Below are 50,867 nucleotides of genomic sequence, written 5' to 3' on the forward strand. Positions count from 1 at the left end.
GCAATGATCAGGTCGGGCTTGCTCGACAGCGCGCTCAAGGCCTGCGAGCCGTCGGCGCAGAGCTGCAGGCGGGCATCACAGCGCACGCTCAGCAGCATTTCGCTGAGCATGTCACGTACCCAGGGGTCGCCCTCGACAATAAGTACGCTTGGTGGGGTGGGGTCTGTAGCGTTCATCGCCAACTCCTGAATAGCCCTGCCACACAGTCCGTCGCAGCTTCCTGAGCAAATCCTCCGACAACGATAGCGCCCCAAGGCTTTCCTGGGCACAAAAAAAACCCGCCGAAGCGGGTTTTTTCTGAAGCACGTCACATCAGGCGATTTCAGCGAAGCACTCTTCGATGATAGCCAGGCCTTTGTCCAGCAGAGCATCTTCTGCGGTCAGCGGAACCAGGATACGCAGAACGTTGCCGTAGGTACCGCAGGACAGCAGGATCAAGCCCTTCTCGCGAGCCTTGGCGACAACCTGGCCAACGGCAGCTGCGTTCGGGGTGTGAGTGCCTTTCTCGAAGACTTCGACAGCGATCATCGAGCCCAGACCACGGACGTCGCCGATGATCGGGTACTTCTTCTGGATTTCGCGCAGGCCGGTGGTCAGGCGCTCACCCACAGCTTTGCTGCGGTCCAGCAGTTTCTCTTCTTCGAACACTTCGATCACGGCCAGGGCCGCGGCGCAAGCGATCGGCGAACCGGCGTAGGTGCCACCCAGGCCGCCAGGAGCGATGGCGTCCATGTATTCGGCCTTGCCGCACACACCGGCCAGCGGGAAGCCGCCAGCGATGGATTTGGCGAAGGTGGTCAGGTCAGGCGCAACGCCCATCTGTTCCATGGCGAAGAAGGTGCCAGTACGGCCAGCGCCGGTCTGTACTTCGTCGGCGATCAGCAGGATGCCGTGCTGGTCGCACAGGGCGCGCAGGCGCTTCATCAGCTCTTTCGGCGCTGGCAGGAAGCCGCCTTCGCCTTGTACCGGCTCGAGGATGATCGCGGCGATGTCGCGCGGCTCGGCGTCGTTCTTGAAGATGCGCTCGACCGAGGCGATGGCGTCGTCAACGCTGATACCGTGCAGTTCGCTAGGGAACAGAGCGCGGAAGATGCCACCTGGCATCAGGCCCATGCCAGCGGAGTACGGCACGACCTTGCCGGTCAGGCCCAGGGTCATCATGGTACGGCCGTGGTAGCCGCCGGTGAAGGCGATTACGCCAGCGCGGCCAGTGGCGGCACGGGCGATCTTGACGGCGTTCTCAACGGCTTCGGAGCCGGTGGTGACCAGCAGGGTCTTCTTGTCGAAGTCGCCTGGGACCAGCTTGTTGATCTTTTCGCACAGCTCTACATAGGGTTCGTAGGCCAGCACCTGGAAGCAGGTGTGGCTGACCTTGGTCAGCTGCTCTTGCACGGCCGCAACCACTTTCGGGTGCAGGTGGCCGGTGTTCAGTACTGCGATGCCGCCGGCGAAGTCGATCAGTTCGCGGCCTTCAACGTCGATCACGGTCGAGTTCTTCGCGGTATCGACGAAGATCGGGTGGATCTGGCCAACGCCACGTGGGACGGCGGCGACACGACGTTGCATCAAGGATTCGTTGGTCTTGCTCATAATGCCCTCATTGCGCCGGTTTGGAGTGGCGCTTTTATTCGGGGGTGGCTGGGAGTGCTCGCGAACAGTATTCGTTGATCGACTGCCGTGAACGCCCTGGCCACCAGGTACTGCGATGTAAAAAAGGCCAGCGAGACGTCGCTCTCGCGCCCCGCTGGCAGAGGTAAAGCCTTTACCGTGCTATCAGACGCTGATGCACAGGTATTTGATTTCGAGGTAGTCCTCGATACCGTACTTGGAACCTTCGCGGCCCAGGCCCGAAGCCTTGATGCCACCGAACGGTGCCACTTCGTTGGAGATCAGGCCGGTGTTGATACCTACCATGCCGTATTCCAGGGCTTCGGCAACACGGAACACACGGCTCATGTCGCGGGCGTAGAAGTACGAGGCCAGGCCGAACTCGGTGTCGTTGGACATGGCGATGACTTCGGCCTCGTCCTTGAAGCGGAACAGCGGCGCCAGCGGGCCGAAGGTCTCTTCCTTGGCGACGGCAGCGGTCTTCGGTACGTCGACCAGAATGGTCGGCTCGAAGAAGTTGCCTTCGATGATCTTGCCACCGGACAGTACCTTGGCGCCTTTGCCAACGGCGTCTTCGATGTGTTCCTGGACCTTGGCGACAGCCTTGCCGTCGATCAGCGGGCCAGTGGTGGTGCCTTCTTCCAGGCCGTTACCGATCTTCAGCTTGGCAACAGCGGCAGCCAGCTTCTGGGCGAACGCGTCGTAGACGCCGTCCTGCACGTAGATACGGTTGGCGCAGACGCAGGTCTGGCCGTTGTTGCGGTACTTGGAGATGATCGCGCCCTCGACCGCCTTGTCCAGGTCGGCGTCGTCGAACACGATGAACGGGGCGTTGCCACCCAGCTCCAGGGAAACCTTCTTGATGTCCTTGGCGCATTCTTCCATCAGCTGGCGACCGATTTCGGTCGAGCCGGTGAAGGACAGCTTGCGGACCAGGGAGTTGCCGGTCAGTTCGCCGCCAACTTCGCCAGCGCTGCCGGTAACCACGCTCAGCACGCCAGCCGGGATGCCGGCACGGTGGGCCAGCTCGACCAGGGCCAGGGCGGAGTATGGGGTCTGCGAGGCAGGCTTGAGCACCATGGTGCAGCCAGCGGCCAGGGCCGGGCCGGCTTTACGGGTAATCATGGCGGCCGGGAAGTTCCACGGGGTGATGGCCGCGGTAACACCGATTGGCTGCTTGATGACGATCAGGCGCTTGTCTGGCTGGTGGCCCGGGATGGTGTCACCGTAGACGCGCTTGGCTTCTTCGGCGAACCACTCGATGAACGAGGCAGCGTAGGCGATTTCGCCCTTGGCTTCGGCCAGTGGCTTGCCTTGTTCGGTGGTCATCAGGCGAGCCAGGTCGTCCTGGTTCTCGATCATCAGTTCGAACCAGCGACGCAGCTTGGCCGAACGCTCCTTGGCGGTCAGGGCACGCCAGGCCGGCAGGGCCTTGTCGGCGGCTTCGATGGCGCGGCGGGTTTCCGCGGTGCCCATCTTCGGCACGGTACCGATGACTTCACCAGTGGCCGGGTTGGTGACCTTGATGGTCTGGCCGTTGTCCGCATCCAGCCACTCACCATTGATGTAGGCTTGCTGGCGGAACAACTGAGCGTCTTTGAGCTGCATGTCGGCTTCCCGAATTGTTGATTGTTGAAAAGCGCCCAAGGCAGGGCATCGAGCGTTTGAAATCTCAAACGAATCCTAAGCGGCTGCTGGGGTGTTGGACAATAGGCTGTTCGAAAAAAAGAACGAATGGTTGAACACCCTGGCGGAAATTTCATCATTTGCATAATGGCAACCGGCCTCTTCGCGGGCCTGCCCACGAAGAAGAGGCCAATACAGGTTAGACGACCGAGCTATAGGAAATGAGATGGGAGGACCGACGGCCTTGCAGGAAGGGATGAATCAGAACGCCTTGGCCAGGTCGATTAGCAGGGCCCGGTAACCCATGCTACCTGGTTGTCGACTGTGCACCCTCAGCGCCGCCAGCACCTCCCCTCCAGGCTCCCGCGCCGCACTTCGCCCTCTTCGTGGCAGAAAGTAAAAACAGCTACAGATCAAGGCGATGGACGCCATCGGATCAGATGGGTATCATGCGTGCGCGTTGCACTCGTAGCTCAGCTGGATAGAGTACTGCCCTCCGAAGGCAGGGGTCGTGGGTTCGAATCCCGCCGAGTGCGCCATATCCCTCACAAAGCCCGCCTTGCGCGGGCTTTGTCGTTTCTGCAAAACAGTGTCGGCCTGCTCGCGTTATTTCGTTTGGCGCTTACTGAAGCCGGCTTTAGTCCTGATGGCTTTACCTGGTTGGATCCATCTGCCTAGAATAGTGGCATTATGCCTCATCCTTCAGATGGATCGTCGCAAGGTTAACCATACCCTCCAGGGAATCAGGAATGAAAATGCTGAAACACTGTCTGGCCTTGACCATCGCCGCCACCCTCGTGGGTTGCCAGGCGACCGGTGAGCAATACCAATCCGATGTGTTCGATGCCAGCCAGGTAAACACCCAGCAGGAAGCCAAGACCGTGAAAATCATCACGGTCTCGCCGACCAAGATCAAGGTCAGCAACGAGAAGAACCAAAAAGCCGCAATGATGGTGGGTGGTGTACTGGGTGCGCTGGGTGGCGCGGCGCTGGGTGCAGGCCACAACAAGGACACCGCGATCATCGGCGGCGTGGCAGGCGGTGGCGCCGGCGCACTGGCAGGTTCTCTGGTAAGCGATACCTCGCTGGTGCCTGGCGTACTGATCGGCTACTCGGAAAACGGCAAGATCTACACCTCCGCCCAGGTTGGCCGCCCGTGCGATTTCGAAGTGGGGGGCATCTCCCTGATGGTCATGACCATCTCCAACGAAACCCGCATCCAGCCAAATGCGACCTGCCCAGATCCGAAAAAGAGCTGAGGCCTGAGCACATGAAGCACATTGTTCTGGGCACCGCCCTCGCACTGTCTGCCGCCACTGCCATGGCGGGCCAGTTCGATCAGCTCTACCAGATCGAACAGCAGACCAAGCAATCCGAAGCCGCTCTGGAAACCGAACGCCTGCGCCAGGCCGCCGCCGCCGAGCAGCGCGCCGAAGCGCGCGAAGCTGCTGCCCGCCAGCAGCGCGCAGCGGCCCAACGTGCCTCCGCGCAGCGTGCCGCCGAGAAACAGCAGGCGCAAGCAGCCGAGCGCAAGCGCGTGCAGACCCGCGAAGAAGCCTACGAGGACGACCTGCGCGCGCTGGAGCTGGAAGAGCGTCGCCTGGCCCTGCAAGCGAAAAAGGCAAAGGTCGCCCGCGCCAACGACTACATCGATGCCGAACTGCGCGACAGCGCTGCACGCACCGACGTGATCCAGTCCAATGCAGACTCCGCACGCAACGTCACCTCGGGCGCCAAGTCGCTGCTCGAGGACGCCGGCAAGGCGGAAGTGAAACGCGCCGGCAGCCTGTTCGGCGAGTAACCATCCAGGTGCGGTCCCGGCCCGCAGGCCGTGACCGCCCGTTGCAGAGACAACATCATGCTACGTCTGATCATGCTGGCCACGGCCGGCCTGCTGCTGAGCGGCTGCCTGCAGGAAGAAGCCAAGTTCCCCACCGTCGACCTGCACGGTCGCCTGGTCGTCGACCAGGAAATGACCGCATCGCGTCAGGCGCAGGGCATCCAGGGCGAGTACTTCAAGCGCGTCCTCAGCGTGAATGGCCAGGACATGGCCTTCAACGACTTCGTCCAGCAATACTGCCCGGACAGCAATACCCGCAACGAAACCTGCATCAAGGCCTTCCGCATCAAGAAGATCGACGATGTCAGCGGTGCCACGAGGTTCCTGCCCAACGGGCTGTAATCACCGTTGGAAGCACTGGAAAGGCCCCGGCAACGCGCCCGGGGCTTTTTCGTTTGTGCGACATGTCGCGTTTCTGGCACTCCCGTGCCACGGGTCATTGGTGTTAGCGTGGGCGTCTTCCCGTTTCCCGACGGGTAACCCACAACAATGATTGGCGAAGGAATGCGCACAACCATGCACCTGAAAAAACTTACCGCCACCACCCTGCTGCTGGCCAGCATCGGCCTGTTCACCCAACCGGCACAGGCCAACCTTACCCAGCAGCAGTCCGCGGCCATCGTCAAAGCCTTCGACGGCAGCGACCCAAGCGACTTCAAGCAGTTCCTCGGCAAGCTCAAAGGCAGCGACCTGGCCAAGGCCGACAACCTCGCGGCAACCCTGGATGCCTACCTGGCCGGCAAGCCATTGGCCGCCGAGCAGCAGAACGAGATCAACCGCCTGCTCGGCCTGTATACCCGCATCAAGTACGGCAAGGCTGCCAGCGAAACCCTGCGTGAACTGGTGGCCATCCCCACATTCAACGTCGAAGGCACGCCGCAGCACGAGAACCCCGAGTTCCTCAGGATCGCCGACAAGATCAAGGCCCTGGCCGACAGCTTCGGCCTGGCTTTCCGCAATATCGACAACCGGGTGTACGAGATTTCGCTGGGCAGCGGCAAGGAAGTGGTCGGCATCCATGCCCACGCCGACGTGGTGCCGGTCAACCCGGACAACTGGAAGCTGGCCGATGGCACGCGCCTGGACCCGTTCAAGGTCACCCTGGTCGGTGACCGCATGTACGGCCGCGGCACCGAAGACGACAAGAACGGCATTGTCGTGGCGATGTACGCGCTGAAAGTGGCCAAGGACGAAAACCTGCCGCTGGCCCGCCAGTTCAAGCTGCTGATCGACACCACTGAAGAAACCAGCGGTGATGCCATTCCTTACTACTTCGAGCGTAACCCCACGCCCGACTACAACCTGGCCCTCGATGGCGGCTACCCTGTGGTCATCGCCGAGAAAGGCTACGGCACGATCATGGCCAGCTTCAGCAAGCGCCAGGCCAGTGGCAAGGGTGCCGAGATCGTCAACCTGACCGGCGGACTGGCCACCAACCAGATCCCGACAACCTCGGTCGCGACCCTGGTCACCGACAACCCGGCGAAGCTGGCCAGCCAGCTGGAAAAAGCCGGCGCCGATTACGTGAAGCGCAATGGCGGCGACTTCAGCATCGCCGCCAAGGCCGATGGCAAGCAGGTGTTGCTCACCGTGACCGGCGTTTCCGCCCACTCTTCGGAACCGGAGTCCGGGGTCAACCCGGTGGCGCGCATGCTCGGTTTCATCAACGGCCTGGGCAAGGATGTGCCGCTCAAGCACAACCACTTCACCGATGCCGCCCGCTACGCCGCCGACAACTGGGGCCTGGACTACCTGGGCAACAAGCTCGGCGTGGCCTTCAAGGATTCGTTCATGGGCCCTCTGACCGCCTCGCTGACCTTTGTCGGGGTGGATGAAAAAGGCCTGAAACTGGCGGTGAACCTGCGCATTCCGAAAGGCAAGCCAATCGCCACGATCAAGGACGAACTGGCTGACAAGCTGGGCAAATGGACCCGGCAGAGCCATACCTCGGTGGCCTTCGAATACAGCCTGGACGAGCCGATGTACCGCAACCCCGAGGGCGAATGGGTCAAGGCCTTGCTGGACGTTGCCACCGAGAACCTAGGCATGAAGCACGAGTTCGGCACCTCGGCGGGTGCTACCTCGGTACACGACCTGCCTAACGGCGTGCAGTTCGGCCTGGCCATGCCGGATGTGAAGTACACCGGGCACAACGACAACGAGTTCAAGACCGTTGAGCAGTTCATGCTGGACTTGCAGGTGGTGAGCGAGATGGTGGCGCGGATCGGGCAGATGCCGAAGCTCTGAGCCAACTCTACCGGCCTCTTCGCGGCTAAAGCCGCTCCCACAGGTACAGCGTATTCCTGTAGGAGCGGCTTTAGCCGCGAAGAGGCCGGCACAGGCGACAACTCATGACGTTTTTCAATCGACTCGATGCCGTTTCCTGCATTGCCGTGCAGAGCGCCGTGCCGGATGCTTTATTTACTCCGAGACATCGCTTTTTCCCAGCAGAGGCCCGTATGAAGACCGTCGAACAAATCCTCAAGACCAAGTCCCAGCATCAGACCGTGTACACCATCGGCCCGGATGACTCGGTACTCGACGCACTGAAAATGCTGGCGGAAAAAAACGTCGGTGCACTCCCGGTGGTCGAAGCCAACCAGGTGGTGGGTATTGTCAGTGAACGGGACTATGCGCGCAAGCTGGTACTCAAGGGCCGCTCGTCCGCCGCCACCCCTGTGCGCGAGATCATGAGTGCGCCGGTGGTCACCGTGGAACCGAAGCAGAACCTCGAGTACTGCATGAACCTGATGACCAACCGCCACCTGCGCCACCTGCCGGTGGTCAGCAATGGCGAGCTGCTCGGCCTGCTGTCGATCGGTGACCTGGTCAAGGAAACCATCGCCGAACAGGCAAACCTGATCCTGAAACTGGAGCAATACATCCGCGGTGAATGAAGCGCCTCAATGGTAGGCGCGCTCCAGTTCGTCCAGCTGATGGTCGAAGCTGCGCAGGCGCGCCGACCAGGTGTACACCAGCACTTCCAGATCCCGATTGAGCACGGCAGTGTTGCCGTTGCCGCTGCGGGTTGGTTCGCCCAGATCCAGCTGGTAGCGTTCACGGGCCATGGCCTGGGCCACGCTGGACAGGTCGCGGGCATTGGCCAGCCAGTGGTGATGGTGGTCATGGACTTCGCGGTCAAGCAACCGGCACTGGCGTTTCAGGGCATCCAGGCTCTGCTCCAGCGGCGTGCCCTTGAGCTCGCCCATGACCTCTTCGAAGGTGCGCCCCGAATGCCAGTAGCTGCCCCAGAAGTAGCGGTCGAACACCGTCTCGACGCGGCGCAGCGCAACTTTGGTATTCCAGATGGTCAGCAACGTTCGCCCCTGCACCACCTCGCGCTTGTTCAGGTGCAATTGCTGCCAGGCGATCCAGGTCAGCGCCACCAGTGCAACCGCCACGGTGACGGCGGCAGCGGCATACAGGAAGTGCACTGCCTGGTTCATCTGTTGCGTTTGCCGTATGCCGTAGAAATAACTGGCCGTCAATGTGCCCAGGATCGTCACGGAGCACCAGAAGCCCGGTGCGTAGGGATCTTTCATCGCGCTATCCCCTTGTTGTTTTCCTGAGCATAGCAACGGCCAATCACTCGTCAGGCACCACTCGGCGCTTTATTTTTTGCGCAGGTGCAGCGCCTCGTTCAGTTGGTCGATCATCGGAATCCAGTCGTCATCAGCGATGTACTTCTCTTTCAGGAAATCGCGCTGGGAATCGCTCCAGAAAGGCGCATCAACCAGCTTTATATCGTCATCGAGCGGCGAATGGGTGGTGATGAAACGGTCGATATCGACCGGATCGTCAGACAGCCCCAGCTGTTTGAAAATCTCAGACAAAGGATGAATCGTATTATCCATGGTTCCTCCTCGTCGCCAGACCGGTCGTCGACGATGCCGGCCCGGCATGGGTTGAGAGCATCAGCTGAGCTCACGCACTTCGGCGCGCGGCACCAGCTTCAGATATTGCTCCATGCTCATGTGAATCAGGTGATCGTGATCACCCGCCTCCAGATAGACATCGCCTTGGCGGGTAAGACTCGAATCAAGCAGCATCTTTATCTGGTAGGCATCGCCCAGCGCCGGTACGGCACCGCGCTCGCAGTCGCCGAACAGGCTCGGCAGGCCGCTTTCACGGGTCAGTTGCCAGGCCCCGGACATGCGCACCTTGGTCATGTCCAGATGCCGGTTGGCCGGTAGCACGGCCATGATGTAGTTGCCATGACGGTCATCGAGCATCACCGACTTGGCGACCCGCTCGGCGGGCACGCCGGCCGTACGGGCCGACTCCAGGCTGGTGGCCGAATGTGGATGGGGAATGATGTCGTAATCGCAGTTGGCCTTGTCCAGGCGATCCTGCAGGGTCTTTGCCATACGCATGATGCACCTCCGGTTTCGCCCCCCAATTTCCAATTTTAGGCCGGGTACCAGCAGGCAGGGCTAAACTTGTGCAATAGAGGCAAACGAGGTGACGACAGGTGATCGCCCGCTGCTGGCGCTGGCTATTGCTGCTGTTGCTGCTGTTGCTGCTTGGTATCACGCCAGGCGGTCAGGCAGCGCCTGGTGCAGTCTGGGTACTGGGTGTCGATGACGCCATCGGCCCTGCCAGCGCCGACTACCTGGTGCGCAGCCTCGACCAGGCCAAGGCACAGGGTGCACAACTGGTGGTTATCCGCATGGACACCCCGGGCGGGCTGGACAGCGCCATGCGCCAGATGATCAAGGCGATTCTCGCCAGCCCAGTGCCGGTCGCAACCTTCGTCGCCCCCAGCGGAGCCCGCGCCGCCAGCGCCGGCACTTATATCCTCTATGCCAGCCATGTCGCGGCCATGGCGCCCGGTACCAACCTGGGGGCCGCAACCCCCGTGCAGGTCGGTGCTCCGCCAGGCACGCCCAAGGATGACAAGGCCAAAGGCAGCGATGACGATACCCTCGCGCGCAAGCAGGTCAACGATGCGGCAGCCTACATCCGTGGCCTGGCGCAGCTGCGCGGGCGCAATGCCGACTGGGCGGAGAAGGCCGTGCGCGAGGCGGTCAGCCTGTCCGCCAGCGAGGCCTTGAGGCTTGACGTTATCGACCTGATGGCCGATGACCTGCGTGACCTGCTGCACAAGCTCGATGGCAAAACGCTCACTGTCGCTGGCCAGCCCCTGCAACTGCAGACCGCCGGCGCCAACCTGGTCGAGCACCTGCCGGACTGGCGCACACGGGTGTTGGCGGTCATCACCAACCCCAGCGTGGCGCTGATTCTGATCATGATCGGTGTGTACGGCCTGCTGTTCGAATTCATGAACCCCGGCTCGACGGTCGGTGGCGTGGTCGGCGGTATATGCCTGCTGCTGGCGCTATATGCCCTGCAGCTGTTGCCGGTGAGCTTCGCCGGGGTGGCGCTGATATTGCTCGGTATCGCCTTCATGATCGCCGAAGCCTTCCTGCCCAGTTTCGGCGTGGTCGGCTTTGGCGGCATCGTCGCCTTCGTGGTCGGCGCGCTGATCCTGATCGACACCGATGCCCCTGGTTTCGGCATCCCGCTGGCCCTGATCGGCACCCTGGCGGTGCTCTCGGCGCTGCTGATCGGCGGCGTGCTGGGCATGGCCCTCAAGGCCCGCCGACGGGCGCTGGTCAGCGGTGACGCCGGCCTGGTCGGCAGCCTGGTCACCGTCACACAGGTGATGGCGGGCAACCCGTTCTGTGGCTTTGTGCTGGCCCAGGGCGAGCAATGGCAGGCGCAGTGTGCAACGCCACTGCAAGCGGGCCAGAACGTGCGGGTGACCGCGCGCCATGGCGTCATGCTGGAAGTGAGCGCCGCCGCGCCCGCGGCGCAAGGAGAATGACCATGTTCATGCAATTGGGCTTCGGCGCGGTGCTGATCGTGCTGGCGATGCTGTTGCTGTCGGCGTTCCGCATCCTGCGTGAATACGAGCGCGGCGTGGTGTTCCAACTGGGGCGCTTCTGGCAGGTGAAGGGGCCGGGGCTGATCCTGCTGATCCCGGTAATCCAGCAAATGGTGCGGGTTGACCTGCGCACCGTGGTGCTGGATGTACCACCTCAGGATGTGATCACCCGCGACAACGTCTCGGTCAAGGTCAACGCCGTGCTCTACTTCCGAGTGCTCGACCCGCAGAAGGCGATCATCCAGGTCGAAGATTTCCTCGTCGCGACCAGCCAGCTGGCCCAGACCACGCTGCGCGCGGTGCTCGGCAAGCACGAACTGGATGAACTGTTGGCCGAACGCGAGCAACTGAACTCGGACATTCGTCAGGTGCTTGATGCACAGACCGATGCCTGGGGTATCAAGGTGGCCAACGTCGAGATCAAGCACGTAGACCTCAACGAATCGATGGTGCGCGCCATTGCCCGCCAGGCCGAGGCCGAGCGTGAACGGCGGGCCAAGGTGATCCATGCCGAGGGTGAGTTGCAGGCGTCGGAGAAGTTGATGCAGGCGGCGCAGATGCTGAGCAAGGAGCCAGGGGCGATGCAGTTGCGCTACATGCAGACGCTGGGGACGATTGCCGGGGACAAGAGCTCGACCATCGTCTTTCCACTGCCGGTGGATTTGCTCAAGGGGCTGGTGGACAAGCAGAAATAGAGGTGGCCCATTCGCGGGCACGCCCGCGAATGGCCTACATACGGTCTGTCAGACTGGCGCGCGACGCAGAGTCGCCAGGAAGGTGGCCGCGCCAATGAACAACCCGGCGAAAGTCCGGTTCAAACGCTTCTGCTGTTTGGGCGTACGCAGCAGGCGCAACACCCGCGCAGCCAACCCGGTATACCCCGCCATCACCAGCATATCCACGGCGACCATGGTCACGGTGATCGCCACATACTGGGGCAACAGCGGTTCATGCGGATTGATGAACTGCGGCAGCACCGCCAGCATGAACACCAGCGCCTTGGGGTTGCTGACGTTGACCAGGAAACCACGGAACACCAGGCTAAGCGGTTTGCCGATCGGACGCACGGCGGATTCATCGCTCATGTCCAAGGGCAGCGCACGCCACTGTTTGTAGGCCAGGTAGACAAGGTAGGCGACACCGAACCATTTGATGATCTGGAACGCCGTGGCCGAGGCAGCCAGAACAGCGCCGACGCCGGCGGCGATGATGGCGATCTGCAGGATCAGGCCCAGTTGCAGGCCCAGGGCGTTCCAGTAACCACGCCAAAAACCGTATTGCAGGCCACTGGACATCGAGGCAATCGCCCCGGCGCCGGGTGAAAGGCTGATCACCCAACAGGCGGCAAAGAAGCCCAACCACACTTCCATCGACATCACACACCTCGCTCGGACATTTGTTGCAAAACGTTAAGCTAAGGTGTTGGTGAAAAAATAACCAGCGATTTCTGAAGGATTTCTATTGCCTGTGCTGGCCTCTTCGCGGGTGAACCCGCTCCCACAGGTATCGCGCAATCCCCAAGGGCTGCGGAATTCCTGTGGGAGCGGGTTTACCCGCGAAGAGGCCGGTGCAGGTTCAGTCAGCCTCTACAGGCAACTCTTTGTGCATGGACTGCACCTCAGCCCCGCGCCAGCGCCGTACCGACTTCTGGAAGAACTGGCTATTGGGCACCTGCACCAGCGCCCCGCCCGCCTCGGGCATTTCCATCAGCGTGGTGAACAGCAGGTTGATGGCAATCACCCGGCCCTTGACGCCCGGCTTGTCGAGGGTGTCGACCAGTTCGACCACATCACCAATACGAAACGGCCCGACGGTGAAGATCAGCACCGCGCACAGCAGGTTGGACAGCACGCTCCACATGGCGAAGAAAGCCACTGCCGCCACCGCGACGAAGCCGGACAGTGCTGTCCACAGCACGGTCGCCGACACACCCAGGCGCTCCAGCACAAACAGCAACGCGCTGCCCATGATCAGCCAGCGCAGGCCGCCACGCACCGGCACCAGCAGCTCCGGCGGCAACGGGTAACGCTGGCTCAGGCGGCTCAGCCCGCGTGCAACGATGCGCTGCAGGACGAAGGCCACTACCAGGATCAACAGTATCTGCAAGCCCAGCCAGAAGGTGTCCATCCATTGCCCTGGCAGCAGCGAACGCAGTTCCTCCATCAGGACAGCGCCTCGAGCTCGGCCTGCATGCTTTCGAGGGTTTCCAGCGCTTCCATCCAGGCCTCTTCCAGTTCGCCTTCGCGCTGCTTCAGCTTGGTCTGGCGCGCCAGCAGGTCACGCAACTCGTCCTTGCGCGAAGCGTCGTAGAGGCCACCATCACCCAGCGCGGTCTCGATCTCGGCCAGTTGCGCGTGCACCTGGTTGAGCTCGGCTTCCAGCTTGTCGGCAGCCTTCTTGTGCGGGGCCAGTTGCTGACGCAAGGCTGCGGCAGCCTGGCGTTGGGCCTTCTTGTCGGTCTTGTCCGGGTTGACCGGGGTGGTACTGGCTGGCGCGCTGCGCTGGCGGTACTCGACCAGCCAGCGGCTGTAGTCGTCCAGGTCACCATCGAAGATGTCGACCTTGCCGTCGGCCACCAGCAGGAAGTCGTCGGTGGTGCTCTTGAGCAGGTGACGGTCGTGCGACACCACCACCACGGCACCGGCAAACTCCTGCAGGGCCATGGTCAGCGCGAGGCGCATTTCCAGGTCGAGGTGGTTGGTCGGTTCGTCGAGCAGCAACAGGTTCGGTCTTTCCCATGCGATCAGGGCCAGTGCCAGGCGAGCCTTTTCACCACCGGAAAAGTTCACCACCGGCTCGTCGACGCGGTCGCCATGGAAGTCGAAGCCGCCCAGGAAGTCGCGCAAGGTCTGCTCACGTTCGGTGAGGGCAATGCGCTGCAGGTGCAGCAGCGGGCTGGCCTTGTCGTCCAGAGAGTCCAACTGGTGCTGGGCGAAGTAGCCCACGGCCAGGTTCTCACCCCGCACCAGGCGGCCCGACAATGGCTCGAGCTCGCCAGCGAGGTTCTTGATCAGGGTCGACTTGCCAGCGCCGTTGGGGCCGAGCAGGCCAATGCGCGCACCGGGGGTGAGCTGCAGCTTGACCTTGTCGAGGATCGCCTTGTCACCGTAACCCAGGCGGCCTTCGGACAGGCTCAGCAGCGGGCTGGAGATTTTCTGCGACTCGCGGAAAACGAAGTCGAACGGCGAATCGACATGCGCCGCCGATAGCTCCTCCATGCGCTCCAGTGCCTTGATCCGGCTCTGTGCCTGGCGGGCCTTGGTGGCCTGGGCCTTGAAGCGGGCAATGTACTTTTCCATGTGCGCACGCTGGGCCTGCTGTTTCTCGTAGGCCTGCTGCTGTTGCGCCAGGCGCTCGGCCCGGGTGCGCTCGAAGGCCGTGTAGCCGCCCTTGTACAGGTTCAGCTTGCGCTGCTCGACGTGCAGCACATGGTCGACCACGGCATCGAGGAAGTCGCGGTCGTGGGAGATCAGCAACAATGTGCCGGGGTAGCCCTTGAGCCAGTCCTCCAGCCACAGGATAGCGTCCAGGTCCAGGTGGTTGGTGGGCTCATCGAGCAGCAGCAGGTCGGAGGGGCACATCAGGGCCTGGGCCAGGTTCAGGCGCATCCGCCAGCCACCGGAGAAGTCGCCGACGCGGCGGTCCATCTGTTCGTTGGTGAAACCAAGGCCGGCCAGCAGCTTGCGTGCGCGGGCGTCGGCGGTATAGCCGTCGGCGCTATCCAGCTCAATGTGCAGGCGCGCCAGGGCGGTACCGTCGTGGGCCTGCTCGGCCGCAGCGAGTTCGGCCTGGACCTTGCGCAGGCGCACGTCACCGTCGAGCACATAGTCCACGGCCAGGCGGTCGAGGGTATCGACCTCCTGGCGCATGTGGGCGATGCGCCAGTCACCGGGCAGCTGGCAATCGCCGGCATCGGGCGACAGCTCACCGCGCAGCAAGGCGAACAGGCTGGATTTTCCGGCGCCGTTGGCGCCGATCAGGCCGGCCTTGTGACCGGTGTGCAGGGTCATTTCGGCGCCTTCTAGCAAGCGCTGCGGACCACGCTGTAAAGTGAGGTTGGATAGTCTGATCATGATGGTCGCGGAGTCTACCAGCTTCCTCGGCCCATAGCGTGAGTGGAACCATGCACACCGACCTGTGGAATCACGCCCTGGCCCTGTACGCCAGGCCCGGCGTGGAAGCCGCCTGCCTTGAACTGCAGGCGCTGGGTGGCGATGTCTGTCTGCTGCTGTGCGCAACCTGGCTGCAGGCGCGTGGCGTGGCCGTGCGGGACGAACGCGTACAGGCATTGCGCGAGGTTACCGAGCCCTGGCAGCGCGAAGTGGTCAACCCATTACGTAGTTTGCGCCAACAGTGGCGAGCAGCAGCGCAAAGTGATGCGCAGCTGGCGGCGTTGCGTGAGCAGGTGAAGGGGTTGGAGTTACAGGCCGAGAGAACCTTGCTGGAACGCTTGCAGGAGCGTTCGCAACAGTGGCCGGTGGGCGCCCATGAGCCCATGGAAGACTGGCTGGACCGGCTGGCGCCGGACCAGGCCCGCCACCACGACGCGCTGGTTCGGTTGCGCGTCGCGGCGGCAGCGCTTCAGGACGCCGAAGACGGTGCCTGAGCCGGGGTGCTGGCAGGTGCCGATGGCGCTACCGAAGCTGCCGGGGTGGCCGAGTTGGTCGCGGCGGCCGGAGTGCTGGCGGCTGGCGTAGCCGGTTTGGCTTCGGCTGGCTTGCTGGCAACAGGCTTGGCAGCTGCTGGCTTGGCGGCGGGTTTGGCGGCCGTACGTGCTGGAGCCTTGGCGGCAGCTGGTTTCGCGGCCAGCTTGGCAGCAGCGGCTTTGGCTGGCGTTTTGGCCGCCGCTGGCTTGGCTGCAGGTTTAGCGGCTGCGGTGGCTTTGGCTGCTGGCTTGGCCGCAGGTTTGGCAGCAGCAGTGGCCTTGGCGGCTGGCTTGGCCGCAGGTTTGGCAGCAGCAGTTGCCTTGGCAGTTGGCTTGGCTGCAGGTTTGGCAGCAACAGTGGCCTTGGCGGCTGGCTTCGCTGCAGGCTTGGCAGCAGCAGTGGCCTTGGCGGCTGGCTTCGCTGCAGGCTTGGCAGCAGCACTGGCCTTGGCGGCTGGCTTCGCTGCAGGCTTGGCAGCAGCAGTGGCTTTGGCAGCTGGTTTGGCTGCAGCAGCGGCCTTGGCGGCTGGCTTGGCCGCAGGTTTGGCAGCAGCAGTGGCCTTGGCGGCTGGCTTGGCTGCAGGTTTGGCAGCAGCAGTGGCCTTGGCGGCCGGCTTGGCTGCAGGTTTGGCCGCAGCAGCCTTGGTGACGGGTTTGGCGGCTGCCGGTTTGGAGGTCTTGGCAGCACGCTGGTCAAGCGCCTTGGCTGCAGCTTCGCGAACCTTGCCTACGCCTTGGGCCAGCTTGAGGCTGTCCTGGGCATCGCGCTTGAGTTGCTGAATATAAGAACGAGTCTGGGTTTGACGTTCCTTGAGGGAGTCGAGCAGTTCTTCAAGTTCTCCAATGACTTTTTGCGCCTTGGTCTGCGCCTTGGCTTTACCTGCCTTGGCCGCATCTTGCAGTTTCAGGCGACCGTTGTGCAGTTTTTCCTGGGCCTTGCCACGCTGCTTTTCCAACTTGGCCAGCAGTTTTTCCGCATCAGCCAGCGCTTGCGAGCAGGCATCTTCCAAGTGTTCGAGCAAGCTGCCCGAAAGTTGCTGGAGCAGGTGTAACGGCGTGCTTACTGGCTTCTTTTTAGCCGACATGGTTTACCTCCTGGCTGACGAGATTGCGGCTCATACTATGCTTCTGCTGCTACCGCCGCTAGGGCATGTTGACAGTATTGTTTACGCCGCGTTGCATGCCTGGGCAAAGTTGTTATCTTGCAGCTCCGAGCAAGTGTAGTTGCTGAATAAATCATTGCTGATATTTGGCAGTTATCTGTATTGCACAGCACTCCTGCAGGAGCGGCCTTGTGTCGCGATGGGCTGCGGAGCAGCCCCTGGATTTCAGCACCACCGCAGATATTGCCGGGGCTGCTTTGCAGCCCTGTCGCGACACAAGGCCGCTCCTACAAGGACCGCGAGCACACAATACAAAACGGAACACTGGCATACTTCCCCGCTCATTGGCGCAGGAACTGACCATGCCTCGATATCTTCTTTTAGGTTTATGCCTGCTGGCACCCATCGCCCTGGCCGACAGCGAAGAACATGACCTCGCCTACAGCATCGGCGCCAGCCTGGGTGAGCGGCTGCGCCAGGATATGCCGGGCCTGCAGTTGGATGCGCTGGTAGAAGGCCTGCGCCAGTCCTACCAGGGGCAACCGCTGAAACTCGACAAGGCACGCATGCGGGCTTTGCTCCAGCAGCAGGAAGCACGGGAAGGCGATGCCGCCATGCAGAAGCTGCAAGCTGCCGAAACACGCTTCATGGCCAACGAGCGTGGTCGTTATGGCGTGCATGAACTACCGGAGGGTGTGCTCTACAGCGAACTGCAAGCAGGCACGGGCGCGCAGCCCAAAGCCGGTGGCAAGGTGCAGGTGCGCTATGTGGGCAGGCTGCCAGACGGCTCGGTGTTCGACCAGAACCAGACGCCCCAGTGGTTCAGCCTGGACTCAGTCATCGAAGGGTGGCAGGTGGCCTTGCCAAAGATGCACGCTGGCGCCAAATGGCGCCTGGTGATCCCGTCGGCGCTAGCGTATGGCGCCGAGGGTGCGGGCGACCTGATTGCACCCTACACCCCCCTGGTGTTCGAGATAGAACTGCTGGCGGTTGGCGACTGACGCCAACGCTCACGCCGGTAATGCGCCTTCTTCCTTGTGCGCGTTGTGCAACACTTCGATCAGGCAGTCTTCAAGTTCGAAGCGCTCGTGCAGCAGGCCACCCAGCTTGCCCAGCTTTTCGGCAAAGCGTTCGGTGTCCTTGCACTCACCCTTGGCGCAATGGTCATTGAAGGCTAATGCGACCTGAGTACTGTCGTTGATCCGTGGGTTGATCTCTTCGGCCAGCTTCAGCGCCTTCTCGTCGCCGAAGGCTTTGGCCTCACTGACCAACTGCTCGCAGACTTCGAAATGCCACGCCGAAACGTAGTCAACGAGGAGCGCGCAAAAGTCCCCGTTCGTGTCCTTGTCGGCGAAGGCCGGCTTGGCATCGCGCAGCGCGCGGAAAGCCTGCACCAGTTCCTGGCGCTCCTCCAGCCAGCGGTCGATCAGTTTGTGAACCCCACCCCAGCGTTCCTGAGCGTTCTGACAACTATCGAGCATGGCAATCTCTTCCCTTCTGGGTAGATGCCGCTGCACCTCGCACCACGACCGTGCAGCACAAAGGTGACATCAGCAGGCGGCATCGAGCAGTTGTGTTTTCGGTATGCGTGCTGGGAGATTATTCCCGCGCGTGCTGCCCTTCAAGGTACGCAGCGGACAAAGTTCATACAAGTGTTTAATACCCTGTTACACGGCCATTGGTCGTGCCAATGGCGCAACCTTGCGCCAGATCATGTTCTCGCCAGGGTGCGGAAACGATACGCCAGCAGGCAACTCAAGGGCAGCATTGCCAGCAGCAGGAACGCCAACAGGCTCCATTCGGGCAGAGTCAGGTCGAGAAAGCTCCAGGTCAGCGAGTTGCAATCCGGGCCGCCGAACAACAATTGCCGGGCTGCCTCGCCCCAGGATTGCTCGAACAGCCGCCCGAGCGGCACCGGGCAGACTGGAATGGCCCCGTCATCCCCTTGCAACCAGACATGTCGCGCTGCCAGCAGCGCCCCGGCCAGCGAACAGCCCAGCGTCGCCCGCGCGTAACAGCGAATGCCCGCCGTACCCGGTGCCTGCAGCACCGCCGCCAGGCACAGCAGCGCGTACAGGCCAAGCAGCAGGCGCTGGCTGAAACACAACGGGCAGGGCACCAGCCCGAGGACGCTTTCCAGGTGGAAGGACGCGGCCAGTACCGCCAGTGCAGCAAGGCAGGCAGGTAGGAAAAAGGTGCGCAAACGGGCCGGCAGCATGGGTGGTGAAGGTCCCGGGATAATGAAGTGGCTTGAAACGGTAGAGGAAAGACGCGCTTTGTTTCAAGGCGCGACAGCAATGACAAGTCGCTGAATCGCGAAGGAAATTTCCAACCATGCGGTAGGAAACGTCTGAAGAAATGGACTGCAGATCTAACTTACAAAGAGAGAAAAGTTACCCGCCCCCGAAGCCCGCACCTTTGCGCGGGCCCTGGGGTAGGTCAGGCGCGTACGCCTTCGGGCAAAGGCAGGGCCAGCAGGCGCTCGTCCAGCAGGCCGAGGCCCTCCTGGAACAGCTGGTTGCTGCGCTCGGTCTCGCCAAGGCCGGCGAGCAGGCGCGCCAGCTCGGCACAGGCCTCGGGGTTGCGTTCCATGCGCAGGCTGCTTTCCAGGTAGTCCCGCGCCTTGCCCCACAAGCGGTTCTGCAGGCTCAGACGGCCGAGGGTTAGCAGCAGGCTGGCATCTTGCGGGTGGGCCTTGAGCCAACCTTCGGCTGTTTGCAGCTGGCGCGCCGGGTCATCGCCGCGCACCAGGCCGTACAGGCGTGCCAGATGGCTTTCGTATTCACGCTTGAGGGCGGTGCGAAGCACTTGTTCCGCTTCGCTCTGGGCGCCCACCTGACGCAATTGCTCGGCATAGGCCAGCACCAGTTGTGGCTCCTGGCGCTGGGCAGCAGTCAGTTGCTGCCAGGCGCGCTCCAGAGCCTGACGGGCGCTTTGCGCATCCTCGCCACGGGTGGTGGCCAGGCTCAGGTTCTGGCCCCAGGCACGTTGCTCCAGGGCAGCCAGCTCGGCGGCCGGCAGCACCTTGCCCTTGCGCAGGTCAGGCAGCAGGCGGATCAGGGCAGACCAGTCGCCGCGTTCCAGGTGCAGGCGCTGCAGTAGGCGCAGCACCTGGCCGTTGTGCGGGTGGCGCTCCTGCATGGCCAGCAGGGTTTCCAGCGCGCCGTCGCTTTCGCCACGGTCCATCTGCAATTGCGCATGGGTCAGGGCAATAGCCAGCTCCGCTTGCGGCTGGCGCTCCAGGGCACGTTCCAGCAGGTTGTCGCTGTCTTCGGTTCGGCCTTGCTCGTTGGCGGCACGCGCGGCACCGAGGTAATACAGCAACGGCTGGCGCTCGGCCTCGGCGGCACGGTGCAGATGGCGCTGGGCACTGGCCCAACGGCCCTCGGCGAGATCCAGCTGGCCCTGCTCGATGGCCAGACGAACACGCCGGCTGCGATTACGCCGCGACCACGGGTTGACCACGCCACTGGAAGTCAGCACCAGGCCGACCAGGTAGCGCACCAGCCACAGCAACAGCACCACAACCAGCAAGCCGGCCAGGGCCGCCCACAGCCCCGACTGGTAGCGGAAGCTGCCATAGGAGATCAGCACGTAGCCGCTGTGCTTGGCGACCGCGATTCCTAGCGCCGCGGCGACCACGATCGCCAGCACGGCCAGCAGGTAGACACGCTTCATGGCTTGCCCCCTTCAGCATCGGCCGGCAGGTGGCGGCGCTGGATATAGGCCTGCACTGCGGCCAGACTTTCGCTGAGGTCAGGGGTAACCACCGACACCGGCTGTTCGGCCAAGGCATTGAGGCTGTCAAGCATGGCCTTGCTTTGCGGGTTGTCGGCGTTGAAGTTGGCCAGCAGCACGCTGCGGGCGTCGTCCAGCGCCTGGGTGTAGACCTTGCTATCGCCATTGAGCGCTGCCCACTGGGCCTGTTCGATGGTCAGGCTCAGGGCCAGGCGCAGCTGGTTCAGTTGCTGCCCGGCCAGCAGCGGACGCACGTTGTCATCGGCGTTGAAGTCGATCTGGAAGTACTTGGAGATTTCGGCCCACCACTGGGACAGGCGACTGGCGCCGTCACCATCGGCGGTGAGCGCGCCCAGGGCATCGGCATTGGTGTCGAACTCTGGCGACTGGGCGCTGAGTTGCTGCACCAGCTCGCGCTGAGCGGCGAGTTTCAGGAACAGGCCGGTACGGTCCGGTTGCTGAGTGCTGTTGAGCGTGGCCAGGCTGCGCGCCAATTGCTCACGGGCGGCGAAGGCACCCGGATCGCTCTGCTCGCGCAGGATCTCGTCCGCCCCCTCGACCAAGGCCTTGGCACTGGTGATGTCCTGCAGCGCCGACAGGCGCAGGGTGGCCAGGCGCAGCAGGTGCTCGGCCTCGGCCAGGCGCCATTCCTTGCGGCTTTCGCCCAGTATGGTTTCCAGGCGCTGGCTGAGACGTTGCTGGTCGCCCTGCAACTGTGCCACCAGGCGGCGGCGGTCTTCCAGCTCGCTGGCTGCCGGCAGGCTGGCCAGTTGCGCGCTGATCTGCTGCTCACGCTGCTGCAGGGCCTCGGCGCGCTGGTTCAGCGCCTCGATGTGCTGGCCCTGGTTGAATTCGCTGCCTTGCAGTTGACGCACCTGCCAGACACCCCAGCCACCTACCGCCACCCCGGCCGCACCCAACAGCAGGGCCAGCGTTGCCAGGCCACTGCCGGAGCGCTTGGCAGGTGGGGTGGTGACGGGTTCCGCCGGCGCCTGTGCCGACGGCTGATCGTTATTGGACAAGACAGTCTCGCTCACGTATCCATCCTTTGCATGGGGGCGCATCGCGTTCAGCTTAGCGCCTTAAGAGGCAGGTGCAGCGCTGCGCTGCACGGCTGCCAGCAAGGCCGTGGCACTGGCGCCACGGCAATCCACAACCTGTTGGGCCCCGGCGGCCCTGGCCTGATCGGCAACCCGAGGGCTGGGCACGAACAGCGGCAGACGCGCCAGCTGCGGCCAATCGGCGCCGGCCATCTGCTGCAAGTGTTCAAAACCCTGCCCACTGCTGACCACCAGGCCATTGAGGCGTTCCGCTTCGATGCGGCGCATCAGGGTGCCCGCCGGGTAAGCCGGCAGGCAGCGACGATACAGTTCCAGATAATCGACACTAGCACCTTGCTCTGCAAGACGCTCTGCCAGCAGTTCGCGACCTCCGACACCACGAACGATCAAGATCCGCGGTGCCGGCACGGCAACTGCCTGGCGCAGGGCTGGCAGCGCCAGCAACGCTTCGCTGTCATCGCCACGTGGGGGGAAGCTCACCGCCAGGCCCGCGCCCTGCAGCACAGCGGCGGTTGCCTCACCCACAGTGAACCAGCCTTGCACGGGTGGCTGCAGGCCGGCATCGGCCAGTTGCTCAAGCAACAACCGGGCTGCCGGCTTGCTGACCACGATGATCGCCTGGAAGCCCTGCAGGCCTTCCAGCAACAGGCGTTGCTGGTTGTCCACAGCGACGGGCTCGATTGCCAGCAGCGGCAGGCAGCTGCTGGCTACCCCCGCCGCTGCCAGGCTTTGCGCCAGTGCCGCACAGTCCTCGGCAGGCCGGGTCAGCAACAGGCGCCACGAACTCACGGGTGGCCGGCCTCGCCGTAGACTTCCTTGAGGATGGCCTCGGCGCCCTGCCCCAGCAGGTCCTCGGCCACCTGCACGCCCAGGGTTTCGGCGGCAGTACGTGGTGCGCGGGCATCGGCCACCAGCAGGGTACCGCCGCTGGGCTGGCCGACCAGGCCACGCAGCCACAGCTGGTCACCTTCCAGTACCGCATAGCAGGCAATCGGTACCTGGCAGCCGCCATTCAGGCGTTTGTTCAGGGCGCGCTCGGCCACCACCCGGTCGGCGGTATCGGCATGATGCAGCGGCGCCAGCAGCGCGTGGATTTGCTGGTCGGCGCTGCGGCATTCGATGCCCACCGCGCCCTGGCCGCCAGCCGGCAGGCTGTCATCGACGCTGATGGTGGAGGTGATGCGGTCTTCGAAGCCCAGGCGGATCAAACCGGCGGCGGCGAGGATGATGGCGTCGTACTCACCGGCATCCAGCTTGGCCAGGCGGGTGTTGACGTTGCCGCGCAGGAAGCGGATCTGCAGGTCCGGGCGACGCGCCAGCAACTGGGCCTGGCGACGCAGGCTGGAGGTACCGACGATGCTGCCGGCAGGCAGCGCATCGAGGCTGTCAAAGGTATTGGAAACGAAGGCATCGCGCGGGTCTTCGCGCTCGCAGATGCAGTACAGGCCCAGGCCTTCGGGGAAGTCCATGGGCACGTCCTTCATCGAATGCACGGCGATGTCGGCTTCGTTGTCCAGCAGGGCGGTTTCCAGTTCCTTGACGAACAGGCCCTTGCCACCGATCTTTGCCAGCGGCGCGTCGAGCAGCTTGTCGCCACGGCTGACCATGGGCACCAGGGTCACCAGCAGACCGGGGTGGGCCTGCTCGAGGCGGGCTTTGACGTATTCGGCCTGCCACAGGGCCAAGGCACTTTTACGGGTGGCAATGCGGATTTCGCGAGTGGACATGGAACGCCCCGATCCAGAGAAATGCTGTCGATGATAACAGCATCGCCGGTATCGCTAGCAGATGTGGATCAGGATCCTGTGCTTACCTGTACCGCCCAATCGCCGGCAAGCCAGCTCCCACAGAAGCCGTGCAAGGCTCAAGGCTGACGCTATACCTGTGGGAGCTGGCTTGCCGGCGATTGGGCCGGTACAGGCTCAGAGGGTTTGCATCATCTTGCGCACACCGGCCACATGGCGCCGGCTGACGGTCAGGGCGTCACCGTCCAGGCCTTTCAGGTATAGCTGGAAATGCCCCAGCGGCGTGCGCTGCAGGCGTTCGATACGCTCACGGGCGACCAGGGCATTGCGGTGGATACGCACGAAGCGTTCGCCAAACTCGTCTTCCAGGGCCTTGAGCGGCTCGTCGAGCAACACTTCCCCGGCCTCGTGGCGCAAGGTCACGTACTTGTGGTCGGCAATGAAATAGATCACCTGGGGCAAAGGGATCAGCTCGATGCCTTTGCGCGTGCGGGCACTGATGTGGCTACGCGGGCCGCCGCCTTCGTTGGCCGGTCTGGTGAGCGCCGCCAACTGGGCGCGGTTGGGCTTTTCGGCCTTGCGCAGGGCATCGCGCAAGGCCTGGGCCTGGAAAGGTTTGGTCACATGGCTGAGGGTACTGTCCTTGAAAGCCTCGGCACCGTATTCATCGTCCCCGGTGCAAAACACCACCGCCGGAGGCGCCTCGCGCTCGCACAGGCGAGCAGCAACCTGCAGGCCATCCAGGCCTGGCATGCCGATGTCCAGCAGGACCACATCGGGCTTGAGGCTTTCGATCAGCGCCAAGGCCTCCTCGCCGTTGGTGGCGCTAGGCTCCAGCACGGTGTAACCCTCCAGTTCGCCGAGCAGCCGGCTAAGGCGCTCACGGCCTTGGGGTTCGTCATCAACGATCAGGACATTCATAATTGCGCTGGATTCCTGAATGAGTCTCGCACAGGTATAGCGTAGACAGGTATGGTTCGAGCGACACTAAGGTCACGCTCTAGACCGGTGCGAAGGCCAAAGATTCACTCGGCCGGCAGATTCACTGCCAGTCCTCTGTCCAACTGTAGACGGTCCGTGGAACACTGCCGTTCATTCCTGCAAATCCTTCTCTATCGTTTTCCGCGCATTTCTGTCGACCAGCGCCCTGCGGCGGCCGGCCCAAACCCTGCTATCATCGGCGCCACTTTTTCGTTCACGCCTGCAATGAGTGAATCCATGAGCACCGACAAGACCAATCAGTCCTGGGGCGGCCGCTTCAGTGAACCCGTCGACGCCTTCGTCGCCCGTTTCACCGCCTCGGTCGATTTCGACAAGCGCCTGTACCGCCACGACATCATGGGTTCGATCGCCCATGCCACCATGCTGGCGCAGGTCGGCGTGCTCAGCGATGCCGAGCGCGACACCATCATCGATGGCCTGAAGACCATCCAGGGCGAGATCGAGGCTGGCACCTTCGACTGGCGTGTCGACCTCGAAGACGTGCACATGAACATCGAGGCACGCCTGACCGACCGTATCGGCATCACTGGCAAGAAGCTGCACACCGGCCGTAGCCGCAACGACCAGGTGGCCACCGACATTCGCCTTTGGCTGCGCGACGAAATCGACCTGATCCTGGCCGAAATCACCCGCCTGCAGCAGGGCCTGCTGGAGCAGGCCGAGCGTGAAGCCGAAACCATCATGCCCGGCTTCACCCACCTGCAAACTGCCCAGCCGGTCACCTTCGGCCACCACCTGCTGGCCTGGTTCGAAATGCTCAGCCGCGACTACGAGCGCCTGGTCGACTGCCGCAAGCGTGCCAACCGCATGCCCCTGGGCAGCGCCGCGCTGGCAGGCACCACCTACCCGATCGACCGCGAGCTCACCTGCAAGCTGCTGGGCTTCGAAGCCGTGGCCGGCAACTCGCTGGACGGTGTGTCGGACCGCGACTTCGCCATCGAATTCTGCGCCGCCGCCAGCGTGGCGATGATGCACCTGTCGCGCTTCTCCGAAGAGCTGGTGCTGTGGACCAGCGCGCAGTTCCAGTTCATCGACCTGCCAGACCGCTTCTGCACCGGCAGCTCGATCATGCCGCAGAAAAAGAACCCGGACGTGCCGGAACTGGTACGTGGCAAGAGCGGCCGTGTGTTCGGCGCCCTGACCGGCCTGCTGACCCTGATGAAAGGCCAGCCACTGGCCTACAACAAGGACAACCAGGAAGACAAGGAACCGCTGTTCGACGCCGCCGACACCCTGCGCGACTCGCTGCGTGCCTTTGCCGACATGATCCCGGCCATCAAGCCCAAGCACGCCATCATGCGTGAAGCGGCCCTGCGCGGCTTCTCCACCGCTACCGACCTGGCCGACTACCTGGTACGCCGTGGCCTGCCGTTCCGTGACTGCCACGAGATCGTGGGTCACGCGGTGAAGTATGGCGTGGACACCGGCAAGGACCTGGCCGAAATGAGCCTGGACGAACTGCGCCAGTTCAGCGACCAGATCGAGCAGGACGTGTTTGCCGTGCTGACCCTGGAAGGCTCGGTGAATGCCCGCAACCACATTGGTGGTACCGCACCGGCGCAGGTGCGTGCGGCCGTCGCCCGCGGCAAGGCGCTGCTGGCTTCGCGTTAAGGCCCATTGCGAGGGCTTCGCCCTCGTTCGCGGGCACGCCCGCTCCCACAGGTACAGCGTTTCCCTGTGGGAGCGGGCGTGCCCGCGAATGCCCCAACACTATTCTCAGCGTTTACCGCTGCGAATCATCTCCATGAAGGCCGGCATCGCCGCCTCCTTGTCCGCCACGATCCGCGCCATGTGCGGGTTGTCACCCATCAGCTGCAGCAACGCCTTGGCCTGCGGGAAGTCCGCCAGGAAGTCGATGTTCAGCACCTTCTTGCCCACCGCGCAGGCCAGGTCGACCGAGAAGCAGAACATCAGGTCTGCCAGGGTCAGTTGCTCACCCGCCACATAGGGTGCGAAGCGGCCGTTACGCTTGAGCGTGGCAAAACCGGCCAGCAGGTCGGCACGGGCTTTTTCCTTTATCAGCGGCTCGACCTGCATGCCAAAGAAAGACTCGGCATAGCAGGTACGCGCCGGCAGCTCGATGTAGAGCTCGATTTCCTTGAGCAGCTCACGCACCTTGGCCTGCCCGAACGGGTCGGCCGGCAGCAGCGCCTTGCCGCCTTGGGTCTGCTCGATATAGTCGAGGATCACGCTGGTTTCGCTGAGGAAGCCGTGTTCGGTCTCCAGCACCGGCACCTTGCCTCGCGGGCTCACTTGCAGCGCCTGTGGCGCCTGGCCGCCATAGAAGGTGACTTCCTCGAAGGGCAGGCCTTTTTCCAGCAGGGCCAGCTTGACCATGTTGTAGTAGTTGCTGACCGAGAATCCATGAAGCTTGAGCATGAGGTAACAGCCTCCAGGCCGTAAGGGGTTGGCCCGGCTTTTATAGACCGTACGCCCGCCGCTGACCAGCGTCATGCGCCCCGTCAATGCCCGGGCATTGCCGCCACAGGCGTGGCACACTGTGCATCCCATCACAGGAGTACCGCCATGAGCGAGCCCACCGACATCGACTATGACGACGACGAAGCCTTCGCCGAGGCAACGCTGACCCAGGCCATCGAGAACCAGATCGAAAGCGGCGACCCGGCGGCGGCGAAAGCCACGTTCAACAAACTGACCCTGGTCGGTTACGAGCGCGAAGACATTCTCAACCTGATGGCCCATGTACTGGCCTTCGAAATTGACAACATGCTGGTGGAAGAACGCGAGTTCGACCGCGAGTGGTACGAGAACGCCCTGCGTGCGCTGCCCGAACTGCCGCCTGAGATGGATCAAGGCGAGGACGAATAACCCGGCTACACTCGAAGATCAGGCACCGTAGAACGGTGCCGTCATCCTTGTCTGGAAGTCAGGAGTCGCCATGCCTTTTACCCCCGATCTGATCGCTGAACTGGAAGTACTTTCGCTGTTCAAGCACGACAGCAGCCAGGAAGGCATCAAGATTCACAAGAACGCTTCCCCTGCCCTGGTAGCCGCCGCGCAACGCCTGCATGAAAAGGGGCTGACCGATCAACCTGATGGCGGCTATCTGACCAGCCTGGGTCATGACGCTGTCGAAAGTGTCCAGTTGCTGCAGAACATTCTCAAGGCGCCACAGCCGGCTTGAATGGCGGTCTTGCTCAAACTTTGAAACTCGCGCGGTCCCTGTGGGAGCGGCTTTAGCCGCGAACACCGGCGAAGCCGGTGCCATACACCGCGCCGCTTGCTTCGCGGGTAAACCCGCTCCCACAGGGGGCCGCGCCAGCCTGTCAGGCGATCAGTTGGCCGCTGCCCTGCGCCTTTCCGCCAGGCGCGAGCGCCCGTACAAGAACACGATGGCCAGCAAGGCCAGCGCCTGCGCTGACAGCGAGTAGGCGTCGGCGTGGATCCCCAGCCAGTCGAATTCGAAGAACGCCACTGGGCGCGTGCCCAGCACCCCTGCCTCTTGCAGCGCCTTCACGCCATGCCCGGCGAACACCACCGACAAGGCACATAGCAGCGCGGCGTTGATGCTGAAGAACAGCGACAGCGGCAGCTTGGCCGAGCCACGCAGGATCACCCAGGCCAACCCCACCAGCAGCACCAGCGCCGTGGCACCACCCGCCAGCACCGCCTGGTGCCCGGCTGGGCCGGCCTGCAGCCACAGGGTTTCGTAGAACAGGATCACTTCGAACAGTTCGCGGTAAACCGAGAAGAACGCCAGCACGGCAAAACCGAAACGTCCGCCACCACTGACCAGGCTGCTCTTGATGTAATCCTGCCAGGCGGCAGCATGGCGGCGGTCGTGCATCCACACGCCAAGCCACAGCACCATCACCGCGGCGAAAAGCGCCGTGCAGCCTTCCAGCAGCTCGCGCTGGGCGCCACCAACGTCGATCACGTAGGCTGCCAGCGCCCAGGTTGCGAAACCAGCCACCAGCGCCAGGCCCCAGCCGATGTTGACGCTGCGCACCGCCGGCTGCTGGCCGGTATTGCGCAGGAAGGCCAGGATCGCCGCCAGCACCAGAATCGCCTCCAGGCCTTCGCGCAGCAGGATCAGCAAGCCGGATACAAAGCTCAACGACCAGCTCAGGCCATCGCTGCCCAGCAGCTTGGAAGCCTGCTCGAGCTTGGCCTTGGCTTCGCTCAGGCCTTGCTCGGCCTGGGCCACGGGCAAGCCGTCCTGCAGCGACTGACGGTAGGCCATCAGCGATTTTTCGGTGTCCTTGCGCGCCTGGGTGTCGATGTTGTCCAGCGAGCTTTCCACCAGCTCGAAGCCCTCCAGGTAGGCCGCCACTGACAGGTCATAGGCCTGGTCGTGATCACCTGCGCGGTAGGCCGCCAGGCTCTTGTCCAGAGTGCTGGCGGTGTATTCGAGCAATTGCGCCGGGCCACGCTTGACCTGCGGCGGCTGGGCGCGCTGGGCGCGGAACGCCTCCACGGCCATGGCACCTTCGCTGGCGGCGACTTCGGCCGGGGTCTGGCGGGCCAGGTCGGCGATGTTCCAGGTCTTGTCGCCTTTGCCGGCTTCTGGCTTGGCGGTGAAGCTGGCGATGTAGGCAGCCACATCCCAACGCTGGCGGTCGTCCAGCTGGTCGGCAAACGAAGGCATCTCGGTGCCATCGATGCCCAGGGCCAGGGTGTTGTAGAGGTCGAACAGGCTCAACTGGTCGAGGCGCGAAACATCGCGCAGGTTGGCGGGTGCAGGCTCCAGGCCCACGCCGGCCGGGCCGTCGCCGGCGCCAGTTTCGCCGTGGCAGATCGAGCAGTTTTGCGCATACAGCGAAGCGCCACGGGCCGGGTCCGGGGTAATCACCGGAGCCTGACTGACCTCATAGGCTACCGCCAGGCGAGCACCCAGCTGGCGGGCCTGCTTGGCAACAGCCGGGCCGTCCTGGCGCTGGTCGATGGCCTGGCGCAGCGCCTGGACGCCCTGCTCCAGGGCTGCTTGTTCTGCATGCGCAGGCAGGCCTTTGACCAAGTCGGCCAATACCGCGCTGAACTCCTGCTGCTCGCGGTATTCACCATCGTCGATCACCTTGCCGTCTTGCACGGTGGGCGGGTAGTCGGCGCCAATGTAGTCCAGCAGGTGCAGGGCCTTGGTGGCCTCGGCGGGGGCTTCGGCCAGCGCCAGGGTGCTGCACAGCGCCAGCACCGGGCCGAGCAAAATAACCGGCAGCCAAGCAAGCAGACGGGAACGGGTTTTCATGGCCAGTCTCGAAGGGAATGCGAAAGAGAACATTGTTCACTCCCACTTTGCTTCACTCAAGGGTGCTGGGCGGATTTCATGAAAAATCTTGGTACAAATCAGATGAAGAGTGGGGATGTGCTGAAACTGTGGAGATTCTGTCTTGTGTTGCCTGTTATGGCCTCATCGCTGGCAAGCCAGACTCCCACAGGTATTGCGCATGGCTTGAGGGAGATGCGGTCGAGGTGGGAGCAACTGTCTTTAGAAATTTATTTTCAAGCATTTGGTTTCAGGCTCGGAAATATCTTACGACGCCTCAGTTCGGTGCGGGTTGAAAACGGCAAGGCCTGGCCCTCATGGTCCAACCACCGATTCAGGCGAGCTTTTCCTTCACCGTGAAATCCACTTCCAGATCGGCATTGGCCAGCAGATTTACCAAGGCATCCAGGGAAAACTTGTCAATCTTCCCATTCAACAGCTCACTCAAGCGCGGTTGAGTGACATGTAGCCGACGCGCCGCATCCTTCTGAGGTAGATCCCAGGCACGCACCGTCTTGACCAAAATCCGCATCAGCTGCGAGCGCAGCCGAAGGTTGTCTGCCTCCTCTGGCGTATCAGCCAGCGCGTCCCATACAGATGCCGAGCGTTCATTCGCCATGGTTGATCACCTCTCAGTCCAGCGACCTGAATCGGGCTTTCGCCACCCAGCGGAAATATTTGATTTCAGATGTGGAAGACCATTCAGGCTAAAAGATGAGGCCGCATAGCGGCCCCAAGCGCTTGAAGGCTATTGAAGAACCTTGCTCATTCCTCGCTCCATATCATCAATCAGCGCCTTGGCCATCTCACTGAGTATCCGCGCAGCACTACCAGCAATACGGTCATTTTCCATTTCCGCTTCGGTGGTCAGGTGGCGGATACAGCCGAGCAACACCGATAACTGAGAAAAGGCATGGTTGAACGGCACATTGGGCTGCAGGCGGAACAAGTCGAAGGTTTCCACTCCTGCGGTTGCAGAGTCTCTGGGATCATTGCTCATCGGGTCGCTCCTTGATCGTGGCGGGTTGCATGGGTGCGGTCGCACACGGCATTGATCAGGCGGCAGAGCAATCGAATATTCATGCCCATGGCATTGCGCATGTCGCCGGGAGGGTTGTCGAGCAGGACTGTGGTGGTGTGGTCGATGGTCAGGGTGATGGCGCTGATCAGCTCTTCGCAGTCTTTGGGGCTGAGTGGATCGATTAGTGAGAGTACGGGAGGGTCGAGCAGAAGCAGATCGGTAACTGGTGGATCGGGGACGAGCTTGTTCATAATTGCATTCCCTGTGAATAACTATGAACTGCAATCCTCTTCGTCTCACGGAATTGGGTGGCAGTCGTGCGAGGGGTGAGACCCGGGCTCACAGGAAAACCCGACCAGGCGAAAGCCTGCCCGCGCACGACCACCATTAAGCGGTGCGTTCTGTGAGTCCGGGGGTCTCAATCCCGATCGCCTTGCGAGGCGACCCCGCGACAGTATTCCGGGAACACTTTCCAGCCAAGACAGCACCTTCCGACAGGTGCTGTAGGATAATTCGACAGGGCGTCCGAACTGAAGCATTTGGTTTCTGGTTCGGAAATGTCTTACAGCTCTAGAGCCTAGGCGAGGGCTTTGCCCTCGATCGCCGGCAAGCCAGCTCCCACATGGTCCGTACCAATTTCAAGGCATGCACAAGCCGGCTATCACAGGTGAACCACAGGTCTCAAAAGCGGTGGAGTACCTGTGGGAGCCGGCTTGCCGGCGATTGGGCCTCAAGGCTTGGCGGTGTCCTTCCACCCCCCACCCAACGCCAGGAACACACCAATCTGCCCCTGAGCCACCTGACTATTGGCCGCTGCCAGCTGCGCGCGCATGTCGGTGTAGGTGCGCGTCGCCTGCAGGTCGGCCAGGAACGATTCACGCCCAGCCTGGTAATAGCGATGAGTCTGGTCCGCCGCTTCCTTGGCCGACTTCTCCGCCTCGGCCAGCGCGTCACGCCGGTCCAGCAGGGCGCTGTACTGCGCCAGGCGGGTCTGGGTCTCGCGAATGGCGTTCAGCACTACCCCATCAAAATTCGCCAGGGCTGCCTGGGTCGAGGCTTCGGCCATGCGAATGCGGGCACGGGTGCCATTGGTGGGGATGGTCCAGCTGATCTGCGGGCCGAAGCCCCAGCGGTTGGTCGCCGGCTCGCCAAGGTTCTCGAGGATACCAATGGTGCCAACCTGGGCGCCGATGCTGATGTCCGGGTACAGGGCGCCGGTGGCCACGCCGATGTAGGCAGTGGCAGCGGCCAGCTGCCGTTCGGCCTGGCGCACGTCTGGACGGCGCTTGAGCAACGCCGCGCCATCGCCCACCGGCACCAGCTGGTTAAGGTGCGGCAGCTCGGCACAATCGGCAGTGCCGGCAGGCAGCTGATCGACCGGTTTTGCCAACAAGGCAGCCAGGGTATACATGCCCGTCTCGCGCTCCGCCTTGAAGCGTGGCAGCTCGGCGCGCAAGGATTTGAACTGGGTCTGCGAGCGGGTGACCTGGGTTTCGTCGCCACGACCGGCATCACGCAGGCGCTGGTTGAGCTTCACGCTCTGCTCCTGCAGGTCGAGCGACTCACGGGCAATGTGGTATTCCTCGTTGGCCGAGCACACTTGGGTATAGGCCTTGACCACGTCCGCCACCAGGGTGATGCGGGCGGTATCGGCGGCGGCCTGCACTGCGTCGGCATTGGCCTTGGCCGCCTCGGTGCCACGCTTGAAAGTACCCCACAGGTCGAACTGGTACGACGCACTGATGATGGCCTCGCCGATGTTGGCCACCGGCACTTTCTCTGGCAGCAGGAAGGCCTCGCCCGATTCCTGCAGGCGCTGGGCGCCAAGTTTGACGCCGCCGTTGAAGCCACCTTGCGACTCAGCCACTTCGACCTGGGCGCGCGCCTTGGCAATGTTGGCGGCAGCCACGCGCAGGTCGGTGTTGGCACTCAGGGCCTGGCGCACCAGCTCGTTCAGCCGTTGATCCTGATACAGCTGCCACCAGTCCTCAGGCACCGGTGCCGATACCACGCTGTCGGCATCCTGGCGCAACGGGCCATTGAGGTCGCTGCGTTGCACCGCCGCGTCCTTCGGCACTTCATAGTCGGGGCCGACCATCATGCAGGCCCCCAACGACAGGCACAGCCCCGCCAGGATCAGCTGTTTCATGGGCGCTGGCCCTCGATGATCGACACCGTGGCGGTTCGCCCGGCAATCATGCGGAAGTCTTGCGGCACTTCATCAAAGGCGATGCGCACCGGAATACGCTGGGCCAGGCGCACCCAGCTGAATGCCGGGTTGACGTTGGGCAACAGGTTGGCACCACTGCTGCGGTCACGGTCTTCGATGCCGGCGGCGAAGCTTTGCACATGGCCACGCAGGCGGGTGTTGTCGCCCATGACGCGAATGTCCACGGCATCGCCGATGTGGATACCGCCAAGCTTGGTTTCCTCGAAGTAGCCATCGACGTGGTACGAGGCGCTGTCGACCACCGACAGCACCGGCCGGCCGGCGGTGACGAATTCGTGATTACGCGGTGCTCGGTCGTTCAGGTAACCGTCCACCGGGCTGCGCACCACCGAGCGGTCGAGGTTGAGCTGGGCGGTATCGACGGCTACCTGCGCCTCGCTGACGGCAGAGCGGGCACGGGCCTCGCGGGACTGGCTTTCTTCCAGCTGTTCGGCGGCCACCAGATTGCCAAGCTTGCGGTTGCGCTGCGCTTCGCGGGTGGCCTGGGCCAGGGTTTCCTGGCGCTCGCCCAGGGTCGCCTTGGCCTGGCGCAGGGCCAGGGTGAAACGGTCCTGATCGATGGTGAACAGCACATCGCCGCGCTTGACGGTCTGGTTGTCACGCACCTCGACCTTCTGGATCAGCCCGGACACGTCCGGAGCAATCTGGATCACGTCGGCGCGGATGTGCCCGTCGCGGGTCCATGGGGCGAACATGTAGTACACCACCATCTGCCACACGAGCACGGCGGCGAAGGTCACTACCAGCAAGGTCAGGACCACGCGGCCCAAGGTCAGCAAAGGTTTTTTCATGGCAGCATCAGGTTTCGGCAAAAGTGGTCCACCGCACCAAGCAGCACGGCATACAGGGCAACGTTGAACAACGCCCGGTGCCAGACCAGGCGGTAGAAATGCAGGCGCACCAGCACCGCGTGCACCCCGAGGAACAGCAGGTAGGTGCCAAACATCATCACCAGCAGCGTGGGCAGGAATACCCCGCTGATATCCAGTTCACCAATCACAAGGGTGCTCCGTCGAGGCCGGGGGGCAGTTGCGGTTGTTCGGCTGGCTCGAGCATCACCTCCACGCCCGGCAGCAGTGCCAGGCGCAGGCCGCTCAGTGCGTGCAGCAGGTGGGTGCGGGCATCGCCGCGCTCGTACAGCTCATCCAGGTTCAGCGCCAGGCGCGCGCGCTCCATGTTGCGCAGCAGCGCGGCCGGGGCGTGCAGGCGCTCGCCGGCGCGCAGGCAGGCAGCGTAGTGCGCGCCGACTTCCTCGACTACCGTGTTCAGCCGCTCACGAGCCTGCTGCCCGGCACGCGGCATGTAGGCCAGCAGGTCGAGCAGGTTCAACCCCACCCGCAGGTCGCGCAGTGCCACGCCGCTGTCCTGCCCGGTTTGCGACAAGCGCGGCAGATGCTGCATCAGGCGGTCGAGCATCTGCACACCGACCTGGCGGTGCTCGGCCAGGGTGGCCGGCTCGGTCATTTCAACGATGTCGCGCCAGGCGAAGCGGGTCATGCGCTTTGCCGCCAGCTCCACGCCGAACGGGCGCATCACCAAGGTCCAGATGAAGGCGAACAGCAGCCCCACGGGGCCGGCGAGGTTGGAATTGAGGAAAGTGAAGAAGTCAGCATCGTAGGCGCCCTGGATGCTGATGAAGGTCGAGGTGTTGACGATGGTCAGCAAGGTACCAAGGTAGAAACGCGGCTGCACGGTCAGGGTGCCAACGCAGATGAACGGCACGGCAAAGGCCAGCACCAGCATCGGGAAATCGTGCAGGTTGGGCAGTACCAGGAACAGGTAAAGGCTGGAGAAGATGACCGACATCAGCGTCCAGAAGAAGAACCTGTAGATCTGCGGCGCCGGGTCGTCCATGGCGGCGAAGAAGCTGCACGACACGGCGGCGAGGATCACTGCACTGGCGCCGTCGTTCCAACCCAGGCCAATCCACAGGCCGCAGGCGACAACGATCGCCAGTACGGTTGAGGCCACCGAATATAGCATCAGGCCACGGTCGAAGAACGCCGTCAGGCGGCCCAGGCGCCAGTGGCGGTACACCGCGCGCCAGGGTTTGGAGTCGTCGCTGCGCAGGGCATGCTGCAGGCTGCAGCAGTCCTGCCACAGGTCGGCCCATTCGGTCAGGCGGTACAGAGCGTTGGACAGTAGCAATTCGGCGCGCTGGTCGAGGGCAGCGGCGCCCGGCTGCAGGCGCTCGATCTGTTCGTGCAGGGCCGTCCAGCGGGCGACCGAGGCGCTGTCGACGGTGCCCTTGAGCCATTCGCGGGCGGCATCGAGCAACGGTTGCAACTGGGCGAACTGTGCCGGGGCGCGGCCTTCGAGGGCGACCAGGGCGTCGTCGAGGGCATCGATCACGGGCAGCAGGTGGATCATGCGCCCGCGCAACTCGCGGGCATTCTTCAGGGTGTGCGGACCGGCGCCTTCATGGCCGAGCTGGCCGATCATCAGCTCCAGCGAGTTGAAGGTGGCAACCATCGCCCCGCGCATGCCGCCAACCTGGTCTGCGCTGGCTTGGCGGGCCAGGTAGGTGTCGCTATAGCGGATCGCCTCGGTGAACCAGCTACCAGTGGCACCGACTACAACCGGCGCCAGCCGGCGTGGCCAGAAGATCGCCCCGACCACCGCCGCACACACGATCCCCAGGCAGATTTCCTGGGCGCGGGAGGACGCCACGTCGAACACAGCAAGCGGGTTGTCGACCACCGCCAGGGCAATCATCGGCAAGGTGTAGCCGGCCAGCATCAGCACGTAGTTGTTGGCGGTGCGCAGGTTCAGCGAAAGGAACAGCAAGGTGCCGGTCCACAGGGCGATGGCGATGCTCAGCAGCAACGGCGACTGCACCAGCGGTGGGACCAGGAAAATCGCCCCGCCGGCGCCGAGCAGCGTGCCCACGGCACGGTACAGGGCCTTGGAGCTGGTGGGGCCAAGGAACGGGCTGGAGACGATGTACACCGTGGCCATGGCCCAATAGGGGCGCGGCAACTGCATGAGCAGGGCGATGTACAGGGCGATCATGGAGGCGGCAAAGGTTCGCACGCCATAGAACCAGTCGCGGGCCGGGGGCACCGAGCTGAAGAAGCCGCTCATGCTGCCCCGCCTGTGTTGCCCAGGCCGGCGGCTTCGAAGGCACGCAGCACGCGCAAGGCGGCTTCCAGGTCGGCCTGGTCGATGCCATGCAGCACCTCGCGGCGCAGGCGCACCAGTTCGGCTTCGATGGACTCGGCCAACGTGCGGCCTGCGGCGGTCAGGCTCAGGGCCTTGGCGCGGCGGTCCAGCGGGTCCTCGCTGCGGCATACCAGGCCGGCCTTGCACAGCTGGTCGAGCAGGCGCACCAGCGACGGGCTTTCCAGGCCAGCGGCCTGGGCCACGGCCACCTGATGCACGCCGTCACCCAGGCGCACGATCATCAGCAACGGCGCGGCGCAGGCCTCGGAAATGCCGTAACCGGTCAGGGCGGTATGGCAGATGCGCCGCCAATGGCGGGCGGCAACCACCATGCCACTGCTGACTTGCAGGCGCAGGAGATCAAGGGACATGACAGGAACCAAGGATATTCATAGCTTGCTAACTATCAATATACGCCTGTGCCTCCCCCTGTCGTCAACCGGGGGGATGGATGAATTGTTGTTCATGCTGGGGCTTCTGGCCTGCCTGTGCCGGCCTCTTCGCGGGTAAACCCGCTCCCACAGGTGCTGCATAGGATTCAAGCCATGCGCGGTACCTGTGGGAGCGGGTTTACCCGCGAAGAGGCCCGGACAGGCAACAGAGCATTCAGCGCTGTATCTGGTCTTCCAGCTTCATGGTCAAGGCCAATGTACTGCCCATCTGCACCGCCCGGTCACGCCACTCCTGGTAGCGGCCCTCGTCACGGCTGCTGAAGTGTACCGCCAGCTCTTCGGCCGCCTGCACCACACCCGCAGCTGCCGCCAGTTCCAGCCAGTACAGTGCGGCCTTGAGATCAGCCTCCACGTACAGTCCGTGCATCAACCGGTAGCCCACCTCGAAACGGCAGCGTGCCTCGCCCTGCTCGGCCCCGCGCAGGAACCACTGGTAGGCCTGTACAAGATCTACCTGCCACTGCAGGCTGCCATCGCACACTTCTTCCTCGTACAGGTCACCCAGGGCAGCAGCGGCATGCAGCATGCCCCGCTCGAAAGCCTGCCGGTAGCACTCCGCCGCCTGTAGGTAAGAGGGTTCGATACCTTTGCCGAAGTAATGTTGCTGCCCAAGGTTGAACCACGCCGCGGCATTGCCTTGCAGGGCCGCCATGCGCAACAGGTGGCCGGCCAACACGGTGTCAGCACGCCAGTATTTGCCGTTGAGCCAGATCCAGCCAAGGTCGTTGAGCGCCGCCACATTGCCTTGCAAGGCCTGGCGGCGCAGGTCGACGTAAACCATCTGCAAGTCGCTGGCTTCGTCCAGGCGACTGACCAGCAGCGAGCGCTGGCTGGGCAACCCTATCCCGGCAAACAGTCGCTGTCGCCTCCCGACAGCGGCCGGTGGGGCAATGACCCGCTCGGGCAGAAGGCGGGCAAGCAGCGAATGGATATTGCTGGCAGCAGACATGTTCATCCTCATTGAACGACACACAACCCCAACCTTCGGCTGTGATGAGGCGTGATTCTGCGTGACGTAACGTCAAAACCTGTCGCGAACGATTCGGCACCAGGCAACCAAATGCGACTTCCTTGATCTGAGCAGGCTGTGGCCAATTGCCATGACCCACGCCTGCCGCCATCCTATTGCGGCAAGCCTAGACAAGGACGTTATCTTTTGCCGTTCGCCACCACTCGCGCCACCCTTAGCCGACAGTGGGCGCTGCTGCGCCAGTTGCCCAGCCGTTCCCCTGGCATTACCAGCGCCGAATTGGTCTGGCGCCTGCGTGATGTGGGCTTCACCGTCAGCAAACGCACTGTCGAGCGTGATCTCAATGAGCTGTCGCTGATATTTCCGCTGGAGCGCAATGACAAGAGCATTCCGTTTGGCTGGCACTGGTCGGCGAACGTTGCTGGCGAGTTGCGTGGGAATTTCGATCTGCAGGGTTTTTTGCGCGGTGGTTCGCTGCAGCCGGCGCAAGGTGAAGGGGTCGAGCTACAGGCCTGGGTCAGCGACCTGCTGGCCCGACAGTTGCGTGAAGCGCCGTTGAGTGTCGATATGCAGCTGACAGCGCTGGAGCAGGGCCATCGGCTGCGGGCCACCGTGGAGGATGGCTGGGGGTTGCGCTGGTGGGTGCTGAGCCAGGGAGCAGGCGTGGTGATCGAACAGCCCAGCCAGCTACGCATGGAGATTGCCAGGACACTCGTTGAAGCGGCGGCACAGTATCAGGATGGCCATTGAGCTTAAGGCTCACCCACCAGCAAGTCTCGATTTCCCATGGCTAAGAACCTGGCCTGCAATTGCGAGATGAAAGTAGAGCACAAGCCACTTATAGCAAAGTGGCACTTTACCCCTCCGATTAATAATAAATTAAGCCGATATAATCAACTGGGCAAGCTTAAAAGCTTCAGAACATTATGGGCAACAACAAAAACAACCGTAGAAATCATTAGCCCTCCCCACGAAACTAGAATTTTAATTTTCAGATCCTTTGGAAAGCGCAATATTTCGGAAGCATCCGCAACACCTTTGCTAACAAAGACACCGGGCATCATAAGCATATTTGCGGCCAGGCAGATGCGCAACACTTTACCTAGCAAACCCGCCGATGAGAAACTTAACCGATTATTTCGTACATAACTGCATCCCGACAGGTTCGATTCAACCAAATCAAGATATCGGCAGGCTAGGTAAATCATAATACCCACACTGATCATTATCCAGAATAACAACATGGACATTCCTATTACTTCAACTGTCGATTTCATTCAATCCTCTTTCCACACACTCGCCTCCCAAGCGGATCAAACCAACAACAGTGTTGCTCCCATCATCTCGGCAAGCTTCTTCAGACAAGGTGCAATGGAGCACCGCGCATCACACTGCAGCCTGCGCGCTTCCTCCAAACACTTTCTTAAAAAGACCCGAGCGCGAGGAATGCGACTGAAGAAATACACATTGTGCACCACGTTACTATAAGCAGTCTTTTCATACGCGCCGGAAAGTTCTGCAGTTGCGCTTCGTCAACCAATCCCTTGCGAGCAAATAGGTATGGCGTGCTCAGAAGTGTTGATATGGTACAGATACGCATAATTTTACCGAGGATTCCCGCATGCAAATAAAGTTTCCTATTCCCCGATACAAAATCACTTTTCCATAGCAACCCTTCAATCTCATCAAGATATCTTATGGCGATATATATTTGCACTAAAAGCGCGACGATACCCAAGAAGAAAAAACAAATCGCAACCACATTCATCTCAAATGAGCTCATGGCTTAATGCTCTCGTAGAGAATTTCCCCAAGCCACTCACCACCCTCTTTACCATTTTCACCACCAATCTTTCCACCTACGGCTCCACCGACCACCGCGCACGCTAATGCACCGGGCCCTCCACTAGGTATTCCGAGTACTACAGCGCATACAAGGGTACCTGCGGCACCTCCGACAGCCCCCATTACGGTGCTTCCACTCAAACCTCCGACCAAACCACTTCCCTCCACATATTTGGCCTTTCTACATTCTTCTTCTCGGCCAATGGTGCACGCCTTATGAATGGACAGCCCTGTCGCCGCCACATCCAATGCAACCCCAATGTAGGCCCCTTTCTTGATCAGATTCGCAGCCTTCGCCACTCCCATTACCTTCTCTGCATACCCGGAAATCTCCCCGGTACTCAGATAACGCTTGGTGGAAAGCTGCAGCATCCGCTTGATCGATCCCTGATTTCGTAGACCCGAGCCATAGGCGGCGGTCCTCCCCAGCTGTTCGTCCAACGTCCTGAACAGCTCCACACGCTTGGCATAGAACTCTTCTCGCGCCCTGAACGCACCACCACTCATATGCTCGCGGTGCAGTTGCTCGATCTGTTCCAGCGTCTTCTTGATTGCATCCAGATACCTGGCCCAGCCATCGCTCGCTGCCCCTGCCCCCATCGATGCATGGGCCAGTAGACTTTGCAGCATCTCGAAGTTATCCAGCATGAAACCGTCAACACCGCCCCCGTTGAGCATGATGTCGCGGTGGATGCCAGCCGCCTTGCCCATGAGAAAGGCTTCATGGCTGGTGCAGGAAGAAGTATCGGGATCACCGACGATCACCAGTTCGCCGGCCAAGACCACGGTGTTGACGATATGCCCATTGAGCACATCGAACTTGGCCTGCTGGTTGGCGTTCATCGGTGTACCGTTCTTCAGGGTCGCGTAATTCTGCGCCTTGGGATTTATAAAGCTGCGTGCCTCGGACATAGTCGGTCCTCACGCAAACTTCTTGTTGGCAATCCGGTCCCAGCCACCGGTCACATTGCCGCCAGCACGGCCATCGGCGCGTTGCTGCCGGGTGTACGTGGTCTTGATACGGCCGTAGTCGAGTTGGATGATTTCAGTCGGCACGCCGGCATGCGCGCTTTGTGCATAGTCGGCGATGATCACTTCTTCGAGCACCACTTCGTAGTATTTGAGCTTGTCCCCACCGGCGCGGCAGACGACCAGCCTCACCTCCTTCAGGTGCTGCCCGGCGCAACTGGCTTCGAGCAGTTTGCAACTGGCGTTGTCCAGGTACTTGGTGAAGGTGAGGTTGCTCAGGGTGATACGCCCGGAAGTGGCGCCGCCTGCGGAACTGGCGGTGGCGGAGGCGCTTTGGCTGCTGCCGAACGTGTAGCCGAGGATTTCGATCCAGTTACTGTACTGCTCGTCCTTTGCTTCGCCAGCGATTTCCGCGATTTGAATATAAGCGTCGAAAGCCATGGTTACTGTTCCTTGTAAACAATTGAGCGGAACAGGCTAGGCACGGATAAACTCCAACGCAATCGTTCTGCGGAGATCGATGCTAAATTAGGAGTTTTCTTACAACTTATACGACAAGTCGGCTTGAAAATATTTGAAAGTGTTTCAGAGCTACGCCATTTGGGCCGACAACATCAGCCCGATCACCGGCAAGCCGACGATCGGGCCAACCAAGCACATGCGCGTCAGCGCTGCATCCCCCAGCGGCGAACGGTCAACCGCTCCAGCGTGTTGAACACCAGCCCCTCCACCAGCAAACCGATCAGGATCACCACCGCCAACCCGGCAAACACCTTGTCGGTGTACAGCTCGTTGCGGTTCTGGAAGATGTACCAGCCCAACCCGCCTTTGCCACTGCTGGCGCCGAACACCAGCTCGGCAGCGATCAGTGTTCGCCAGGCGAATGCCCAGCCGATCTTCAGCCCCGACAGGATCGACGGCAGCGCCGCCGGGACAAGGATATGCAGCACCAGCCGCAGCCCCTTCAGGCCGTAATTGCGCCCGGCCATGCGCAAGGTTTCCGACACGCCGAGAAAGCCCGCATAGGTATTCAGCGCCAGCGCCCATAGCACCGAGTGCACCAGCACGAAGATCAGGCTGTTGTCGCCCAGCCCGAACCACAGCAAAGCCAGCGGCAACAGAGCAATCGCCGGCAACGGGTTGAACATCGAAGTCAGGGTGCCCAGCAGATCGCGCCCAAGCTGGGTCGACACCGCCAAGCTGGTGAGGCCGAAGGCCAGGATGATGCCCAGCAGGTAACCCTTGAGCAGAATCACCAGCGACACGCCAACCTTGGCGGGCAACTCACCACTGACCAGGCCGTCCCACAGCGCCGTGGCCGTCTGCAGGAAGGTCGGTAGCAGCAGATCGTTGCCCTGGTAGCGGGCAATGGCCTCCCACAGCACGGCGATCACCAGCAGGATGACCGCCTTGCGCAGCCAGCCGTGCTGCCACAGGCGCTGAGCCAACGGCAGCTTGCGCTCCACAGGCACACTGAGCAAAGGCTCCAGCTGCACCTCGTATTCCTGGCGTACAGGTGTAGTGGTCATGGCTGAAGCTCCTGTCAGTAGGCGATACGGATATCGTTGAAACCAAGATCGTCGGGCTGTTCGAGGGCATCCGCCTCATCGAACAGCAAACGATGGATGCGCCGGGCACTGGCCTGGAAGTCGCTACCACCCAGGCTGCCCAAGTCGTACTGGTGGCTGTGCACTTCGGCACGCACCCGCCCCGGGTGGGGGGACAACAGCAGGATCCGGTTGCCGACCACCAGCGCTTCTTCGATGGAGTGGGTAACGAACAGCAGGGTAAAACGCACCTCCTCCCATAGCAGCAGCAATTCTTCCTGCATCTTGCGCCGGGTCAGCGCATCAAGTGCCGCGAACGGTTCGTCCATCAGCAGGATCTTCGGCTGCGTGGCCAAGGCCCGGGCAATCGCCACGCGCGCCTTCATACCGCCCGACAGGGTGTGTGGGTAGGCATCGGCGAAGGCGGCCAGGCCGACTTTTTCCAGGTAGTGCAGTGCCCGCTCCTCGGCCTCGGCGCGTTTCAGCTGGCCCGACACCAGCAGAGGGAACATGACGTTCTGTTTCACCGTCTTCCATGGCGGCAGCTGGTCGAACTCCTGGAACACCACGATGCGGTCGGGGCCAGGGCCGTTGACCGGCTGGCCTTGCAGCAGAATCTGCCCTTCCTGGGGCGAGATGAACCCAGCCACGGCCTTGAGCAAGGTGGACTTGCCGCAGCCGGAGGGGCCTAGCAGCACGAAGCGGTCGGCACGGTCGACTTCGAAGCTGACCTGGTGGGTGGCCCGCACCACGCGTTGTGCGGTGCGGTATTCGAGGCTGAGGTTATCCACCTTGAGCAAAGGCGGCGTTGCGACACGGCTCAGGTTGCTGGCCGTGTGGCCTGGCAATGGGGCGGTCATGATCGGTCAGCTCCCCTGCAGTGGGCGTTCATCCTGGAAGAAGTAGTCCTTCCACGATTCCGGCTTGTGCTTGATGGCGCCTACCCGATAGAGGAAGTCGGCCAACTTGTAGGTGTTCTTTGGCGTGACGGTGAATTCGTACTGCGGGTTGTCGATCAGTCTGATCAACGTGTCGCGGTCGATCTTGGCCTTGGTCACGCGGATGTAGGTGTCGGCGGCGGCCGCCTTGTCCTTCTGGGCGAAGTCCGCGGCTTCGGCCAGCGCATCAACGAAGGCCTTGTAAGTCTTGGGGTTGTCCTTGCGGAATTTTTCAGTGGCGAACAGCAAGGTCGGCGAGTTGGGGCCGAGCAGGTCGTAGCTGTTGAGTACAACGTGCACGTTCTTGTTGGCGAGCACCTGGTCCTGGAACGGCGGGTTGGAGAAGTGTCCGTTGAGTTCGGTGCCGCCGGCCAGCAGCGCGGCAGTGGCATCCGGGTGCGGCACGGCCAGGGTGTACTTGTCGAGGCGGTTGTATTCCTTGTCGCCCCATTGCCGGGCGGCGGCGTACTGCAGGAAGCGCGACTGCACCGATACACCTACCGCCGGTACGGCGATGCGGTCCTTGTCGGAGAGGTCGGCAATGGTCTTTACATTGGGGTTGCTGCTGACCAGGTAGTACGGGAAGTTGCCCAGCGAGGCCACGGCCTTGACGTTCTGTCGGCCCTTGGTGCGGTCCCACACGGTCAACAGCGGGCCGACGCCGGCACCGGCGATGTCCACCGAACCGGACAGCAGTGCGTCGTTGATAGCCGAACCACCCGATAGCTGGGCCCAATCGACTTCGATGTCGATGCCCTGCTCCTTGCCATGTTTTTCGATCAGATGCTGGTCACGCACTACGTTCAGCAGCAGGTAGACGATACCGAACTGTTCGGCGATGCGAATCTTGCCTTCTGCTTGCGCCGCGGCGGGGGCCGCCAGGCTGCCGACGACAAGGCTTGCGCCCAGGCCGATGCTTGCCGCCAGGCGGCTGATGGATTTACGCATGATTGGTTTCCTCAGTCGTCAGAACGGGGCATCGCCCTGGATGGTGGTGCGGTAAAGCTTGCGTCGCAGGCGTGCGGGGCAGCCGGTGGCCAGGTGGACCAGCGAGCGGTTGTCCCAGAACACCAGGTCGCGGGGCTGCCACTGGTGGCGATAGATGTTCTGCTCCAGCACGCTCAGGGCATACAGCTGTTGCAGCACGTCGCGGCTTTCGTCACTTGGCAGGCCGACGATACGGGTGGTGAAGCCTTCGCTGACGAACAGCGCCTTGCGGCCGTTTTCCGGGTGGGTACGCACCACCGGATGGATGACTTCCCGTACCTGCGCCAGCTGCTCGGCGGTCAGGGTCGGGCGCCAGTTGCCTTCGAACTTGGTCTCGGCGTAACGGGCGGTGTAGGAGTGAGCGGCACTGCGGCCCTCGACCACCTTGCGCAGGGCCGCGGGTACAGCGTCCCAGGCCTTGTGCATGTCGGCGAACAGGGTATCGCCGCCCTCGTCGGGCAGTTCCTGGGCATGCAGCATGGAGCCAAGGCTGGGCAGTTCCTTGTACGACAGGTCCGAGTGCCAGAACTTGCCGGCATCACCCAGGCCGATGTTCTGGCCGTTCTCGATGATATTGGAAACGATCAGGATCTCGGGGTGGCCGGCGAGCAGGAACTGCTTGAGCACATGGATCTGCAATGGACCAAAACGGCGGCTGAAGGCGATCTGCTGGTCAGGGCTGATGCGTTGGTCGCGAAACACCAGCACATGGTGGTCGAGGTGGGCGCGATGGATACGGGCAAAATCCACGGCGTTGACCGGCCTGGCCAAGTCCAGGCCGATGATCTCGGCACCTACAGCACCGGAAAAAGGGCGGATTTCGAAGCGTTGCGGCAGTGCGCTGTCGATGATCGACAAGGCGTTCGAGGCGGCTGACATTTTTCACTCCCACGCAGTGCGCGACTTCAATGGCGCGCAACGATCAGAAACGCACGGGGATTTCCCGTGTGGGTTCAAGTCGTGCGGCGCATCGATTGGTCGACGGGTACGCAGTGGAAGCGACTATAAAGTCATAAGAGTTTTATTTTAAATACCGATAAAGAATAACCATAGCACGGCTGTCAGAGGCGGTGCGCAATCAGATCAATCCGCCCTGCTCTTCCTCATCGATGAGGTTGTTCAGGCTGCTGAGCGCCTTGCGCGCTGTAGAACGGTTGAGCAGCTTGGCCTGCGCACCGGGGGGCAGGTCGGTGATCTTGAACACACCCTTGGCGGTCAGCACATCGATCAAGTCCTCGAGCACGCGGATCATGTCGAGATCGCTTTGCTTGAGCTGGTTGAGGCTGTTTTCCACGACGTCATCGGCAAACCATTCCTGGATATCGGCATGGTCGGCGGGGAGCATTTCGGTGAACTGGTCAAAAGCGGCTGCTTCGACCCGCTGCAACTGGCCAGCGGCATCGCGTTGCACGTAGAACATGGCGGTGTCCCTCGTCACATTGGTTCCTGGGTGGTAGACAGCAGCATAGGCAAAGATCACCGGGCACGCAGGCCCGGCGCCAGAGTATGCGCTGTCGCAGGATGCCAGGAAAGTACCATGGCCGCTGAGCGGCCAATCGCCGGCAAGCCAGCTCCCACAAGAACCGCACAACTCTCCAGAGCTGCACAGTTCCTGTGGAAGCTGGCTTGCCGACGATCGGGCTGCAGTGCAGCCCGCTAGCGCATCAGTAATCAACTGTCCTTGTTGTGGATGATGATTGTCGGGTCAGCACCGCTGATCAACGAGTTGATCGTGGTGTTGGACCAGTTCACCCCTTCCAGCTTGATGGTCACGTCGGCGTTGGCGATACCACCGGCGGCATTGAGCTTGCCTTCGCTGCTGACCTGCAGCGTCGTCGTGCCTTCCACCGTGGTGAGCTTCAGGTAGTTGTCGATGGTGCTGCCCTTCTCGCCCTGGAGCAGGTCCTTCAGGTCGATGCGGTCGCCTTCGGCCACCTTGAAATCCTTGATCACGTCTTTGCCGGTATCGCCAGCCTTCCATACGAAGGTGTCGGCACCGCTGCCACCGGTCATGGTGTCATCGCCCTTGCCACCAAGCAGGATGTCATTGCCTTCACCACCGAGCAAAGTGTCCTTGCCCAGGCCACCGATCAGTATGTCATTGCCCTTGCCACCGTCGAGGGTATCGTCGCCGCCCTGGCCGAACAGGAGGTCATTGCCCGCCCCACCGTTGAGAATGTCATTGCCATCGTTGCTGCGCGAGACATCGAATTCGCTGACGTGCTCGACGATGTACTTGTGCAGCACGCGACCGTCGACATCACCCAGGGCCACACCCAGCTGGCCTGCGACATATCCCTGTATGGCTTCGACACCGTTGCCGGCGACCGAACCAAAGCTCACCAGGTCACCGAAGATGATGTCGTTGCCATCACCACCGTTGACGGTGTCATTGCCCGGCACGGTGGCTTCGGTGTGGCCCAGGATCGCTTCCGCCAGTTTGCTCGGGTCGATGTTGGTCTGCGGCTTGCTATCGGTGTCGTAAGGCTTCAGGTCGTTGACATTGACCGCGCTGTTCAGGCCGATGGCTTCCACGCCAGACAGGTTGGACAGCAACAGGAAGCTTTGTTGCGAGTTGTAGTCCACATAGTAGTAACCGCTTTCAGCGTAGGAGAACTCAAAGGTGCCATCACCTTGGGCATGCAGCTGTCCAGACGCACCATTGTCGTTGGTCCAGCCCTTTTTGCCCCAGTATTCGGCGGTCATGTTGCCTTTGGCATCGATGCTGAAGCGGTTGTCGCTGCCCACCATCTTGTTGGTGACCACGTCGCCCAACTTGTAGCCGATCGACTTGAGCACGGAATCCACCGTGGTGTCGATGTTCCTGAAGGTGCCCTCACGTTCGCCAGCCTGGTACACGTTCGGCTGGCCGTCGGTGATGAAGAACGTCTGGCGGCTGCCGGTGTTGCCCGCATCCATCAATTGCTTGAACCAGTTGGCGGTGGTCTTGAACGCATCCTCGTAGTTGGTCGAGCCGCTGGAATAGAGTGTATTGAGCGCACTGTAGAGCGAGCTCAGCGCGTTCTTGTCGCCCAGGTTGACCGAAACCGTACTGTTCACCTGGGTGGAGAAGTCCACCAGCAGGATGTTCACTGTACCGGACTGCGCGCCCTTGACGCTGTTGGCCAAGGTATCGAACACCGACTTCAGCGAGTTACGCGCGGCATCGACCGCGCTGCCCATGCTGCCTGAGGTATCGACGATGAACGCAATGTTGTAGTCCTGACCCGGCGTCACATGCAGACCACTGATGTCGGCAACGATGATGTCACTGGTGGTGGTGCCGGTGAAACTGTCGCTGTCGGTAGTCAGGTTGCTGGCAGTGTAGGTGTCCGGATAGACAGTTACCTTGATCGTGCCTTCGGTGGAGGCTTTGCTGCCGCCCACGCTTTCGGTAGCGGTCGAGGTGACCTTCACATCGAAACTGCCCTGGTAGTACGCCGGCGGCTTGATGCTCAGGCCGTTGAGGCTCCAGCCGGTGACGTCAACCGAAGTGGCGCCGACGGTTACGGTATGACCAGCGCCATCGCTGAGCACCGAACCTGCCGGAATGCCGTCCAGCTTGACGCTCAGGCTCTCGGAGCCGTCGGTGTCGGTCAGGTTGGTGGAAATGCCAACCAGCTTGACGGTGCCGTTCTCCGGCCCTTCGTTGAGCTTGTAGCCGTCGTAGTAGCCTTGGCCATCACTGCCATGGAAATCGGACACGGAAAGCCCGGCGTTACCCATCGCCGCAACGTTCGGGTACATCGGGATGGCCGAGCTGCTCAGGTCGGTCACCGGGCCGTTACCGACCTTGACGTTGATATCCAGGCTGCCCGGGCCGGACTGGTTGGCGTGGTAGATCTCCAGGGTGTAGTAGCCGCTGACAGGCGGCGAGAAGCTGCCGGAGATCGTACCGCCCGCCCCCCAGGTGGCGCCGACCACGCTGGTTTTGCCGATGTAGACCTGCAGGCTGTCATCGGCGGTGCCGCTGAAGGTGTAGGTCTGGCCGGCTTCCAGGTAGATCAGGCCGGAGGTCTTGGAGCCCGTACCGGCGGCAACGCTGCCGCCCGAATCGGCGCTGGTAACCTGCTCGGTCTTGCTGGCACTGCCAGAGTTGGCGAACACGTTCTTCAGCGCAGTACCGCTGATGCCGTTGCCGTTGGTGCCCAGGCCCGTGAGGCTGTTCCAGGTTTCCTTGGTCAGGCCAAGCGATTCGGGGGTGTTGCTGCCGATGTTCAGGCCAGGCTTGTCGGCTACAGGTGCAATATCGACCTTCAGCGTGGCCTCGCCACCAGCAGCGGCACCGTCGGTAGGCTTGTACTTGATCTGGGCATAGTCGGCCTGCTTGTTGCCGACGCCCGTTCCGCCATATCCGTCAATACCCGACTCGTTGGGTTTTGGCACGAACCGCAGGTTGCCGGCAGCGATGTCAGCCTGGCTGACGGTCTGGTTCTGGGCGACGTTGACCCAGGCGGTGCCGTTGAAGAGCTGCAGGGAACCCGCTGGCAGCTGGGTGAAGGTCACACCCAGGCTCGACAGGGCGCTGTCGACGTCGGAAATGTTGAAGTCGTTCCAGGTCAGCACCAGCGGCGTGTCTTCGACGCCAGTGACGGCGCCGCCAGTGGCGACCGGTGCGTCGTTGACAGCGATCACATTCACCGTGGTCGTGGCGGTGTTCGAGGTATTAACGCCGTCGGTCACCGTCACGGTGATGATGCGAGGCGTGGTGCTCGGGTTCTCGCTGCTGTTGATGAAGGTGATGTTCTTGATCGCCTGGATATAGTCGGCCAGCGACGCAGCGCCGCTCAGGGTCAGGACTACCTTGCCGTCTGTGCTGTTGGCGTTGATCGTGATGCCGTTGACACTGTTGCCCAGGTTCAGCGCATCACCCGGCTGGCGGTTGGTCAGGGTGACCGTCGCGCCCGTCAGCTGCGAGCTGTCGAAGTCGGTGATAGTGACGTCCACATCGCCGATCGACACACCACTGCCTGGCTGGTTCTCGGTGAAGGTGGTCTGGTAGTCGGCTCCGGTCTTGCCGCTGGAGTCGTTGCCATCCAGGTCCAGAACCGGAGCTGGCTCGAATATCTGGGTGGTCACGCTGCCGGCGCTGGAGCTGATGTCGAGCTTCTCGAAGTTACCGCCAGTGGCCGAATCGATCTTGACCGTGAAGTGCTCAGTACCCTCGGTGGCGTTGTCCTTGAAGGTCGGGACGGTGAACGTTGCCTGCGAGCTGTTGGCCTTGATCACTACGGTAGCCACGCCGGTGTAGTCCGTGCCATCGGCCGCGGTGCCGGTGTAGGTCAGTTTGACGGTGACGTCGGTCTCGGCCTTGTTGGTCAGGTTCAGGACGTACGTGGCATTACCACCTTCGGCGACCGCGGCGGTGCCGCTGATGCTCAGGGTGGTGGTCTGGATGGTATCCGTGACAGCAGTGACCGCCGCCGTATCGCTGACGTTCAATTTCTCGAAGTTGCCACCGCTGGTTTCGGTGATCTTCGCCGAAACGTTGCCTGCATCGATATAGACGTCATCGGCTGGCGCCGGAACGGTCACGGAGCCGGAGAGCTTGCCCGCATCGATGCTGATCACAGCGCCGTTGCTCAGCTTGATGGTCATGTCGGTGCCAGCCTTGTTGGTCAGGGTGGCGGTGTAGGTGATCTGGCCACCTTCTGCGACGGTTGGCGTAGCGCTGAGGCTCAGGCTAGTGTGGTCGATGGTGTCGCTGACCTTGGTTACCGCATAGGCTCCACTGGTAGCCAGCAGCTCGAAGTCGCCGCCAGTAGTGCCATCGATCTTGGCCTGAACGGTACCCGCATCGATGTACACATCGTCGCTCGGCGCGTCGATGGTGATCGAACCTTCTTTCTGACCCGCCGCGATGGTGATGGTCTCGCCGTTGCTCAGCTTGACGTTCAGCGCAGTACCCGCCGGGTTGGACAGCGCTGCGGTGTAGGTGATCTTGCCGCCTTCGGCCACGGTATCCGTCGCAGTCAGCGTGAGCGTGGTGACGTCCGGAGTTGCCGGATTATCGGTGACAGAGGTCACTGGCTCGCCAACGGCCACGGTCTTCTCGTAGTTACCACCCGAGATGTCGGTGATCTTGTTGGTCAGGTTCAGGTTGGTGTTATGGACGTTGTTCGGCGCGGTGAACGGCACCGACGCCGACGACTCACCCACCGGAATGGTGATGGTCTGGCCGTTGGCTAGTTTCACCACCAGGTCCGAACCGGTGACCTTGTGGTTGACCGACGCGGTGTAGGTCACTACGCCGCCCTCGACCACACTTTGCGTGGCGGTCAGGGTCACGGTAGTGGTGTCGATGGTATCGGTGACCTTGGTCACAGCCGCAGTGCTGCTGACGTCCAGCTTCTCGAAGTCACCACCGGTGGTACCGGTAACGGTCACGCTCAGGTCTTCGGTATCGACATACACATCGTCGCTCGGCGCGTCGATGGTGATCGAGGCTTCCTTCGAACCGGCGGCGATGGTGATGGTCTCGCCGTTGCTCAGCTTGACGTTCAGCGCAGTACCCGCCGGGTTGGACAGCGTAGCGGTGTAGGTAATCTTGCCGCCTTCGGCCACGGTATCCGTCGCGGTCAGCGTGAGTGTGGTGACGTCCGGGGTCGCCGGGTTGTCAGTGACAGTGGTCACTGGCTCGCCAACAGCCACGGTCTTCTCGTAGTTACCACCCGAGATGTCGGTGATCTTGTTGGTCAGGTCCAGGTTGGTGTTATGGACGTTGTTCGGCGCGGTGAACGGCACCGACGCCGACGACTCGCCAACCGGAATGGTGATGGTCTGGCCGTTGGCCAGTTTCACCACCAGGTCCGAACCGGTGACCTTGTGGTTGACCGACGCGGTGTAGGTCACTACGCCGCCCTCGACCACACTTTGCGTGGCGGTCAGGGTCACGGTAGTGGTGTCGATGGTATCGGTGACCTTGGTCACGGCTGCGCCGCTGTTTACATTCAGCTTCTCGAAGTCACCACCCGTGGTTTCGGTCACTTTGACCTGCAGTACTTCAGCATCAATGTAGACATCATCGCCTGGGGCGTCGACGATGACCGAAGCCTCCTTCGAGCCGGCGGCAATGGTGATGGTTTCACCGTTGCTCAGCTTGATCACCAGATCGGTGCCGGCCTTGTTGGTCAAGGTCGCGGTATAAGTGATCTTGCCACCCTCGGCAACCGTCGGTGTCGCGCTCACGGTAAGGTGGGTAATGTCCTTGGTGCCTGGTCCGTCGGTCACGGTCGTCACCGGCTCGCCAACGGCTACGGTCTTCTCG

49 protein-coding genes, 1 tRNA gene and 1 pseudogene (1 of these 51 running past the window's edge) are annotated in these 50,867 nt (G+C 62.2%); 14 read left to right on the forward strand and 37 right to left on the reverse strand.

Going from position 1 to position 50,867, the window contains the following annotated elements:
- The 3 genes from RR51_RS17670 to gabD form a co-directional block, all read right to left on the reverse strand.
- Window positions 1-176, reverse strand: the 5' end (the start) of a protein-coding gene (locus RR51_RS17670) for a response regulator (protein ID WP_039614265.1). 1,084 nt of this gene lie to the left of the window's left edge; only the first 176 of its 1,260 coding nucleotides appear in the window; its start codon is at window positions 174-176; its stop codon lies off the left edge, out of view.
- A gap of 136 nt (window positions 177-312) precedes the next feature.
- On the reverse strand, window positions 313-1,590 hold the full coding sequence (gene gabT / locus RR51_RS17675; protein WP_023662096.1) for a 4-aminobutyrate--2-oxoglutarate transaminase: 1,278 nt from the start codon (window positions 1,588-1,590) through the stop codon (window positions 313-315).
- Window positions 1,591-1,773: 183 nt separating this feature from the next.
- Window positions 1,774-3,216, reverse strand: coding sequence for an NADP-dependent succinate-semialdehyde dehydrogenase (gabD, locus tag RR51_RS17680; RefSeq protein ID WP_015268576.1), 1,443 nt, complete (start codon window positions 3,214-3,216; stop codon window positions 1,774-1,776).
- Window positions 3,217-3,696: 480 nt separating this feature from the next.
- Between gabD and RR51_RS17685 the strand changes: the two genes are divergently transcribed.
- The 6 genes from RR51_RS17685 (at window position 3,697) to RR51_RS17710 (ending at window position 7,971) form a co-directional block, all read left to right on the forward strand.
- Window positions 3,697-3,773, forward strand: a tRNA-Arg gene (locus RR51_RS17685).
- A gap of 216 nt (window positions 3,774-3,989) precedes the next feature.
- Window positions 3,990-4,493: a hypothetical protein gene (locus RR51_RS17690; protein WP_015268561.1), complete on the forward strand. Its 504-nt coding sequence runs from the start codon at window positions 3,990-3,992 to the stop codon at window positions 4,491-4,493.
- Window positions 4,494-4,504: 11 nt separating this feature from the next.
- Complete coding sequence (locus RR51_RS17695) at window positions 4,505-5,035, forward strand: DUF5384 family protein (protein WP_015268560.1); 531 nt, start codon at window positions 4,505-4,507, stop codon at window positions 5,033-5,035.
- A gap of 57 nt (window positions 5,036-5,092) precedes the next feature.
- Window positions 5,093-5,416, forward strand: coding sequence for a hypothetical protein (locus RR51_RS17700; protein ID WP_015268559.1), 324 nt, complete (start codon window positions 5,093-5,095; stop codon window positions 5,414-5,416).
- Between the two features lie 174 nt (window positions 5,417-5,590).
- The gene (locus tag RR51_RS17705) at window positions 5,591-7,321 is read left to right on the forward strand and encodes a dipeptidase (protein ID WP_039614266.1); all 1,731 of its coding nucleotides are present in this window, start codon (window positions 5,591-5,593) and stop codon (window positions 7,319-7,321) included.
- Window positions 7,322-7,533: 212 nt separating this feature from the next.
- Window positions 7,534-7,971, forward strand: coding sequence for a CBS domain-containing protein (locus RR51_RS17710; protein WP_003260233.1), 438 nt, complete (start codon window positions 7,534-7,536; stop codon window positions 7,969-7,971).
- A gap of 6 nt (window positions 7,972-7,977) precedes the next feature.
- Here the strand turns inward: RR51_RS17710 and RR51_RS17715 are convergent, their stop codons facing one another.
- The 3 genes from RR51_RS17715 to RR51_RS17725 all read right to left on the reverse strand — a co-directional run bounded on the left by RR51_RS17715 (window position 7,978) and on the right by RR51_RS17725 (window position 9,447).
- Window positions 7,978-8,616: a hypothetical protein gene (locus tag RR51_RS17715; RefSeq protein WP_023661301.1), complete on the reverse strand. Its 639-nt coding sequence runs from the start codon at window positions 8,614-8,616 to the stop codon at window positions 7,978-7,980.
- A 69-nt stretch (window positions 8,617-8,685) separates the two neighbouring features.
- The gene (locus tag RR51_RS17720; protein ID WP_003260231.1) at window positions 8,686-8,928 is read right to left on the reverse strand and encodes a DUF2789 domain-containing protein; all 243 of its coding nucleotides are present in this window, start codon (window positions 8,926-8,928) and stop codon (window positions 8,686-8,688) included.
- A 60-nt stretch (window positions 8,929-8,988) separates the two neighbouring features.
- On the reverse strand, window positions 8,989-9,447 hold the full coding sequence (locus RR51_RS17725; protein ID WP_003260230.1) for an aminoacyl-tRNA deacylase: 459 nt from the start codon (window positions 9,445-9,447) through the stop codon (window positions 8,989-8,991).
- 98 nt (window positions 9,448-9,545) lie between these two features.
- On the opposite strand from RR51_RS17725, the gene RR51_RS17730 reads away from it, so the two are divergent.
- Both RR51_RS17730 and RR51_RS17735 read left to right on the forward strand, forming a co-directional pair.
- Complete coding sequence (locus tag RR51_RS17730; protein ID WP_039614267.1) at window positions 9,546-10,901, forward strand: NfeD family protein; 1,356 nt, start codon at window positions 9,546-9,548, stop codon at window positions 10,899-10,901.
- A gap of 2 nt (window positions 10,902-10,903) precedes the next feature.
- Window positions 10,904-11,656, forward strand: coding sequence for a slipin family protein (locus RR51_RS17735; RefSeq protein WP_015268552.1), 753 nt, complete (start codon window positions 10,904-10,906; stop codon window positions 11,654-11,656).
- Window positions 11,657-11,704: 48 nt separating this feature from the next.
- On the opposite strand, the gene RR51_RS17740 is transcribed toward RR51_RS17735, so the two are convergent.
- The 3 genes from RR51_RS17740 to RR51_RS17750 all read right to left on the reverse strand — a co-directional run bounded on the left by RR51_RS17740 (window position 11,705) and on the right by RR51_RS17750 (window position 15,034).
- Window positions 11,705-12,337: a LysE family transporter gene (locus RR51_RS17740; RefSeq protein WP_015268551.1), complete on the reverse strand. Its 633-nt coding sequence runs from the start codon at window positions 12,335-12,337 to the stop codon at window positions 11,705-11,707.
- Window positions 12,338-12,536: 199 nt separating this feature from the next.
- Complete coding sequence (locus RR51_RS17745) at window positions 12,537-13,124, reverse strand: mechanosensitive ion channel family protein (RefSeq protein WP_039614268.1); 588 nt, start codon at window positions 13,122-13,124, stop codon at window positions 12,537-12,539.
- On the reverse strand, window positions 13,124-15,034 hold the full coding sequence (locus RR51_RS17750) for an ATP-binding cassette domain-containing protein (protein WP_039614269.1): 1,911 nt from the start codon (window positions 15,032-15,034) through the stop codon (window positions 13,124-13,126). Before RR51_RS17750 ends, RR51_RS17745 begins: the two co-directional genes overlap by 1 nt.
- A gap of 50 nt (window positions 15,035-15,084) precedes the next feature.
- Here RR51_RS17750 and RR51_RS17755 point away from each other — a divergent pair, with 50 nt between their 5' ends.
- On the forward strand, window positions 15,085-15,567 hold the full coding sequence (locus RR51_RS17755) for a TIGR02444 family protein (RefSeq protein ID WP_039614270.1): 483 nt from the start codon (window positions 15,085-15,087) through the stop codon (window positions 15,565-15,567).
- Here RR51_RS17755 and RR51_RS17760 read toward each other — a convergent pair.
- Window positions 15,543-16,691 carry an AlgP family protein gene (locus RR51_RS17760; protein ID WP_039614271.1) on the reverse strand — a complete coding sequence of 383 codons (1,149 nt, stop codon included), beginning with the start codon at window positions 16,689-16,691 and terminating at the stop codon, window positions 15,543-15,545. The genes RR51_RS17755 and RR51_RS17760 overlap by 25 nt on opposite strands.
- Window positions 16,692-17,071: 380 nt before the next feature.
- Between RR51_RS17760 and RR51_RS17765 the strand changes: the two genes are divergently transcribed.
- Window positions 17,072-17,710 (forward strand): FKBP-type peptidyl-prolyl cis-trans isomerase, encoded by a 639-nt coding sequence (locus RR51_RS17765; RefSeq protein WP_039614272.1) that lies wholly within the window; start codon window positions 17,072-17,074, stop codon window positions 17,708-17,710.
- Between the two features lie 9 nt (window positions 17,711-17,719).
- Here RR51_RS17765 and RR51_RS17770 read toward each other — a convergent pair whose 3' ends face one another.
- The 7 genes from RR51_RS17770 to RR51_RS17800 form a co-directional block, all read right to left on the reverse strand.
- Window positions 17,720-18,190 (reverse strand): Rsd/AlgQ family anti-sigma factor, encoded by a 471-nt coding sequence (locus RR51_RS17770; protein ID WP_023662697.1) that lies wholly within the window; start codon window positions 18,188-18,190, stop codon window positions 17,720-17,722.
- A gap of 230 nt (window positions 18,191-18,420) precedes the next feature.
- A complete protein-coding gene (locus tag RR51_RS17775) occupies window positions 18,421-18,927 on the reverse strand; it encodes a disulfide bond formation protein B (protein ID WP_039614273.1) in 507 nt (168 codons plus the stop codon).
- Window positions 18,928-19,148: 221 nt separating this feature from the next.
- Window positions 19,149-20,387: a heme biosynthesis protein HemY gene (locus tag RR51_RS17780; protein ID WP_015268543.1), complete on the reverse strand. Its 1,239-nt coding sequence runs from the start codon at window positions 20,385-20,387 to the stop codon at window positions 19,149-19,151.
- Window positions 20,384-21,484, reverse strand: coding sequence for a uroporphyrinogen-III C-methyltransferase (locus tag RR51_RS31565; RefSeq protein ID WP_015268542.1), 1,101 nt, complete (start codon window positions 21,482-21,484; stop codon window positions 20,384-20,386). The genes RR51_RS17780 and RR51_RS31565 overlap by 4 nt, the downstream gene beginning before the upstream one ends.
- A gap of 45 nt (window positions 21,485-21,529) precedes the next feature.
- Complete coding sequence (locus tag RR51_RS31570) at window positions 21,530-22,297, reverse strand: uroporphyrinogen-III synthase (protein ID WP_039614274.1); 768 nt, start codon at window positions 22,295-22,297, stop codon at window positions 21,530-21,532.
- Window positions 22,294-23,235 (reverse strand): hydroxymethylbilane synthase, encoded by a 942-nt coding sequence (gene hemC, locus RR51_RS17795; RefSeq protein WP_025337275.1) that lies wholly within the window; start codon window positions 23,233-23,235, stop codon window positions 22,294-22,296. Before hemC ends, RR51_RS31570 begins: the two co-directional genes overlap by 4 nt.
- A 195-nt stretch (window positions 23,236-23,430) precedes the next feature.
- Window positions 23,431-24,174 carry a LytR/AlgR family response regulator transcription factor gene (locus RR51_RS17800; protein WP_015268539.1) on the reverse strand — a complete coding sequence of 248 codons (744 nt, stop codon included), beginning with the start codon at window positions 24,172-24,174 and terminating at the stop codon, window positions 23,431-23,433.
- 297 nt (window positions 24,175-24,471) lie between these two features.
- Between RR51_RS17800 and argH the strand changes: the two genes are divergently transcribed.
- Window positions 24,472-25,866 (forward strand): argininosuccinate lyase, encoded by a 1,395-nt coding sequence (argH, locus tag RR51_RS17805; RefSeq protein WP_025337274.1) that lies wholly within the window; start codon window positions 24,472-24,474, stop codon window positions 25,864-25,866.
- A 105-nt stretch (window positions 25,867-25,971) separates the two neighbouring features.
- Here the strand turns inward: argH and RR51_RS17810 are convergent, their stop codons facing one another.
- A complete protein-coding gene (locus RR51_RS17810; RefSeq protein ID WP_039614275.1) occupies window positions 25,972-26,634 on the reverse strand; it encodes a glutathione S-transferase in 663 nt (220 codons plus the stop codon).
- 147 nt (window positions 26,635-26,781) lie between these two features.
- Between RR51_RS17810 and RR51_RS17815 the strand changes: the two genes are divergently transcribed.
- Both RR51_RS17815 and RR51_RS17820 read left to right on the forward strand, forming a co-directional pair.
- Window positions 26,782-27,084, forward strand: a complete 303-nt coding sequence (locus RR51_RS17815) for a hypothetical protein (RefSeq protein ID WP_039614276.1) — start codon at window positions 26,782-26,784, stop codon at window positions 27,082-27,084.
- Window positions 27,085-27,154: 70 nt separating this feature from the next.
- The gene (locus RR51_RS17820) at window positions 27,155-27,400 is read left to right on the forward strand and encodes a TIGR02647 family protein (protein WP_015268535.1); all 246 of its coding nucleotides are present in this window, start codon (window positions 27,155-27,157) and stop codon (window positions 27,398-27,400) included.
- Window positions 27,401-27,550: 150 nt separating this feature from the next.
- On the opposite strand, the gene RR51_RS17825 is transcribed toward RR51_RS17820, so the two are convergent.
- The 10 genes from RR51_RS17825 to RR51_RS17870 all read right to left on the reverse strand — a co-directional run bounded on the left by RR51_RS17825 (window position 27,551) and on the right by RR51_RS17870 (window position 37,293).
- On the reverse strand, window positions 27,551-29,494 hold the full coding sequence (locus RR51_RS17825; RefSeq protein ID WP_039614277.1) for an FTR1 family protein: 1,944 nt from the start codon (window positions 29,492-29,494) through the stop codon (window positions 27,551-27,553).
- A 319-nt stretch (window positions 29,495-29,813) separates the two neighbouring features.
- Window positions 29,814-30,098: a helix-turn-helix domain-containing protein gene (locus RR51_RS17830; RefSeq protein WP_003260206.1), complete on the reverse strand. Its 285-nt coding sequence runs from the start codon at window positions 30,096-30,098 to the stop codon at window positions 29,814-29,816.
- Window positions 30,099-30,227: 129 nt separating this feature from the next.
- Window positions 30,228-30,479 (reverse strand): DUF3077 domain-containing protein, encoded by a 252-nt coding sequence (locus RR51_RS17835; RefSeq protein ID WP_038408518.1) that lies wholly within the window; start codon window positions 30,477-30,479, stop codon window positions 30,228-30,230.
- On the reverse strand, window positions 30,476-30,751 hold the full coding sequence (locus RR51_RS17840; protein WP_039614278.1) for a hypothetical protein: 276 nt from the start codon (window positions 30,749-30,751) through the stop codon (window positions 30,476-30,478). Before RR51_RS17840 ends, RR51_RS17835 begins: the two co-directional genes overlap by 4 nt.
- A gap of 479 nt (window positions 30,752-31,230) precedes the next feature.
- A complete protein-coding gene (locus RR51_RS17845) occupies window positions 31,231-32,649 on the reverse strand; it encodes an efflux transporter outer membrane subunit (RefSeq protein ID WP_025337268.1) in 1,419 nt (472 codons plus the stop codon).
- Entirely contained in the window at window positions 32,646-33,521 is an 876-nt protein-coding gene (locus tag RR51_RS17850) for an efflux RND transporter periplasmic adaptor subunit (protein WP_039614279.1), read from the reverse strand. Before RR51_RS17850 ends, RR51_RS17845 begins: the two co-directional genes overlap by 4 nt.
- A complete protein-coding gene (locus RR51_RS17855; protein WP_003255905.1) occupies window positions 33,518-33,730 on the reverse strand; it encodes a DUF1656 domain-containing protein in 213 nt (70 codons plus the stop codon). The genes RR51_RS17850 and RR51_RS17855 overlap by 4 nt, the downstream gene beginning before the upstream one ends.
- The gene (locus RR51_RS17860; RefSeq protein WP_015268530.1) at window positions 33,727-35,814 is read right to left on the reverse strand and encodes an FUSC family protein; all 2,088 of its coding nucleotides are present in this window, start codon (window positions 35,812-35,814) and stop codon (window positions 33,727-33,729) included. The genes RR51_RS17855 and RR51_RS17860 overlap by 4 nt, the downstream gene beginning before the upstream one ends.
- Window positions 35,811-36,263: a MarR family winged helix-turn-helix transcriptional regulator gene (locus tag RR51_RS17865; protein WP_015268529.1), complete on the reverse strand. Its 453-nt coding sequence runs from the start codon at window positions 36,261-36,263 to the stop codon at window positions 35,811-35,813. The genes RR51_RS17860 and RR51_RS17865 overlap by 4 nt, the downstream gene beginning before the upstream one ends.
- Before the next feature lie 235 nt (window positions 36,264-36,498).
- On the reverse strand, window positions 36,499-37,293 hold the full coding sequence (locus tag RR51_RS17870; protein ID WP_039614280.1) for a tetratricopeptide repeat protein: 795 nt from the start codon (window positions 37,291-37,293) through the stop codon (window positions 36,499-36,501).
- A 207-nt stretch (window positions 37,294-37,500) separates the two neighbouring features.
- On the opposite strand from RR51_RS17870, the gene RR51_RS17875 reads away from it, so the two are divergent.
- A complete protein-coding gene (locus RR51_RS17875) occupies window positions 37,501-38,064 on the forward strand; it encodes a WYL domain-containing protein (protein ID WP_015268527.1) in 564 nt (187 codons plus the stop codon).
- A gap of 143 nt (window positions 38,065-38,207) precedes the next feature.
- On the opposite strand, the gene RR51_RS30570 is transcribed toward RR51_RS17875, so the two are convergent.
- The 9 genes and pseudogenes from RR51_RS30570 to RR51_RS17920 form a co-directional block, all read right to left on the reverse strand.
- On the reverse strand, window positions 38,208-38,591 hold the full coding sequence (locus RR51_RS30570; protein ID WP_152619900.1) for a hypothetical protein: 384 nt from the start codon (window positions 38,589-38,591) through the stop codon (window positions 38,208-38,210).
- A gap of 502 nt (window positions 38,592-39,093) precedes the next feature.
- On the reverse strand, window positions 39,094-40,071 hold the full coding sequence (locus RR51_RS17885) for a hypothetical protein (RefSeq protein ID WP_039614281.1): 978 nt from the start codon (window positions 40,069-40,071) through the stop codon (window positions 39,094-39,096).
- A gap of 9 nt (window positions 40,072-40,080) precedes the next feature.
- Window positions 40,081-40,569, reverse strand: a complete 489-nt coding sequence (locus RR51_RS17890) for an Hcp family type VI secretion system effector (protein WP_039614282.1) — start codon at window positions 40,567-40,569, stop codon at window positions 40,081-40,083.
- A gap of 224 nt (window positions 40,570-40,793) precedes the next feature.
- Complete coding sequence (locus tag RR51_RS17895) at window positions 40,794-41,657, reverse strand: ABC transporter permease (RefSeq protein ID WP_039614283.1); 864 nt, start codon at window positions 41,655-41,657, stop codon at window positions 40,794-40,796.
- A gap of 14 nt (window positions 41,658-41,671) precedes the next feature.
- A complete protein-coding gene (locus RR51_RS17900; protein ID WP_039614284.1) occupies window positions 41,672-42,535 on the reverse strand; it encodes an ABC transporter ATP-binding protein in 864 nt (287 codons plus the stop codon).
- Between the two features lie 6 nt (window positions 42,536-42,541).
- Complete coding sequence (locus tag RR51_RS17905; RefSeq protein WP_039614285.1) at window positions 42,542-43,561, reverse strand: ABC transporter substrate-binding protein; 1,020 nt, start codon at window positions 43,559-43,561, stop codon at window positions 42,542-42,544.
- Between the two features lie 18 nt (window positions 43,562-43,579).
- The gene (locus RR51_RS17910; RefSeq protein ID WP_039614286.1) at window positions 43,580-44,479 is read right to left on the reverse strand and encodes a TauD/TfdA dioxygenase family protein; all 900 of its coding nucleotides are present in this window, start codon (window positions 44,477-44,479) and stop codon (window positions 43,580-43,582) included.
- A 199-nt stretch (window positions 44,480-44,678) separates the two neighbouring features.
- Complete coding sequence (locus RR51_RS17915; protein ID WP_015268518.1) at window positions 44,679-45,020, reverse strand: hypothetical protein; 342 nt, start codon at window positions 45,018-45,020, stop codon at window positions 44,679-44,681.
- A 251-nt stretch (window positions 45,021-45,271) separates the two neighbouring features.
- Window positions 45,272-50,836 (reverse strand): annotated as a pseudogene (locus RR51_RS17920) (immunoglobulin-like domain-containing protein); the annotation flags it as partial.
- Between the last annotated feature and the right edge of the window lie 31 nt (window positions 50,837-50,867).

This window comes from Pseudomonas sp. C5pp (assembly GCF_000814065.1).
In the GTDB taxonomy this organism is placed as follows: Bacteria; Pseudomonadota; Gammaproteobacteria; order Pseudomonadales; family Pseudomonadaceae; genus Aquipseudomonas; species Aquipseudomonas asiatica.

Bases quoted from the DNA above. Each gene is read 5' to 3' on its own strand.
- RR51_RS17740 (WP_015268551.1), bottom strand. From the start codon at position 12,337: ATGTCGATGGAAGTGTGGTTGGGCTTCTTTGCCGCCTGTTGGGTGATC.
- RR51_RS30570 (WP_152619900.1), bottom strand. From the start codon at position 38,591: ATGAAATCGACAGTTGAAGTAATAGGAATGTCCATGTTGTTATTCTGG.
- RR51_RS17870 (WP_039614280.1), bottom strand. From the start codon at position 37,293: ATGTCTGCTGCCAGCAATATCCATTCGCTGCTTGCCCGCCTTCTGCCC.
- RR51_RS17690 (WP_015268561.1), top strand. From the start codon at position 3,990: ATGCTGAAACACTGTCTGGCCTTGACCATCGCCGCCACCCTCGTGGGT.
- hemC (WP_025337275.1), bottom strand. From the start codon at position 23,235: ATGTCCACTCGCGAAATCCGCATTGCCACCCGTAAAAGTGCCTTGGCC.
- RR51_RS17810 (WP_039614275.1), bottom strand. From the start codon at position 26,634: ATGCTCAAGCTTCATGGATTCTCGGTCAGCAACTACTACAACATGGTC.
- RR51_RS17865 (WP_015268529.1), bottom strand. From the start codon at position 36,263: ATGTCCCTTGATCTCCTGCGCCTGCAAGTCAGCAGTGGCATGGTGGTT.
- RR51_RS17835 (WP_038408518.1), bottom strand. From the start codon at position 30,479: ATGAGCAATGATCCCAGAGACTCTGCAACCGCAGGAGTGGAAACCTTC.
- RR51_RS17830 (WP_003260206.1), bottom strand. From the start codon at position 30,098: ATGGCGAATGAACGCTCGGCATCTGTATGGGACGCGCTGGCTGATACG.
- RR51_RS17825 (WP_039614277.1), bottom strand. From the start codon at position 29,494: ATGTTCTCTTTCGCATTCCCTTCGAGACTGGCCATGAAAACCCGTTCC.
- gabT (WP_023662096.1), bottom strand. From the start codon at position 1,590: ATGAGCAAGACCAACGAATCCTTGATGCAACGTCGTGTCGCCGCCGTC.
- RR51_RS17765 (WP_039614272.1), top strand. From the start codon at position 17,072: ATGCCTCGATATCTTCTTTTAGGTTTATGCCTGCTGGCACCCATCGCC.
- RR51_RS17850 (WP_039614279.1), bottom strand. From the start codon at position 33,521: ATGAAAAAACCTTTGCTGACCTTGGGCCGCGTGGTCCTGACCTTGCTG.
- RR51_RS17710 (WP_003260233.1), top strand. From the start codon at position 7,534: ATGAAGACCGTCGAACAAATCCTCAAGACCAAGTCCCAGCATCAGACC.
- RR51_RS17815 (WP_039614276.1), top strand. From the start codon at position 26,782: ATGAGCGAGCCCACCGACATCGACTATGACGACGACGAAGCCTTCGCC.
- RR51_RS17915 (WP_015268518.1), bottom strand. From the start codon at position 45,020: ATGTTCTACGTGCAACGCGATGCCGCTGGCCAGTTGCAGCGGGTCGAA.
- RR51_RS17885 (WP_039614281.1), bottom strand. From the start codon at position 40,071: ATGTCCGAGGCACGCAGCTTTATAAATCCCAAGGCGCAGAATTACGCG.
- RR51_RS17755 (WP_039614270.1), top strand. From the start codon at position 15,085: ATGCACACCGACCTGTGGAATCACGCCCTGGCCCTGTACGCCAGGCCC.
- RR51_RS17695 (WP_015268560.1), top strand. From the start codon at position 4,505: ATGAAGCACATTGTTCTGGGCACCGCCCTCGCACTGTCTGCCGCCACT.
- RR51_RS17705 (WP_039614266.1), top strand. From the start codon at position 5,591: ATGCACCTGAAAAAACTTACCGCCACCACCCTGCTGCTGGCCAGCATC.
- RR51_RS17820 (WP_015268535.1), top strand. From the start codon at position 27,155: ATGCCTTTTACCCCCGATCTGATCGCTGAACTGGAAGTACTTTCGCTG.
- RR51_RS17895 (WP_039614283.1), bottom strand. From the start codon at position 41,657: ATGACCACTACACCTGTACGCCAGGAATACGAGGTGCAGCTGGAGCCT.
- RR51_RS17905 (WP_039614285.1), bottom strand. From the start codon at position 43,561: ATGCGTAAATCCATCAGCCGCCTGGCGGCAAGCATCGGCCTGGGCGCA.
- RR51_RS17745 (WP_039614268.1), bottom strand. From the start codon at position 13,124: ATGGAGGAACTGCGTTCGCTGCTGCCAGGGCAATGGATGGACACCTTC.
- RR51_RS17715 (WP_023661301.1), bottom strand. From the start codon at position 8,616: ATGAAAGATCCCTACGCACCGGGCTTCTGGTGCTCCGTGACGATCCTG.
- RR51_RS17720 (WP_003260231.1), bottom strand. From the start codon at position 8,928: ATGGATAATACGATTCATCCTTTGTCTGAGATTTTCAAACAGCTGGGG.
- RR51_RS17735 (WP_015268552.1), top strand. From the start codon at position 10,904: ATGTTCATGCAATTGGGCTTCGGCGCGGTGCTGATCGTGCTGGCGATG.
- RR51_RS17750 (WP_039614269.1), bottom strand. From the start codon at position 15,034: ATGATCAGACTATCCAACCTCACTTTACAGCGTGGTCCGCAGCGCTTG.
- RR51_RS17760 (WP_039614271.1), bottom strand. From the start codon at position 16,691: ATGTCGGCTAAAAAGAAGCCAGTAAGCACGCCGTTACACCTGCTCCAG.
- RR51_RS17770 (WP_023662697.1), bottom strand. From the start codon at position 18,190: ATGCTCGATAGTTGTCAGAACGCTCAGGAACGCTGGGGTGGGGTTCAC.
- RR51_RS17725 (WP_003260230.1), bottom strand. From the start codon at position 9,447: ATGCGTATGGCAAAGACCCTGCAGGATCGCCTGGACAAGGCCAACTGC.
- RR51_RS17845 (WP_025337268.1), bottom strand. From the start codon at position 32,649: ATGAAACAGCTGATCCTGGCGGGGCTGTGCCTGTCGTTGGGGGCCTGC.
- RR51_RS17775 (WP_039614273.1), bottom strand. From the start codon at position 18,927: ATGCTGCCGGCCCGTTTGCGCACCTTTTTCCTACCTGCCTGCCTTGCT.
- RR51_RS17890 (WP_039614282.1), bottom strand. From the start codon at position 40,569: ATGGCTTTCGACGCTTATATTCAAATCGCGGAAATCGCTGGCGAAGCA.
- RR51_RS17700 (WP_015268559.1), top strand. From the start codon at position 5,093: ATGCTACGTCTGATCATGCTGGCCACGGCCGGCCTGCTGCTGAGCGGC.
- RR51_RS17800 (WP_015268539.1), bottom strand. From the start codon at position 24,174: ATGAATGTCCTGATCGTTGATGACGAACCCCAAGGCCGTGAGCGCCTT.
- RR51_RS17900 (WP_039614284.1), bottom strand. From the start codon at position 42,535: ATGACCGCCCCATTGCCAGGCCACACGGCCAGCAACCTGAGCCGTGTC.
- argH (WP_025337274.1), top strand. From the start codon at position 24,472: ATGAGCACCGACAAGACCAATCAGTCCTGGGGCGGCCGCTTCAGTGAA.
- gabD (WP_015268576.1), bottom strand. From the start codon at position 3,216: ATGCAGCTCAAAGACGCTCAGTTGTTCCGCCAGCAAGCCTACATCAAT.
- RR51_RS17910 (WP_039614286.1), bottom strand. From the start codon at position 44,479: ATGTCAGCCGCCTCGAACGCCTTGTCGATCATCGACAGCGCACTGCCG.
- RR51_RS17840 (WP_039614278.1), bottom strand. From the start codon at position 30,751: ATGAACAAGCTCGTCCCCGATCCACCAGTTACCGATCTGCTTCTGCTC.
- RR51_RS17860 (WP_015268530.1), bottom strand. From the start codon at position 35,814: ATGAGCGGCTTCTTCAGCTCGGTGCCCCCGGCCCGCGACTGGTTCTAT.
- RR51_RS17780 (WP_015268543.1), bottom strand. From the start codon at position 20,387: ATGAAGCGTGTCTACCTGCTGGCCGTGCTGGCGATCGTGGTCGCCGCG.